Source organism: Streptomyces sp. NPDC058295 (assembly GCF_042880655.1).
GTDB classification, from domain to species: Bacteria; Actinomycetota; Actinomycetes; order Streptomycetales; family Streptomycetaceae; genus Streptomyces; species Streptomyces coriariae.
The window spans coordinates 1-55,245 of the sequence record NZ_JBHVYO010000005.1 but is presented as its reverse complement, the minus strand read 5'-3'; the positions used below and the strand labels follow the sequence as shown (position 1 = coordinate 55,245).

Genomic DNA, 55,245 nt, shown 5'->3' with positions numbered 1-55,245 from the left:
GCCGCGCCGAAGCGGCCGGTGAAGGCGGCGAGCGCGGCGAGCTGGTCGGGCACCGCGTCCGTCACCGCCCAGCCCGTCGTGGCGTACGAGGAGCCGACGAGCGCGTAGCCCTGCTCCAGGAGGAGGGTCTTCGTGGCCTCGTCCGGGGCGTCCTGCGCGGGGTTGGCGGGACCGGACGTGTAACCGTGGCTGAAGAGCAGCACGGTTCCGTTCCAGGCTGCGGGCACGTCCATCATGTACGTGGCGCCGGAGGGGAGTCGGCCCTCGACATGGCTCGTGTCCGTCGCGGCCGCCGCCGTCGAGGCCGGCAGGGCGGTGACGGCGAGCAGGACGGCAGCCACCCAGGCGGTGCGCGTACGCGACCGGGTGGGGACGGGGGTGGGGGGCGTCATGCGGAGATCTCCTGCGTGTGGGGGGCGTCGGAGCCTTCGGCGGGGTCCGCGGTGTCGGCGAGGGACGTCCGACTGGTCTCGCGTACGAAGAGGACGGTCACCGCGGTGACCGCGGCACCGCCGCAGAGCAGCAGGGAGACGGGGGTGCTGTTGCCGCTCCCCGCCACCAGGCTGCCGGCGATCATCGGGGAGAAGCCGGCGCCGATGAGGGTGGCGCCCTGGTAGCCGAGGGAGGCGCCGGTGTAGCGGACCCGGGTGCCGAACATCTCGGTGAGCAGGGCGCCCAGCGGGCCGTACATCGTGGACTGGGCGATGCCGTGACCGAGGACGACGGCGAGGATGAGCAGCCCGGGCGACCCGGAGTCGACCAGCGCGAGGACGGGGAAGGCCAGCGCCGCCGAGGCGAGCGCTCCGGCGAGGACGACCGGACGGCGGCCGACCCGGTCGGAGAGCGCGGAGGCGCAGGGCAGCACGACGAGGGCGACGGCGGCGGACACCGTGAGCGCGGTGAGCACCTGCGGGCGGGCGTAGCCGATGCCGGTGGCGTACGCGATCAGGTAGCTGGTGAGCAGCGACTGGGCGGTGAAGGCACCGATGCCCACGCAGCAGGCCAGCAGGACCGGGCGCGGTCGCCGCAGTACGTCGAGGATGGGCAGCCGCGACTCGGCGCGGTCCTTCTTCACCTCGGCGAACAGCGGGCTCTCGACGACCTTGAGGCGGACGAAGAGCCCGACGCCGAGCAGCACCACGCTCAGCAGGAACGGCACCCGCCAGCCCCAGGCCGCGAACTCGTCCTTGGGCAGCGTGACGACGAACGTGACGACGGCGGTGGAGAGCAGGGAGCCGAGCGGGGCCCCCATCTGCGTGAAGCTGGACCACAGTCCGCGCCGCCGCTCGCCCGCGTGCTCGACGACCATGAGCGTGGCGCCGCCCCACTCACCGCCGATGGCGAGGCCCTGCACGACCCGCAGGGTGATCAGCAGCACCGGCGCCCACACGCCGATCGTGTCGTACGTGGGCAGTAGTCCGACGAGGAAACTCGCGCCGCCCATCAGGCCCATGGTGAGCAGCAGCATCGACTTGCGGCCGAGCCGGTCGCCGAAGTGCCCGAAGAGGATGCCGCCGAGCGGGCGGGCGACATAGCCGGCGGCGAAGGTGCCGAACGCGGCGATGGTGCCGACGGCGGGGTCGGCACCGGGGAAGAACAGCTCGCCGAAGACGAGGGCGGCGACGGTTCCGTAGACGAGGAAGTCGTAGAACTCCACGGCGGTGCCGAGCAGCCCGGAGGCGGCGACCACGCGCAGCTGCCGGGTCCGCTCGGCGGTCGCGGACGGGGACGGGGATGCGGATGGTGATGGTGACGGTGATGCGACGGGGGACGGGGGCATCGCGGTCTCCCTTGACCGGGGGAAGGACACCGTGAAGTTAGGCCTTCAAATAACTGCCGTCAAGAAAGTGCACAACATTGACTCATGCCGGCGCGGGCCACCGCCTCCAGCGGAGCACGGTGACCCGCCCGGGTCATGCCGGAGCTTGTACGGGCCGTATGGGTCGTACGGGTCGCAGGGGTCGTACGAGGTCGCGCGTGCCGTGCGGATCAGGCCGCGAGGGTGGCGGGTTCGTCCGCCGGTTCCTCCTCCAGGAGGTCCGCCAGGGTCGCCCGAGCCCGCGCGACGCGCGAACGCACGGTGCCCACCGGGCAGCCGCTCGCCTCCGCCGCCTCCGCGTAGGGCAGCCCGGCCAGCTGCGTGAGGACGAACGCCTCCCGCCGCTCGGCCGGGAGCGAGGCCAGCAGGTCCAGCAGGACGACGCCGTCGTCGAAGCCCGGCAGGTCGCGCGGCTGGCAGCGCTCGGCGGCCAGTTGCCAGTCCGGTACGTCGGACAGCCGGGGCCGGGTGGCGGCGTACCGATAGCTGTCGATCACGGCCCGGCGGGCGATGGACAGCAGCCAGGAACGGGCCGAGGAGCGGCCCTCGAACCGGTGCAGGCTGCCGAGGGCGCGCAGGAAGGTGTCCTGGGCGAGGTCGTCGGCCGCCTGGGGATCGGCGCACAGGTAGGAGACGTAGCGCAGGACGTCACGGTGCAGGGCGCGTACGAAGCGCTCGACCGCGTCCGCGTCACCGGCCCGGGCGGCGAGCGCCCACGCGGTGATCGACTCGTCGAGTGCGGCGGCCTGGGACGTGTGGGAAACATGGGGTGCCTGGGGTGCCTGGGGTGCCTTCACGGCAGACGTGATCACCTGGTGTCCTTCTCGGATCATCCACGAGGGCATGAGGGTGAGACGGCCCCACGCCCGTCTGCGCGGGCGTACGGCCGTGACCCGGGGCGCACAGGGGCAGCCCCGGGTCGCCTGCTGCCGGCCTGTCGTCGGACGTCGGAAGTCAGCTGTCGGACGTCACGTGCCGGACGTCAGATGTCAGCTGTCGGATGTCGGATGTCAGACGGCGACAGCGGTCCCCGGGGGCGGACCCCGAGTGGTGATCGCGTGGGTGAGAAGGAGCAGCCGGGGCGCCCGTGCCGAGCGGCGGCGGCGGAACCGGACGCGTGGCCGGTCCGGGGTGACGGGCACGGCGAGCAGCAGCCGCAGCGGCGCGGCCAGCCGTCCGGCCAACGCCCGCAGGATCCGGAACGCGGCCTTCTCGCCGTGCGCCAGCCACAGCCCGCACAACAGCGCGGCGAGCAGGTGGGCAGCGAGCATGCCGAACGAGGAGGAACCGCCCTCTCCGGCCCCCTCCCCCAGATGACTCATGTGACCCATGTGACTCACGTGGCTCATGTGGCCGATATGACTCACGGGATCCGTGTGGCCCATGTCCATGTCCATGGAGTCCATGTACAGGGAGCCCATATGCGTCGAGCCCATGTCCATGGAACCCATGCCCGCGGACGCCGCGGCACCGGACTCCGGCCCGGCCAGCGAGAACGCCGAGTGCAGGGCCGTCTGGGCGGCGACCACGACCGTCACGATCGGCGGCAGCCCGCGCTCCCGGCCCGCCAGGCACCAGCCCGCGATCCCGGTGACGGCCACGCCCGCGGCCAGCGCCCACGCGGGCACCTGGGCCCCGGACATCATCACGTGGCCCAGGGCGGCGAGCAGCACGCAGACCGCCGCGAACAGCGCGGCCCGTAGCGTGCGAGTACACCACCCAGCAGTCATGGCGCCTCATCCTTGCATCCGGACACCGACCGTCTTACGGGGGTACGGAATTCACCCCCGCCCGGAACTCAATGCGCCGCATATGACCTGCCTCACCTCGTCTCACCCCGCGGGCCGCGGCGCGCGGTTCCCCCGAAGGGTCTAGTCCACCGCGCAGAAGGCGCCCACCCCGCCGACGCTGGGACGGGGCGTGTCGGTCGTGCCCTGTCCATTGAGCAGCGGAGGTGCCGGTGAGCGGTTGCGCCGAACGCGTGCGGATCGCGGTCATCGGGGACTGCCCGGTCTTCCGGCACGGCATCTCGAACCTCATCAGCGCCGCTCCCGACCTTCACCTGGTCGCCACCGCGCCGTCGATCGAGAGCGCGGACGGCAAGCTGCGCGGCGTGCAGGTCGTCCTGATGGACCTCCAGCAGCCCGCCCCGAGACTCGCCGCGACCGTGACGAAGCTGCGGCTGAGGGGGCACGCCGTCCTCGTGCTGTCGTCCTCACCGCACCTGGACGCGGTTCAGGCGCTCCAGGCGGGAGCCAGCGGATATCTGAGCCGGCAGGCGGAGGCGCACGAAGTGCTGGCGGCGATCCGGACCGTGGGTTCGGGCCGCAGTTATGTCTCCGCCCCCGCCAGCCGTCTGGTGGGGCTGTCCCCCCATTTCACGGACCGGGAGCAGGAAATCCTGCGCCTGCTGGCGAATGGTTCAACGGACCACGAAATCGCCGCGGAACTGGGCATCAGCAAACACACCGTCCATTCGCACCTCGACCGAATCGGCGAGAAGACGGGCTCCCGACGCCGTCCCGACCTGACCCGAATCGCCGTGGAACACGGTCTCACCAGCCTGGAATAGAGCCCTCGGCGAGCTCTGCCGCAGGTGCGCCGTGAGGGGTGCCGTGGGTAGTCCTACCCCGTGCGGCGTGGGCATTTAACGCCCTTGACCTGGGGCGATCCAGCCCCGATCTTGGGAGAGGACCACTTCACCGCGTCCGTCGGAACAGCGAACAGGCGCCACCCCTCGGGGCCATTCGCAGCATGAGCCGACCAGCTAGGAGAAGTCATGCGTAATCGTCTCGCAATCATCGCCGCCGCGGCGGTACTCCCGATGACAGCCGCAATCTCGCTCGCAACGGCGACGCAAGCGGGAGCGGACCCGAAGAGCCCGAGGGTCGTGGTCGCGGGCACCGTAGAGGACTGCGACAACGACAATCCGCCCACTGAAGTTCAATTCACGGTGGGCAAGGAAGCTCCGTCTGACGACTCACCGCGGGTGGAGGACGACGGCCTCTACAAGGTCACCTTCAAGAACATTCCCAAGAAGGGCGTCAAGGGACAGGCTGTCGTCACCTGTGAAGATGACACGTACACCCAGAAAGTCACCATCAAGCGGCCGGCCAACAAGAAGCCTCTGCGAATCGACCTCGCGCCGTGAACCCTGACCGGTGACCAGCCGCCGCACGGCGTCCGCCTGAACACGGGCGGACGCCGTGCGGTAGCCGACGGATGGACGGCCCAGCGGCGGAAGGCCCGTTCTGGGCCGCGGCCGGATCCACACACCGCGTCCTTCAGCCCCTCTCCCCCGGCCCGTCCGGCAGCCCGCCCCCCACCGTGAACCCGATCACCGAGCCGCCCCCCGCCCGCCGGAACGCGAAGGGTGCGCCCCCGTGTGCCAGGGCCACCTCGCGCACGATCGAGAGGCCGAGACCCGAGCCCGGCAGGGAGCGGGCGTCGGCGGCGCGGTAGAAGCGGTCGAAGACGCGGGTCAGGTCGGCCTCGGCGATGCCGGGGCCGCGGTCGAGGACCTCGATGCGGACGACCCCCGGCCGGGACGGCCCGGTGACGGCGATCTCGACGGGTGCCCCGCCCTCACGGTCGAACTTGGTCGCGTTCTCCACGAGGTTGGAGACCGCCCGCTGGAGCATGGCCGGCCGGCCGTAGAGGGTGGTATCGCCGCTCGTCCGGATCAGGACCGGCCGCCCGGTGCGGCGCCGGGCGAGGCCCGCGACCTCCTCCGCGAGGTCGGCGAGGTCCAGCCGCCGCGGCGGCTCGGTGTCGGACTGGCCGGCCGCGAGGTCGACGAGCTCGTTGACCAGGTCGGTCAGTTCCCGGGCCTCCTGGGTCAGATCCGCCACCAGTTCGTCACGGGTGTCCGGCGGCAGCTCGTCGATGCGGCGCAGCAGCGAGATGTTCGTCCGCAGCGAGGTGAGCGGCGTACGCAGTTCGTGCCCCGCGTCCTGGACCAGCCGCCGCTGGTCCTCCTCCGACTGGGCGAGCCGGCCGAGCATGCGGTCGAAGGCTCGGCCCAGCCGGCCCACCTCGTCGTGGCCGGTGACCGGCACCTGCACGCCGAGCCGGCGGGTGCGGGCGACGTCCTCGGCGGCGGTGGTGAGGATCACCAGGCGGTGGGTGATGCGCCGGGCCAGCCACCAGCCGAACAGCCCCGCGGCCGTCACGACCGCGATCATCAGGATCAGGGTGCGCTGCTGGAGGGCGCGCAGCAGGTCCTCGGTGTCGCTGAACTCCTGCGCCACCTGGACCGCGCCCCGGCTGCCGCCCAGCGAGACGGTCGCGATGCGGTAGACGTCGCTGCCGACGTCGACGTCCTCGTGCTCGGTGATCCGCCCGGCCGCCGCGGCCCCCGCGACCGTGCGGTCGGCGGGCCGGACGGGCAGTCCCGGGGTGCCGCTGTCCACGACCGAGCCGTCCGCGCCCAGCACCTGCACGTCCGTACGGGCCGGTCGCACGATGTCGTGTCCCGGCGCGGACGAGGAGAAGTCCTCCGCCGCCATCCGGTGGTCGCGCACCTCGTCCCGCAGGTCCTGCACGACCTCGTCGAACACCGACTCCTGGTCCACCCGGACCAGCCGGGCGGCCGCCGAGTACGACAGGACGCCGACGAGCACGGTGACCGCGGCCGTCACGGCCGCGAAGGACACCGCGAAGGTGGTCCGCAGTGACACCAGCTTCGGCCGCGGCCGGGACAGCAACCGACGCAGACGACTCACTCGCGTCCTCGTCTCACTCGCGCCCTCGCCTCACTGTCGCCCTCACCTCACGCTCGACCTCGTCGCTCAGTCTTCCCGCAGCACGTAGCCCACCCCGCGCACGGTGTGGATCAGCTGCGGGGCGCCGGGCTGGTCGAGTTTGCGGCGCAGATAGCCGACGTAGACGGCGAGGTTCTTGGAGCCGGGACCGAAGTCGTAGCCCCAGATACGGTCGTAGATCGTGGAGTGGTCCAGGACGATCCCGGCGTTGCGCGCCAGCAGTTCCAGCAGCTCGAACTCGGTCCGGGTCAGCTCCAGCTCGCGCCCGCCCCGCCACGCGCGCCGCGCCTGCGGGTCCATCCGCAGCCCGGCCGCCTCCACGTGCCGCTCCGTACCCCGCTTCGGGGCCTCGGGTACCGGCACGACGGCATCGGGGGCGGCGTCGGGGTTGGTGCGCCGCAGCAGCGCCCGCAGCCGGGCGAAGACCTCCTCGACGTCGAACGGCTTCACGACGTAGTCGTCGGCGCCCGCGTCCAGACCGGCGATCCGGTCGGCGGTCTCGACCAGCGCGGTCAGCATCAGGATGGGCGTGCGGTCGCCCTCGGCGCGCAGCACCCGGCAGACCTGGAGGCCGTCGATGCCGGGCATCATCACGTCGAGGACGAGCACGTCCGGCGGGTTCTTGTGGGCGTGCGCCAGCGCCTCGACCCCATCGGCGACCGCGGTCACCCGGTAGCCCTCCAGGGCCAGGGCGCGTTCCAGGGCGTTGCGGATGGCACGGTCGTCTTCGGCGAGCAGCACGGTGGGAGACACCAGGCCAGTCTGCCAAGGCCTCCGGCGGTTGGGCGGTGGGGACGGTCCTACGATCACCCTTCTTACTTGGCTCTCACCGTCCGGCCGGGTAGGCATACCGGGGGGGCTGCCGCCCCCAGACCCCCGCATCGGCCTGAACGGCCTCGTCCTCAATCGCCGGACGGGCTGAATTTCCCCGCCCGGCGATCAGGAGGTCAGCGCAACGACGGGGGGATTTCCCCGCCCGGCACGCAAGAGAGCAGCGCCGGACGGGCTGAATTTCCCCGTCCGGCGCTCAAGAGGGCACCGGTCAGCGGTTACCGGGCGGCCAGGGCCGCCAGCTGGTCGGCGAAGGGGACCACCTTGAACTCGCTCTTCTCATCCTTCTCGGCCTTCCCGTCCTGCAGCGGGGCGGACGGCTTGGACGGTGCCGACAGGCCCGTCATCAGCGTCGCCAGCTCGGACGCCGCCCGCTCGATCCGTTCGGGCAGGCCCTCCGCGCCCCAGTCCTCCGAGGCGGCGTAGACGGCGGTCGGGACGACCACGGCGCGCAGGTACGAGAAGAGCGGCCGCAGGGCGTGTTCGAGCACCAGCGAGTGCCGCGCGGAGCCACCCGTGGCGCCGATCAGCACCGGCTTGCCCGCCAACGCGTCCGGGTCGATCACGTCGAAGAACGACTTGAACAGGCCGCTGTAGGACGCGGAGAACACCGGGGTGACGACGATCAGCCCGTCCGCCGCCGTCACCGCCGCCAGCGCGGCCGCCAGTTTCCGGCCGGGGAAGCCGTTGGTGAAGTTGTGGGCGATCTCGACGGCGAGGTCGCGCAGCTCCACGACCTCCACCTCCACGTCCACTCCCGCCGGGGTCCGACCGGCGGTCGCGGCCGACAGCCGGTCGGCCAGCAGCCGGGTCGACGACGGGACGCTCAGCCCCGCCGAGACGACGACGAGCCTCATGCGACGTTCACCCCTTCCTGGGAAGCCGGGGAGCCCTGGGAAGCCGGGGAGCCCTGGGCGGTCTGGGCGGCCTTGAGCAGCGACTCGTGGGTGGGCGCGTCCGGCACGTCGGCCGGCCGGCCGACGGCGAACTCCTTGCGCAGCACCGGCACGACCTCCTCGCCGAGCAGGTCGAGCTGCTCGAGCACGGTCTTCAGCGGCAGCCCCGCGTGGTCCAGCAGGAACAGCTGGCGCTGGTAGTCGCCGGCGTACTCGCGGAACTTGAGCGTCTTCTCGATGACCTGCTCCGGCGTGCCGACGGTCAGCGGGGTCTGGTCGGTGAAGTCCTCCAGGGACGGCCCGTGACCGTAGACCGGCGCGTTGTCGAAGTACGGCCGGAACTCGCGCACCGCGTCCTGGGAGTTCTTCCGCATGAAGACCTGCCCGCCGAGCCCCACGATGGCCTGCTCGGGCGTGCCGTGTCCGTAGTGCGCGTACCGGGCGCGGTACAGCTCGACCATCTGCTTCGTGTGGTCGGCCGGCCAGAAGATGTTGTTGTGGAAGAAGCCGTCGCCGTAGAACGCGGCCTGCTCGGCGATCTCGGGCGAGCGGATGGAGCCGTGCCAGACGAACGGCGGCACGTCGTCCAGCGGGCGGGGCGTGGAGGTGAAGCCCTGCAGGGCGGTGCGGAACTTGCCCTCCCAGTCGACGACGTCCTCGCGCCACAGCCTGCGCAGCAGGGCGTAGTTCTCGATGGCGAGGTTGATGCCCTGCCGGATGTCCTGGCCGAACCAGGGGTAGACCGGACCGGTGTTCCCGCGCCCCATCATGAGGTCGACGCGCCCGTCGGCCAGATGCTGGAGCATCGCGAAGTCCTCGGCGATCTTCACCGGGTCGTTGGTGGTGATGAGCGTGGTCGAGGTGGAGAGGACCAGCTTCTCCGTCCGCGCGGCTATGTAGCCGAGCATCGTCGTCGGCGACGAGGGCACGAACGGCGGGTTGTGGTGCTCGCCGGTGGCGAAGACGTCGAGGCCGACCTCCTCCGCCTTCTGCGCGATGGCGACCATGGCCTTGATCCGCTCGCGCTCGGTCGGCGTACGGCCCGTGGTGGGGTCCGGCGTGACATCGCCGACGCTGAAGATCCCGAACTGCATGGTCGCTCAACCTCCAAAGTTGTTGACCGTTAAACTATACCGCCCTAACGGCATCCCTCCTCCGTCTATTCCGCCCTGCCTGGTTGCACCGGCAGCCCCGGCTGTCGGTGCCCCGTCCTACGATCCGGACATGGCCACCCCACGCCGTGACACCCGAGGCATCGTCGACGCGGCGGACTTCCTCGCACGCGTGCGCTTCCGCCGCCCCGAGCCGGCCCCGCCCCTGCGTCCCTACGTCGAGCACTACTGGCTGATCGACTGGGACCTGGCCGAGCCGTACGTCTCCCACGTGGTCCCGCATCCCGCGGTCCACCTCGTGTTCCAGCGGTTCGAGGGGCAGGAACCCTTCGTCGAGATCGCCGGCGTCCAGCAGGGCCTCTTCAGCCAGAAACTGGAGGGCCGGGGGCGGGTGTGCGGCGTCAAGTTCCGTCCGGGCGGCTTCCGCCCGTTCGCCCCCGAGCCCCCGGTCTCCCACTGGACGGGCCGCCGGGTCCACCTCACCGGCATCGACCCGGCCCCGGTCCTGGACCCGGCCGACGAGGAGGCCCGGGTGGCAGCCCTCGACGCACACCTCCTGGCGGCCCGCGTCCCCCGCCCGGACCCCCAGGCCGACCTCGCGATGACCCTCGTCGACCGCATCCGCACCGACCGCGCGATGCGCAGGGTGGCGGACCTCGCGAGCGACGAGGGACTGTCGGTACGCCTGCTCCAGCGCCTGTTCGCCGCGTACGTCGGCGTGGGCCCCAAATGGGTGATCCTGCGCTACCGCATCCACGAGGCCCTGGAACGGGCGGAGGCCGAGAGGGCGGTGGACTGGGCGGCCCTGGCCGCGGACCTGGGCTACGCGGACCAGGCCCACCTGGTCCGCGACTTCACCACGACGGTCGGGGTCCCCCCTGCCACCTACGCCAGGCATCGCGGCCCATGAGCGGCCCGGAGCCGATCCCCACGCGGCTCCCACGCGGCTCCCGCGCGGCTCCCGCGCGACTTCGCCCGGCCCCCGCAGCCCCCTGCACTCGACCCTCGTCTCTCGCCCCCCCCCCGGCTAAGGCACCAGCACCAGTCGCCCGCGGACCCCGCCCTCCGCCAGTCGTGCGTGTGCCTTCGCGGCGTCCTCCAGGGCGAACGTGTCGGCCACCCGGAGGGTCAGCTCGCCCGCGTCCACCGACCGCACCAGCTCCGCCAGCCGGGCCCCGTCCGCGCTCACCTCGACGGCCTCGGTCCGCACCCCCCGCTCCGGCGCGGGCTGAGCCTGCGGAATCACCCCCACGTACGCGCCGCCGTCCCGCACCAGGGCCAGCGCCTCGGCGCCGAGCACCGCCGCGTCCAGCACCGCGTCGAAACTCCCCGCGCCGCCCGCGAAGCGCGTGGCCCCCAGCGACCGGACGAACTCCTCGTCCTGCGCCCGAGCCAGCGCGGCGACCTTCACGCCGCGCCGCGCGGCCAGCTGGACGGCATACCCGCCGACCGCTCCCGCACCGCCCGTGACCAGCAACGAATCCCCCGGCGACAGGGCCAGCAGATCCAGCGCCTGCGCAGCGGTCAGCGCGTTCAGCGGCAGCGTCGCCGCGTGCACCGCGTCCACGGAAGCCGGCGCGAGCGCCACCGCGTCCGCGTCGACGACGACGTACTCCGCGTGCGTACCGAGCGGCTTGACCATCCCGTAGTCGAGCGCCACGACCTCCTCCCCCACGTTCCACGCGGCCGCCACCCCCACCGCGTCCACGGTCCCGGCGACGTCCCAGCCGAGTCCGACCTGCTTGCCCGCGCCGCCGAAGACCCCGGAGCGCACCCCGGCGTCCACCGGGTTCAACGTGGCCGCCGCCACCTTGATCCGCACCTGCCGGGCGGCCGGCTCCGGCAGCTCCGCGTCCACGAGCTCGACGGCCTCGGGCCCGCCGAACGTCCGCACCACTGCTGCACGCATGACAACTCCCCTGGATAGGCGGGTACTTGCGGGTATCTCCCGCTTCCCTCCTGCTGTCACAACCCTAGGAAGAGTTACTATCCAGGGGGAAGTAGTTACCTGAAGGTGCCTACGTCACCAGGAGGAGAGCCACCATGGCCACCACGACCGCCGCCCAGCGGCGCGAGCAGGCCCGCAGCGAGTACGACGCCTTCCTTCGCGACTGCCCGACCAACCAGCTCCTGGACCGGCTCAGCGACAAGTGGGTCAGCCTGGTCGTCTCGGCCCTCGCCCCCGGCCCCCAGCGCTACAGCGACCTGGCCCGCAGGATCGCCGGCGTCAGCCCCAAGATGCTCACCCAGACCCTGCGCACCCTGGAACGCGACGGCATCCTCACCCGCACGGTCACCCCGTCAGTCCCCGTCCGCGTCGACTACGAGCTGACCCCCCTCGGCAGCAACCTCGCGCTGCTGCTGACGGCCGTGAAGAACTGGGCGGAGATCCACTTCGACGAGGTCCAGGAGGCCCGCCGACGCTACGACGGGGACGACACCGACGTCTGAGCGGCGCCGCTCGGTTCCGATCAGTGCCGTTCGTGCCGATCAGTGCCGTTCAGGAGGTGAGCGGCACCGCGTCCATGTACGCGTTCGACGGCTTGCGCACCTGCTGCACGCCCCGCGCGTCCAACGCGACCGCCGCCGACGACGTGCCCAGCGTGCCGCTCCCCTGCCAGGTCCCGGTCACGTTCACCCAGGTGTCGGCCTTGGGTGCCGCGATCCCCCGGACCAGCACCTTCACGGACGACGCGTCCGCCGCACAGCAGTTGACGATGATCCGGGTCAGATACCAGCCGTCCTGCTTCCCCGTGGCCGGGGTGACGAACCCGGTCATCACGACCGCGCGGCCCCGGATGGCCCTCGACCGGTCCTGTTGCACCCGCTGGGTGAAGGCGGTGAGCGTGATCGGCAGCGGGGAGGTCGCGGGCAGCGGATCGAAGGCGTCGTCCTGCACTGCGACGGCCTTCGCCGGCTCCCGCGAGGCCGTGTAGGAGCCGAGCGCGGGCGGCGCGTAGAAGAGCAGGCTCAGCACGGGCAGGAACAGCAGCCAGGCGACCCGCCGAACGCGGGAGTGATCATGCCCGTGCCCGTCCCCGTCCCCCACACGGGCGGGGCCCACCTGCTCGTGCCCCGACTCGCCGTTTTCCTGCCCGCCGTGCCCCGCATCGCCGTGCTCCTCCGTCGGCGGGGCGGCCCACGCCTCCGCCACTCCCAGCACCAGCAGCAGCACCCCGGAGGCGACCAGCAGCGGCCGCATCCCCTCCTTGACGTACCGCAGGTACTCGCCCGTGAACAGCGAGGTGTGCAACAACGCCAGCCCACCCAGTACCAGCAGCCCCACCTGCACGAACCGCCTCACAGCAGCACCCCTCCGATCAGCGCGCTGCACACCACGGCCACCACCGCCGTGGCCGCCGAGAACCGCACCGCGAAGGCCCGCCCGAACGTGCCCGCCTGAAGCGCGATCAGCTTCAGGTCGACCATCGGCCCCACCACCATGAACGCCAGCCGCGCGACCGGCGAGAACCCGCTCAGCGAGGCCGCCACGAACGCGTCCGCCTCGCTGCACACCGCCAGCACGATCGCCAGCGCCGCCAGGAACAGCACCGACAGCCACGGCGAACCCGCGAAGGTGTCGAGCAGTGTGCGCGGCACCGCCACATTGAAGGTCGCCGCCGCCATCGCCCCCACCACCAGGAAACCCCCCGCGTGCAGGAAGTCGTGCTGGAAACCCCGCCGGAACTCCGTGAACCGGCTGTGCCCCGGAACATGTCCGGTGTGCCGGACGACGGTGGGCTTCAACCACTCCTCGCGCCCCAGCCAGAGCCACAGCCAGCCCATCGCGGCGGCGGTGACCAGCGAGGCGAGCAGCCGGGCCAGCACCATCTCCGGGCTGCCCGGGAAGGCGACGGCCGTGGCGGTCAGCACCACCGGGTTCACGGCGGGCGCCGACAGCAGGAACGCGAACGCGGCTGCCGGGGTGACCCCCCGCCCGATCAGACTGTTCGCCACCGGCACCGACGCGCACTCGCATCCCGGCAGCACCACACCCGCCATCCCCGCGACCGGCACCGCCAGCGCGGCCCGTTTCGGCAGCAGCCGACCGAAGACCCGGGCCGGCACGAACGCGTTGATCGCCCCCGACAGGGCCGTGCCCAGCAGCAGGAACGGCAGCGCCTGCACGGTCACGGCCAGGAACACCGTCCGCCACGCCTGCATCGCCGGCTCGTCCAGCGACCGCCCGACGAGCACCAGCAGCACACCCGGCACCACCGCCGCGCCCAGCAGCAACAGCGGCCAGTGCCGCGGCAGCGCACCCGCCGGGCGGGCGTCCGCCGCCGGCGCTCCCTCGGCCGCCGCCGCGGACGGCCGTATGTCCGTCTCCTGCATCCCGTCCTAGACCCGGCCTTCCCGCAACCGTGCGACCTGGACCGCGCCGAACTCCACCGTGCGCCGCATGTGCCGCACGATCACCGCGAGTTCGCCGTCCGCCAGGTCCTCGAACAGCGGCATCCAGTCACCGCCCAGCCGCTCCCACATCCGTGCGAACTCCGCGATCCGCTCCGGCACCGTCACCACGAGGACCCGCCGCCGGTCGGCCGCGTCCCGTTCCCGGACGACGTAACCCGTCTTCTCCAGCCGGTCCACCAGCCGCGTCGCCGACCCGGTGGTCAGCCCCGTCAGCTCGGCGACCCGGCCCGTCGTCACCGGCTCCCGCTCCAGCATCAGCAGGTTCAGACACTGAAGGTCCGTGGGATGCAGCCCGAGACGGTCGGCGAGAGCCTGGTTGAACAGCGCGTACGCGGCCACGTACCGACGCGACACGACGGACAGCTCGTCCAGCAGCCGCGAGCGCACGTTCCCGGACATCGCACCCCTTCATCGGCACCGCCGTCAGCGCCGTCCGCAGATCGTACGACGCTCCGCAACCTCGAACGTCAGAAGAAGTAGGCGTCCCCGGTGTCCAGGACCAGCACCTGCTGCCGGTCGTTGGACCGGTTGCGGTCCACCGCCCCGCCGCCCCACAGCGTGTCGACGGCCATCGTCACCTCCGTCGGCCGCCCCCGCAGCCACACCCGCAACGCGATCCGCTCCCCCAGTGCGTCCGCGGCCAGCGCCCCCGTCCGGCAGACCACCTCCTGGCGGCCCGTCCGCGCGCAGCCGGCCGGCAGCCGCTGCGCCCCGGCCGCCAACGGCACCGACCAGCGCAGCCGCACGGTCGAGTCGGAGACGTCCGCCGGACCGTGGTTGCGCGGGGTCAGCCGGACGTCGACCCGGCCGCCGCGCATGACGGCGGAGCCGTGGTACGACAGGTCCGCCTCGGTCGCCTCCCCCGCCGTCCCGGCCGCCCGCGCGGGTGCGACCCCCACCCCCATCGCCAGCACCGCAGCCCACACCGCGAGACCTCGCATCCAGCGCATGCCACCACTCCTCGATTCCTCGATCGGAGACCGCCCGGGTACGAAGCGCCGGGTACGAAGGGGATGTATCCCACGCCCGGCGCCCGGCAGGCGCCCTCCAACAGGTGACAGCACCCGGCCGTGCCAAGCTGCCGGCATGCTCATCCTCCGGTCGGCCGCCCTGTTCGTCGTCGCCGCGCTGTTCGAGATCGGCGGCGCCTGGCTGGTCTGGCAGGGCGTACGCGAGCACCGGGGCTGGCTGTGGGCGGCCGGCGGTGTCCTCGCCCTCGGCGCGTACGGCTTCGTCGCCACCTTCCAGCCCGACGCCCACTTCGGCCGCGTCCTCGCCGCGTACGGCGGCGTCTTCGTGGCCGGCTCGCTGCTCTGGGGCGCCGTCGCCGACGGCTACCGCCCCGACCGCTGGGACGTGACCGGTGCCCTGGTCTGCCTCGCCGGGATGGCCGTGATCATGTGGGCCCCGAGGAACGGCGGCTGACCCCGATACCCTGGCGGCAGTCGGTCGTACGAACGAGCGAACACCACCGTGCACGAGGAGCAGCCCATGGCCACCGCCGCACCGTCCGCCGCCTCCCGCATCGCCGTCGTCACCGGTGCGAGCAGCGGAATCGGCGCCGCCACCGCCCGGCAGCTCGCCGCGGCCGGCTACCGGGTCGTCCTGACCGCCCGCCGCAAGGACCGCGTCGAGGCGCTGGCCGAGGAGATCACCCAGTCGGGCGGCTCCGCGACGGCGTACCCGCTGGACGTCACGGACCGCGCGGCGGTCGACGAGTTCGCCGGCGCCTTCAAGACGATCGGCGTCCTCGTCAACAACGCGGGCGGCGCGCTCGGCGCCGACCCCATCGCCACCGGCGACCCGGCCGACTGGCGCACGATGTACGAGACGAACGTCCTCGGCACCCTCAACGTCACCCAGGCCCTGCTCCCCAAGCTGGTGGCGAGCGGCGACGGAACGGTCGTGGTGGTGTCCTCGACCGCCGGTCACGGGACGTACGAGGGCGGCGGCGGTTATGTCGCCGCCAAGCACGGTGCCCACGTCCTCGCCGAGACCCTCCGCCTGGAGATCGTTGGCCTGCCGGTCCGCGTCATCGAGATCGCCCCCGGCATGGTCAGGACCGACGAGTTCGCCCTCACCCGCTTCGGCGGCGACGCGGACCGGGCCGCCAAGGTCTACGAGGGCGTCGCCGAACCCCTCACCGCCTCCGACGTGGCCGAGACGATCACCTGGGCGGTCACCCGCCCCAGCCACGTCAACGTCGACCTCCTCGTCCTGCGCCCCCGCGCCCAGGCGTCCAACACGAAGGTCCACCGGGAGCTGTGACGGTCGAGAAGGGGACCGCGGGCCAGGACCCGGGCGCACGGGAACAGCTCTCGCCGGACCAGCTCTCGTTGGAGCGGCGCCGCCTGGCCCAGGAGACGAAGAACGAGCGCCACATGTGGGTCTTCCTGGCCTACTTCCTCTTCGGCATCCACATCGTGGCGTTCGTGATGATCTACGCGGTACGCCACGCGAAGTGACGGCCGCCGCGCCGTAGGGTTTCCACGTGGACAGACACATACCGTTCGAGACGCTGCACAACTTCCGTGACCTGGGCGGATATCCGACCAGCAGCGGCCACCGGGTCCGCGCGGGCCGGCTGTTCCGCGCGGACTCCCTCGGCAAGCTGCGACCGGACACCCCGGACTGGGACCGCTTCCTCGCCCTCGGCGTCCGCACGGTGATCGACCTGCGCCACCCCTGGGAGATCGAGGCGCGGGGCCGGGTACCGGAGGACGACTCCTTCACCTACCTCAATCTCAGCATCGAGCACCGCCCCTACGACCAGGCCGCGTTGACCCCGGACGTGGACCCGGGCCCGTACCTCTCCGCCCGCTTCATGGAGGTGGCGGAGGACGGCACGAAGGAGATCGCGGCGGCCCTGGAGCTGGTGGCCGAGGCGCGGGAGGGGCTGGTCTTCCACTGCGCCTCGGGCAAGGACCGCACCGGGCAGCTGGCGGCCCTGGTCCTGAGCCTGCTGGGCGTCCCGGACGAGGTGATCATCGAGGACTTCACCCTGACGGAACTGGCGACCCCGGCCCTGCTCGCCGACTGGCGCGCGAGGAACGACGGCCGCTCCCCGGCGTGGCCGGCCTTCGGCCGGGCCCCCGAGTCGGTGATGCGGCTGTTCCTGGAGGCACTGCGGGCCCGTTACGGCTCGGTGGAGGCGTATGTGACGGGAGCTCTCGGCATGGACGCCGAGGCATTGGCTGCCACCCTCCGCGCCCGCCTCCTGGAACCGGCCCCCACCGCCTGGCCGGAGTCGACCCATCGCAGGGCGGAGCCGCTCGACGCCCCTGCCCTGGTCCGCCTGCGCGACACGGCGGCCCTGTGGCAACTGGCCCGGGGCATCGAGCAGTGGCAGCCCGGCGAGAAGACCGAGGCCCACTTCGTCGACCGCATGCGCGAGGGCGAGGTCTGGCTGACGTACGCGGACGGCGCGGTCGTGGGCGCCTTCGAGCTCTGGTGGGACGATCCGGCTGCGTGGGGCCCCCGCCCGCCCGAGGCCGGCTACATCCACCGCCTGATGACGACCCCGCACACCGCCCCACCGGGTACGGGCCGCAGGATGCTGGCCCACGCCGAGTCCCGCATCACCGCGGCCGGCCGCCCCTACGCCCGCCTCGACTGCCTCTCCACCAACCCCCGCCTGCGCGCGTACTACGAGTCCGCGGGCTACACGGTCGTCGGCGAACAGCGCGCCAAGGAGGGCGGAACGGGAAGCCCGTACGCGGTGACCCTGCTGGAGAAGCGGCTCGGCTGAGGGAGAGACGCGTGAGGGGCCCGAGCCGAAACCGGCCCGGGCCCCTCACCTGCGGGCGTCAACCGCGGACCCGCGGTATCAGCCCTTCACGCACACGACCTGCTTCAGCTTCGCCACGACCTCCACCAGGTCCCGCTGCTGGTCGATGACCTGCTCGATCGGCTTGTAGGCGGCCGGGATCTCGTCCACGACGCCGGAGTCCTTGCGGCACTCCACGCCCCGCGTCTGCTCCTCCAGGTCCTGCGTCGAGAAGCGGCGCTTGGCCGCGTTGCGGCTCATCCGCCGACCGGCGCCGTGCGACGCCGAGTTGAAGGCCTTCTCGTTGCCGAGGCCCTTCACGATGTACGAACCGGTGCCCATCGAACCCGGGATGATGCCGTACTCGCCGGAACCGGCACGGATCGCGCCCTTGCGCGTCACGAGCAGGTCCATGCCGTCGTAGCGCTCCTCGGAGACGTAGTTGTGGTGCGCGCTGATCTCCTGCTCGAAGGCCGGCTTGGCCTTCTTGAACTCCTTGCGGATCACGTCCTTCAGGAGCGCCATCATGAGCGTGCGGTTGTACTTCGCGTACTCCTGGGCCCAGAACAGATCGTTGCGGTAGGCCGCCATCTGCGGGGTGTCCGCGACGAACACGGCGAGATCGCGGTCGATCAGGTCCTGGTTGTGCGGGAGCTTCTGCGCCACCCCGATGTGGAACTCGGCGAGTTCCTTGCCGATGTTCCGGGAACCGGAGTGGAGCATCAGCCAGACAGAACCGGCGGTATCGGTGCATACCTCGACGAAGTGGTTGCCCCCGCCGAGCGTTCCCATCTGCTTCACGGCCCGCTCCTCACGGAACTTCACCGCCTCCGCGACACCGTCGAACCGCGTCCAGAAGTCGTCCCACCCGCCGGCGGCCAGCCCGTGGAAGCGGTCCGGCTCGACGGCGGTGTCGTGCATCCCCCGACCCACCGGGATCGCCTGCTCGATCTGCGAACGGAGCCGGGAGAGATCGCCGGGCAGGTCGTTCGCCGTGAGTGAGGTCTTCACCGCGGACATCCCGCAGCCGATGTCGACGCCCACCGCCGCGGGACAGACGGCACCCTGCATCGCGATGACCGAGCCGACCGTCGCGCCCTTGCCGTAGTGGACGTCCGGCATGACCGCCAGTCCCTTGATCCACGGCAGCGTCGCCACGTTCCGCAGCTGCTGGAGCGCGCCCTCCTCGACCGACGCCGGGTCGGCCCACATACGGATGGGTACCTTCGCGCCCGGCAGTTCCACGTACGACATTTCGTCCTCATTCCCCCGGATTAAATACAAAAGCCTTAGATCGCAAAACTGGTGCCAAGGTCAACGAAAAGGACAGCGGACCGGCATCCACAGCTCCACGTGCGATACACATTGTCTCCAGGGGCCGCCCCCGTCCGGCAAGCGAATAACCAGCGGGGACACCGGGCCACCCACATCACCTGAACTGTCGAGAGGAGCCGACCGTGCAGCGGAAGGCATACGTACCCGGCGTCGTCGCGCTTCTCGCGGCGCTGCTGGCCGGCTGCACCGGCGGTTCGGACGAAGGCGGCTCGACGGACAACTCCAACCCGGGCGAGGCGGGGACGGCCAGCGCCGTCGCGCAGCCCGGCAAGTACGACACGCTCCCCGAGGCCTGCGGTGTGGTGAGCCTGTCCACCCTCGACTCGCTCCTGCCCGGCATCAAGCAGCTCGCCGACCAGGCGCAGCGCGACACGGCCTACGCGGGCGAGGCGACCGAGACGTTCGACACCGACCGCAAGGTGGGCTGCCGTTGGAAGGTGGAGTCGACGGACGCCACCGACCATCTCCTCATCGACTTCGAGCGGGTCGTCTCCTACGACAACGCCGTGAGCGACGACAACCAGGCCGAGGCCCTCTTCGCGCAGCGGGTGACCGCGGCCGACCTTCCCGCACCCACCGCCTCCGCCACCGGCGCGGCGACCGACTCCCCTTCCACGAGCCCGAGCACCTCCCCCTCGACGACGACCTCCCCCTCCGCGGGCGCCTCCGCGTCGGCCTCGCCCTCGCCCTCGTCCTCCTCCACCGTCACCCCCGCCGACCTCCAGCCCCGCCTGCTGGAGGACCTGGGCGACGAGGCGTTCGTCGACGACGCGCTCAGCAGCTCCGGTTCGACGGCCAAGCAGCGCACGGTGACTGTGGCGTTCCGCACGTCCAACGTCTTGGTGACCATCCAGTACGAGGAGCAGCCGGCGACCGTCGGCGTGGTGCCGGACAGCGAGGAAATGCAGGACAAGGCCCGGAAACTGGCCGCGCAGCTCGACGACTCACTGGCCGGCTGAGGGCACTTGGGCCCGGTTCGGGCCCCACCCGCAAAGCCCTCGAAGCGGAACCGCACAGCTTCTTCACCGACTACGGTGGCCCCTCGGACCCGATCCGACCGCAGGAACCACGAGCGTCATGAGTGAAGGAACCATGCAGCGACGAGCCCAGCGAGACGGCCAGTTTGACCAGCGCGAGCAGCGTGCCGAGCGAGTGAACCGTGCCGGAGGGCTGAACCGCCTCCTGGCCGCGGCGGTCGCCGTCCCGGTGATGCTGGTCGCCGCGGGCTGCTCCTCGGACTCCGGCTCGGGCGACGATGCGAAGGACGCCGCCGCCTCCACCGGTGCCGGTTCCGGGACCGACTCCGCGGCGAGCGCCGCGCCGACCGTGCAGGCGGCGGCGTACAAGACGCTGCCCGAGGCGTGTGCGGTGGTGTCGAAGAAGACGCTGACGGAGCTGGTGCCGAAGGGGGCGGCCAAGGGCAAGGAGGGGACGTCCAGCGACACCGCGGCCCGGGCCAGTTGCTCCTGGTCCAGCCTGGCCAACAACGGCGTGAAGGGCTCGCAGTTCCGCTGGCTGAACGTTTCGCTGCTGCGCTTCGAGTCGGACACGGCGACCGGTGACGGCGAGTCGCAGGCGAAGACGTACTACGCGAAGCAGGTCAAGGACGCCCAGGCGGTGTCGGGCGCGAAGAACGTCAAGTCGGCGCCGGTGGCCGCGACGGGTGACGAGGCGACCTCGGTGCGCTACGACCTGAAGAAGTCGGAAGGCGCCTTCAAGCAGCAGACGGTCGTGGTGCGCGTCGAGAACGTCGTGCTCACGCTCGACTACAACGGTGCCGGTCTGGCGGGCGACAAGGCGCCGAGCGCGGAGACCCTGACGAAGTCGGCGGAGAAGGCGTCCAAGGAGGCGGTGGCCGCCGTGCGCTCGGCCAACGGCGAGGGCGGCAGCGGCGGTTCGGACACCTCGGGCACCAGCCCGTCCCCGTCCGAGTCGGCCTCCTCCACCCCGAAGGCGACGCCCTCCAAGTCGTCGTCGGCGACCCCGAAGGCGACGGCCTCCAAGGCGGCCGCGGCGGCTCCGAAGGCTTCCGCTTCCGCGAAGAGCTGACGGACCGGCAACACGTGCGCCGCACACATGTGCCACCCTGTTGCGCGCAAGAGCACGCAAGGGGAGGGGAGTACGGGTGGCCGAGCGAATACAGCTGACCCGGACGCATCGCGTTCTCATCGGCGTGGTCGTGACCGGCGCCGTGATCATCGCCGGCATCGGCTTCGCCGGTTCGTACGCGGCCGTCCGGGAACTGGCCCTCGAGAAGGGCTTCGGCAACTTCTCGTATGTGTTCCCGATCGGTATCGACGCGGGTATCTGCGTCCTGCTGGCCCTGGATCTGCTGCTGACCTGGATCCGCATCCCCTTCCCGCTGCTGCGGCAGACGGCGTGGCTGCTGACGGCCGCGACGATCGCCTTCAACGGCGCGGCGGCCTGGCCGGACCCGCTGGGCACGGGTATGCACGCGGTGATCCCGATCCTGTTCGTGGTGTCCGTCGAGGCGGCCCGGCACGCGATCGGCCGGATCGCGGACATCACGGCGGACAAGCACATGGAGGGCGTGCGCCTCACGCGCTGGCTGCTCTCCCCGCTGCCGACCTTCCTGCTTTGGCGCCGGATGAAGCTGTGGGAGCTGCGCTCCTACGAACAGGTGATCAAGCTGGAGCAGGAACGTCTCGTCTACCAGGCGCGGCTGCGTTCCCGCTTCGGCCGTGCCTGGCGCCGCAAGGCCCCGGTGGAGTCGCTGATGCCGCTGCGGCTGGCCCGTTACGGCGTCCCGCTGGCGGAGACCGCTCCGGCGGGTCTGGCGGCGGCGGGCATCGAGCCGGCCGTGCTCCCGCCGGCGCCGGTCCCGGCGGCCGCGCCCCAGCAGCTGACGGCGGCGGCCCCGGTCGACGCGGGCGTCCGCGCCGTCGAGGCCGCTCCCGCGCCCCGGCAGGCCCAGCGGACACCGCAGGCCCAGCAGGCCGGCCACGCGCCCGTCCCCGCGGCCACGGAGGAGGAGCAGAGCCCGTGGTTCCAGGCGCCGCACGAGGTGGCGTACCAGGGGGGCTACGACCCCACGTACGACCCGTCGGAGCAGTACGCCCAGTGGTACGAGGAGCAGCAGCAGGCCGAGCAGTACCAGGACCAGTACCAGGAGGAGCCTCCGGCGCAGGAGCCCTCTCCGGAGGAGACCGGTTCGTTCCCCATCCCGGTGGGTCCGGGCCGCAGCCGTGAGCTCGGTGAGGGCGGCGGTACCCCGGTGATCGAGCCGGACGAGGAGTCGTACTACCAGATCTTCAAGCAGTCGTCGATGAGCGGCAGCGGCTACCCGACGCCGAGCCAGTTCAGCTACGACGTGGAGGCGACTTACGGCACCCCCATCCCGGACTCCGAGGCCAAGCGCATGGTCATGCGCTTCCAGAACCGCCACGCGGCGGAACTGGAGGAGGACCACATCGCCTGATGCGCAGGCGTACGACGGAGGGGGCGCCCGGTGCTGACACCGGGCGCCCCCTCCGTCGTGCGGGTGCCGCCTACTCCCCGAGCAGGGCCCGCACCGGCTCCTGGCCCACGGCCAGCAGCAGGGTGGGCAGCCTCGGGCCGGTGTCACGCCCCACCACCAGGTGATAGAGCAGGGCGAAGAACGTCCGCTGGGCGGTCTTGATCTCCGGCGGGAGTTCCTTGGGGGTCGCGTCGGCGGAGAACCCGGCCTGGACCTTGGGAACGCCGTAGACCAGGTGGGTGAGCCCGTCCAGCGACCAGTGGTCGGCGAGTCCGTCGAGCAGCAGCCGCAGGGACTGCCGGGAGGCCTCGTCGAGGGACTTCAGCAGCTCGGCGTCGGCTTCGGCGCGGACGATAGTGCGCTGGTCGGCGGGGACATGGGTGTTGATCCAGGCCTCGGCCTTGTCGTACCGGGGCCGGGCCTCGTCGAGCGAGCCGAGCGGGTTCTCCGGGTCCAGCTCGTCGAGGATCCGCAGGGCCTGGTCCTGGTGTCCGGCGGTGATGTCGGCGACGGAGGCCAGCGTGCGGTACGGCAGCGGCCGGACGGTGCGCGGCAGCTCACCGGCGGCCGTGCCCACGGCACGGGAGTGCGCGGCGATGTCGGCCGGGAGCGCCGAGCCCTCGGCGACCTTGGCGTCCAGCTTGTCCCACTCGTCGTAGAGCCGCTGGATCTCCTGGTCGAAGGCGATCTTGAAGGACTGGTTGGGACGGCGGCGGGCGTAGAGCCAGCGCAGCAGCTGCGGCTCCATGATCTTCAGCGCGTCGGCGGCGGTGGGGACCCCGCCCTTCGAGGACGACATCTTGGCCATGCCGCTGATGCCGACGAAGGCGTACATGGGCCCGATGGGCTGCTTGCCGCCGAAGATGCCGACGATCTGGCCGCCGACCTGGAAGCTGGACCCGGGGGACGAGTGGTCGACGCCGCTCGGCTCGAACACGACGCCCTCGTACGCCCAGCGCATCGGCCAGTCGACCTTCCAGACCAGCTTGCCGCGGTTGAACTCGTTCAGCCGGACGGTCTCGGCGAACCCACAGGCGGCGCAGGTGTAGGACAGCTCGGTGGTGTCGTCGACGTACGAGGTGACCGTGGTGAGGTCCTTCTCGCAGTTGCCGCAGTAGGGCTTGTACGGGAAGTAGCCGGCCGAGCCGGACGAGCCGTCGTCCTCGTTCGCCGCGCCCGATCCCTCAGCCGCCTCGAGCTCGGCCTCGTCGAGCGGCTTCTGCTGCTGCTTCTTCGCGGGGGCCTTCTTGGTGCGGTACTGGTCGAGGATCGCGTCGATGTCCCCGCGGTGCTTGATCGCGTGCAGGATCTGCTCGCGGTAGACACCGGAGGTGTACTGCGCGGTCTGGCTGATGCCGTCGAACTCCACGCCGAGCTCGGCCAGCGACTCGACCATCGCGGCCTTGAAGTGCTCGGCCCAGTTCGGGTGGATCGAGCCCTGCGGCGCCGGGACGGAGGTCAGCGGCTTGCCGATGTGTTCGGCCCAGGAGTCGTCGATCCCGGCGATGCCCTGCGGCACCTTGCGGTAGCGGTCGTAGTCGTCCCAGGAGATCAGGTGGCGGACCTGGTGTCCGCGACGGCGGAGCTCGTCGGCGACCAGGTGCGGGGTCATGACCTCGCGGAGGTTGCCCAGGTGGATGGGTCCGGAAGGGGAGAGTCCGGACGCGACGACCACAGGTTTGCCGGGGGCCCGACGCTCCGACTCCTCGATGACCTCATCCGCGAAACGGGAGACCCAGTCGGTGGTCTCGGTGCTCAGAGCCACGATCGGCACGTCCTCTTGTTCTGAAGGCTTCCAGGTTTGAAGTGCGTTTCATTGTCCCAGACAGCCCCGCGCCCGGGAAAACCGCTTTACCCCCCATGGGATACTGACCGTGCCCATCCATCCCCACGAGGAGAACGGCACCCACTCCTATGGCCCCGGTCACGTCCCTCAGTCACTCCGTCGAACAGCACCTCTCGTCCGCTCTCTCGGCCACCCTGCCGGAGGCCGCCGGCGCGGACCCGCTGCTGCGACGAAGCGACCGGGCCGACTTCCAGGCCAACGGCATCCTGGCGCTGGCCAAGAAGGCGAAGGCGAATCCGCGGGAGCTGGCGACGCAGGTCGTGTCGCACGTCGTCACGGGTGACCTGATCGGGGAGATCGAGGTCTCGGGCCCCGGCTTCCTGAACGTGACGATCACCGACGGCGCGATCACCCGGAACCTCGCCGCACGGTACGCGGACGCGGACCGCCTGGGCGTGCCGCACGCCGACCGGCCGGGCACGACGGTCATCGACTACGCCCAGCCGAACGTGGCGAAGGAGATGCACGTCGGTCATCTGCGGTCGGCGGTCATCGGCGACGCGACGGTGCAGATCCTGGAGTTCACCGGCGAGAGCGTGGTCCGCCGGCACCACATCGGCGACTGGGGCACCCAGTTCGGCATGCTCATCCAGTACCTGGACGAGCACCCGCACGAGCTGGACCACAAGGATTCCCAGGTGAGCGGCGAGGAGGCGATGTCGAACCTCGACCGCCTCTACAAGGCCGCGCGCAGGCTGTTCGACGCGGACGAGGAGTTCAAGACCCGGGCCCGGCGCCGGGTGGTGGACCTCCAGGCGGGCGACCCGCACACGCTCGCGACCTGGCAGAAGTTCGTCGACGAGTCGAAGATCTACTTCTTCTCGGTCTTCGAGAAGCTGGACATGGAGATCCGGGACGAGGACATCGTCGGCGAGTCGGGTTACAACGACATGCTGGCGGAGACCTGCCGTCTCCTGGAGGAGTCCGGGGTCGCGGTCCGCTCCGAGGGCGCCCTCTGTGTCTTCTTCGATGACGTCAAGGGACCGGACGGCAACCCGGTCCCGCTGATCGTCCAGAAGTCGGACGGCGGCTACGGCTACGCGGCGACCGACCTGTCGGCGATCCGTGACCGTGTCTTCCACATCAAGGCGAGCACGCTGCTGTACGTGGTGGACGCCCGTCAGTCGCTGCACTTCAAGATGGTCTTCGAGACGGCACGCAGGGCGGGCTGGCTGAACGAGGACGTCAAGGCGCACCAGTTGGCGTTCGGTACGGTCCTCGGCAAGGACGGCAAGCCGTTCAAGACCCGTGAGGGCGAGACGGTCAAGCTGGTCGACCTCCTCGACGAGGCCGTCGAGCGGGCCACCACCGTGGTCCGGGAGAAGGCCGTGAAGGTGGGCCTGTCCGAGCCGGAGATCGTGGAGAACGGCCGGTACGTGGGTGTCGGCGCGGTGAAGTACGCCGACCTGTCGACGTCCGCCGTACGGGACTACAAGTTCGACCTGGACCAGATGGTCTCGCTGAACGGCGACACGTCCGTCTACCTCCAGTACGCGTACGCCCGTATCCAGTCGATCCTGCGCAAGGCCGGCGAGGCCCGCCCGGTCGCTCACCCGGAGCTGGAACTGGCCCCGGCGGAGCGGGCGTTGGGCCTGCACCTGGACCAGTTCGGCGAGACGGTGCACGAGGTCGCGGCGGCGTACGAGCCGCACAAGCTGGCGGCGTACCTGTACCAGCTGGCCTCGCACCTGACGACGTTCTACGACCAGTGCCATGTGCTGTCCCCCGACAACTCGCCGGAGGTCGTCGAGAACCGCCTGTTCCTGGTGGACCTCACGGCCCGCACCCTCCACCTGGGCATGGCCCTGCTGGGCATCAGGACCCCCGACAAGCTCTGAGGGAACAGCCCCGCGCAGCGGCGATCGACGTACCGCGGCCCGTCCTCCTTCCGGCATCCGGTCTTCCGGCTTCCGGGGAGGGCGGGCCGCGGCCGTGTCGGGGTGCGTCAGCCGGCGAACCGCTTGAACGCCGCCCGGGTCCCCGACCCGGCGATGCCGTCGATCTTGCCGGTGTAGCCGTAGCTGTCCTTCAGGAGCCGCTGGAGCGCCATGATCGTGTTGGGGCCGGGGTCGCCGTCGATGGCGTCGGTGTAGCCCCAGTACTTCTTGAAGCAGCGCTGGAACGCCTTCCAGCTCCCGGTGCCCAGCTGTCCGTCGATCTTGCCGGTGTAGTCCCAGTCGCCCGCCAGGAACGTCTGGACGTTCTTGGCCTCGGCGGTGGTGAGGCCGAAGTTCTCCGTCGACAGCGTGGCGGCGGGTGCGCTCACGGCCTGCGTGGCCGGCGCGGAGGCGGCGAAGCCGGTGCCCGCGGTCGCCAGGGATCCGGCGGCGAGACCGGCGACGGCGGTGAGTCCGACGAGGGTCCTGGCCAAGACGTTCGGTCGCATGCGTTCCTCTTTCGGGTCGTGGGTCGGCACCTGGCCCGGTCGACGAGCTGGGTGACGACACGAGAGTGCGGGGCGGGCGCCGGGGGCCGCCACGGCTGCCGCCGAGTTGACGGCCCAAAGGGACGACACCGGCACTGACCTGCGAGGACACCGCCCGCCTGGACGGCCCCGCGGGACGGCTGTGGCGGGTGTTGTGATGCTCATGCAGAATGCGAGCGAGCGGGGGGGCCGCTGACCACGGTCCATGACCGCAAGTGGGGGGAAGATGTCGCGCTGGAAAGCGCTGTCCACCGAACTGGATCCACGCGTACGGCAGTTGCTGACGCAGTTGCGCCGGCTGAAGGACCACAGCGGGCTGAGCATGCGTCAGCTGGCCGCGAAGACGGGGTACAGCGAGAAGTCGTGGGAACGGTATCTGGGCGGCAGATCGCTGCCGCCCCGGGAGGCCGTCGAGGCGCTGGCCCGGATCGGGGGCGTCGATCCGGTCCGCCTGCTCGCGCTGCACGAGGTGGCCGCCGACACGTGGAGCGGCGGCAGGCATCTTGCCGCCTCCACGCCGCAAGGACCCGCGCCGGAGTTGGTGCCGGAGCTTTCGCCTGCGCCCACAATGGGCCCGGCCGCCCGCCCGAACCCGGAAACAGAACCGGAAACGGTGACGGTTGCCGGGCGGTCGCTGCGCGTCGCGCTGGTGGCGGGAGCGGTGGCCCTGGTGCTGGCCCTGTCCTCGGCGGCACTCCTGGTCATGCGGCTCGACGGCGGCGACGGCGAACCGGCGGCCGCGCACCCCGCCGTGTCCACCGCTCCGGTGCCGTCGTCGGCGCCCGCGTACACCTGCCGGGTCGAGCGGACCGACGGCCTCTGGTACGCGGGCATCAGCCGCACCCGGGACATCGAGCTCGCCTACGGCGCGGTGGGCCCCGAGGTGGCCGAGGCCCAGTGCCTGCTGCGCCGGGCCGGGATCTCGCCCGGCGGCATCGACGGAATGTTCGGCCCGCTGACCCAGCGCGCGGTCAAGGCCTTCCAGACGCGGGCCGGGCTGGCCGTGGACGGCTCGGTCGGACCCCACACCTGGAAGGCCCTGCGCGGATGACCCGTCCCGCCTCGTCGCCTGGAGGTGCCCGACTGGCCTCCGCACTCAGGGAGTTGAGGGGTCGGACCGGCCTGAGCCTGGCGGGCCTCGCGGCGAAGACCGCGTTCAGCAAGTCGTCATGGGAGCGCTATCTCAACGGCAGGGCCCTGCCGCCGCGCACCGCGGTGGAGCAGTTGTGCCGTCTCGCGGACGAACCGGTCGGTCGGTGTCTTGCCCTGTGGGAGATCGCGGAGTCCGAGTGGGGCGGCCGCGCCAAGGAGGCGGAGCCGGCCCGGGCCGCCCGCCCCACGACGGCTCCGCAGCCTCCCGCCCCTCCGGCCGCCGCCACAGCCGCCCCGGCCGCCACAGCCGCCCCGGCGACCACCACGGTCACCGCGGCGGACGGGGCCGCACCGGTCGGCCACCGGGGAGCGGCTGCCCTGGCGGTCCTCGCGTCGGCGTCCGCCGCGGTGTTCGGGGCCATCGCGTTGGCCCTCTTCCTCCTCCCGGGCCGGCACGGCGCACCGCACCCGGCCGCGTCCCCCGCCGCGTCCTCGTCCCCGTCCACCTCCGTCACCGGCCCGCGCTGCCGGGGAACCGACTGCGAGGGCGGGAGCCCGATGGACATGCGGTGCGCCACCGCGCCGGAGACCCTCGCCGAGCACGTCACCGCCACCGGGGCGTCGGTGCAACTGCGGTACAGCAGGGAGTGCGGGACCAGTTGGACCCGGATGTGGGGTGCGCGGATCGGCGACCGGATCGAGTCCGAGGCCGTGGGCGGCACCCGCACGTACCGGGCCGAGGTCAGGGACCGCGCCGAGGCGGACACCTATGTGCACACCGCCATGACGGCGACCCGCCCCGGGACGCTCGTCCGGACCTGTTTCCTGCCGGCGGCGGACGGCAGGAAGGAGTGCTTCGAGGCCCGGGTGGGCCGGGCCCCGGAACCGACTCCCCGCACCCGGACGTCCCACCCCTCGACGACCTGAGAACACCGGTGCGAGGAGCGGCAGTTGGGCGGCGCGGACGACCCGTCGATCGGCGACGCCCTGATCACCTTCCTGCTGATCGGAGGCGCGGGGGTGGTCATCCCGGCCGTCGTCGTCCTCCCGCTCGTCGGCCTGGGCATCTGGCTGGCGCACGTCCGGCGCCGCCGGAGCGCGAGACACTCCGCCTGACGGCCTTCGCGGACCGGACGGGACACACCGGCCCGGACCGCTGTCAGTGCCTGCCCTTACAGTCACCGGCATGGCGACTCTCCCCAATCCGCTCCCCAAGCTGGCCTCCGATCCCAGTGGCCGCTCCCTCGGCCTCCAGCTCCCGCCGGGCCGGCTGATCGACACGACGGACGAAGGGGTGTGGCACGAGCCGTTGCTGTGGCACGCGGAGCAGTCCGCCTCCTCCGGCAACTGGACGGCCCTGGGCGGGACGGCGGGGCGGGCCGGGCTGCTTCCGGTCCTGGTCGACCTCGGCGGCTCCCAAGGGGGCCCGTCGGAATGGGAGTTGATGCCCGCCGAGGTGTCGTACCCCGGGGACCACGACGCGGAGGAGGTCCTCGCGCAGCACTGGGCGGAGTGCGCGGCGGACGGCGAGGAGTGGCCCGGTCTCGCCGCGCCCGGCACCCTGAAGGCCGACCCCGACGCTCGCGCCGCGCAGATCGCCGACATCCTCGCGGAGCAGGGGGCTTCCTGGTTCAGGTCGCCGCATGTCGCCCTGGTCCCCGCCCGCCGCAGCGCGGACGTCCCGGCGGCCGTCGGCTGGTCCGGCCCGGCCAACCACGAGAACGACACCGCGCGTCTGTGCGCCGTCCTGCGCTCCTGGGAGGACCGCTTCGGCATACGGGTCGTCGGCCTCGGTTTCGACGTCCTGGCCGTATCCGTCGCGGCCCCGCCCGGCACCCTCGCGGAGGCCGAGCGGATCGCCGCCGAGCACTTCGCGTTCTGCCCGGACAACGTCCTCCAGGGCCCGGGCACCCCGGAGGCCTACGCCGAGCAGCTCGTCGGCTCGCCCACCTGGACCTTCTGGTGGGACTGACCCGGCCGACCCGACAGCCCAGCGCTACCCGGTGAGCCCCCGCCCCAGCCTGCGCAGCCCCTCCCCGATCTCATCCGGGGTCTGCGTCACGAAGCACAGGCGCAGGGTCGAGCGGTCGGGTTCACCGGCGTAGAAGGGGGCGCCGGGGACGTACGCCACGTCCTGAGCGACGACCCGCGGGAGGAGCGCCGTGGTGTCGTACGACGCCGGGAGGCGGACCCAGAGGAACATCCCGCCCTCGGGACGGGTCCACACCGACCCCGCCGGGAGGGCGTCCGCGAGGCCCGCGAGCATGGCGTCCCGGCGCTCCCGGTACACACCGGCGACTCTGGCCACATGCGCGTCCAGGTCGAAGGCGGTCAGGTACCGTGCCGCGGCGAGCTGGTTGACGGTCGGGGTGTGCAGGTCGGCGGCCTGCTTGGCGACGACGCAGGCCCGGCGCAGCTCGGCCGGCGCGCGCAGCCACCCGAGCCGGATGCCGGGTGCCATGACCTTGGAGAAGGAGCCGAGCAGGACCGTACGGTCGCGGGCTTCGGGGTGGGCGGCGATCCAGGGGACGCGCTCACCGTCGTAGCGGAGTTCGCCGTAGGGGTCGTCCTCGACGATCCACAGACCGTGCCGGGCGGCGACGGCGGCGACCGCGGCACGGCGCTCGGCGGGGAGGGTGCGGCCGGTGGGGTTCTGGAAGGTGGGGACGGTGTAGAGGAGCTTCGGCCGTTCGCGGACCACCAGGTCGGCGAGCGCGTCGGGGTCCGGGCCGTCCTCGTCCCCGGGCACGGCGACGATCCTCGCGCCGGCCAGCCCGAAGACCTGAAGGGCGGCCAGGTAGCAGGGCGCCTCGACGAGCACGGTGTCGCCGGGGTCGAGGAGAGCGGTCGCCAGCAGGGACAGGGCCTGCTGGGAACCCGTGGTGACGAGGAGGTCGTCGGCGGTCGTGGGCAGCCCACGGGCCGTGGTCCGCGCCGCGAGCCCCTCACGCAGGCTCGGTTCGCCCTCGGTCGTGGCGTACTGGAGGGCCTGGGCCGGGGCCTCCTCCAGCGCGTACCGGAACGCGGCGGCCACGCCCTCGCGGTCGAACAGCTCCGGCGCGGGCAGCCCGCCCGCGAAGTTGATCACCTCGGGGCGGCCGGTGACGGCGAGGATGTCCCGCACGGGCGAGCCCCCGATCGACCGGACCCGGGCGGTCGGCGACGGCACGGGAGCGGATGCGGGGCCGGGGACGAAGGCGGGGGCGGGCGCACTGGGCGACTCGGCTGCGACAGTCATGCCCGCACCCTAGGGAGATGCATGCCGTCTACACACGGGTTTCTGCCATGTGGACAGCGGCACGCGTTCACACCTTCGTGTCCGTCGCCCCGTACACGTTGATGTCGTCGTCCGTCACGTCGTCGATCCCGCGACAGCGGATCCTCTCGAGGTCGTCGAGGGCGGCGAAGGCCTCCGGCGCGATGCCGGGCGGGGCGGGTGCCGGCCCCGGGTTCCACCGGTGCACGGGCACCACCCCGGGCGCGTCCAGGACGAGGCCCGGGGTGTCGCCGAACAACCGCTCCACCTCCGCCCTCGACCGGAAGACGAAGGTGAACCCGCGTTCCGTGTAGGTCCGTTGGACGGCCCGGGTCGGTTCGGGATGCAGCTCGTCGGTGAGGTGGGTGAGGACGACCCTGCTCCCGGCGGGCAGCCCCGTCACCGGCTCCCGCAGCACGGGGTGGGCCGCCTCGTCCTCGACGAAGTGCAGGACGGCGACCAGGCACAGGGCGATCGGCTCGGCGAAGTCGAGTGTCCTGGCGGCCTGTTCGAGGATCCGGGCCGGCTTCAGCAGATCGGCGTCGAGGTAGTCCGTGCGCCCCTCGGGACCGCTGGTCAGCAGCTCCCGCGCGTGCGCGAGCACGACCGGGTCGTGGTCGACGTACACCACCCGCGCCTCGGGGACGAGACTCCCCCATAGCCCTTCGGGCATGGGGGTACCCCCATTCGCTCCGGCTGCGCTCCGCTCGCGATCTGGTGCACGTTCTCCCCGGTGGGCAGCCCGGTGCCGAGGCCGAGGAACTGGCGTATCCCGTCCTCCGCGGCCAGCTTCGTCACGGCCCGCCGCATGAAGTCGCGATTGTGCCGGACGTCGAGGTAGCCGCGCGGGTTGGCGGCGAGGGCGGCGGCCGCGGCGGCCCGGTCCACCGGGTAGTTGTCCCGGCCACCGAGGAACACGTCGTAGACGCGGGCGGGATGCGCCCTGGTGGTGTCGATCCCTGCGGACTCGGCGAACTCGCCGAACTCTGCGGATTCTGCGGACAAAGGGGCTCTCCCTGGGCAGTCGGGCGTCCCACATGCCGTCCCGGAGGGGCACTGTCCACGCAGGTCAGAGGCCATGGGATCGGACCGGCGTCCCGACTTGCGCGGTGGATGTGGAAGGGCGGAGGCCGTACGCCACAGGCTTGCCCCATGCCCACACTCCCCACTCCCCGCGCCCAGCCCCGCTCCCGCCCCCGCGTCCGCCTGCTCGCCACGGCGCTGACCGCCGCCGCGGCACTCACCCTCACCGCGTGCCACGACGGCGAGGGTCTGCGCGACGAGGGCCCGTCGAGCTCCAGCACCCTGACCGGCTCCGGCCCCAGCTATGGCTCCGGCTCCGGAAACGGTTTCTACGGCGTCGGAGAGGCCCCCGCCCGCTCCCACGCGGATCCGCCGAGCGGGAACTCGTAGGCGGGCCGCCCGTTGTTGCCACTGGTGCGGAACGCCTTGCCGTCGTCGTCGACGGTCAGCGTGCCGTGCCGCGTCCCGCTGGACCAGGACAGCTCCAGCTGCCAGCGCACGTCGTACGCGGAGGCGTCGGCCAGCACGTAGTAGACCTCCGGGTCGGACGCGCTGACCTTGAACGGGAAGTCGGCGTGCCCCGCCTCGGGCACCAGCGAAGGCCGCGCCGCGTCGAGGGCGACGGTGAAATAGCGGGTCGGCACTCCACCACCGCAGCCGACGCCGGGGTAGCCCATGGCGTAGTCGTTCCAGGCCAGCGGCGAACTCTTCTCCACGGTACGGACCTTCACGTCGTCCACGACCACGGTCTCCGCGCCGGTCCCCTGCACGGTGAGCTCCAGGTACTGCTCCCCCGACGACACCGCCCCGTGCGCGGCCACCCACGCGGGCGCGTCCTGCTCGACGGGCGGCGGAGCGACCTGCCCCGGCCCCCGCTCGATCAGATAGCGCTGGACACAAGGGCTCTCCCAGGCGTAGGGGCGCGCCCTGACGGTCAGCGGGACGGTGTCGGCCGCCTGCCCGCCCGCCGCCGGCGCGGAACCGCCGCCCGAAGCCGAAGCCGAAGCCGACGGCGTGGCCGAGGCGGACGCGGACGCGGATCCCGAGGCCGACCCGGAGGGAGACGGCGAGACACTCGGCGCTCCCCGACCGGGCACGGACGCGGCCCCGGCGGGAGTACCTGCGCCGTCCACGTCCTGCGCCGAGCCACCGGACGGCAGGCTCAGGGACAGCGCGAGGGCGACCGACCCGAGGGCGGCCACGACACCGACGCCCGCGAAGAGCACGGGCCGACGGGCACGCCACGACGGCTCTCCGCCGCGGTCACCGCCACCGCCGTCACCACGACCGAAGTCGCCGCCGGACAGCACCTCTTGCCGATCCCCGCGGACGGCCGCCGCCCCGACACCGACCGCACCCGCGTCCGCGACGGCGCCCCCGCCCACGGCGCCCTCGGCCACCTCGGCAGCCCCGGCCACCTCGGACCCCTCGGCCACGCCGGTCTTCCTCCCCCGCACCGCGTCCGCCAGCACCCACCGCCGGTGCAGCTCGACGAGCTCCTGAGGTGACGCCTTGCAGAGCCGCGCCAGCCGCTCCACGGGCGCGTAGTCCGTGGGGACGGCGTCCCCGTTGCAGTAGCGGTGCAGCGTCGACGTACTCATGTGGAGCCGTTTGGCGAGCATCCCGTAGCTCAGCCCGGACCGCTCCTTCAACTCTCGCAGCAGCTCGGCGAACTCGGTCGCAGACACCGTTCCTCCACTCCCCATGTCCCATCCCCGCGTTCCAGGGACGGTCCGTTTTCCCAGGTCAGACCCATTGCCGGCGTTCCAGCGTCCCTGATGGCCCGCCGGACGTGGCGGCCGGGACGGATCCCCCCACAAGCTTTGGCCATCCAAGCACGCCGCTTCAACTCGGCATTCCGGAAGAGGACTTCACGATGCGTATCCGTCGCACCAGCCACCTGCTCGCCCTCACCGCCCTGGCCGCCCTCGCGCTCACGGCGTGCGAGGACGGGGCGGGCGTAAAGGACGAGGGCGCCTCGCACCCGGCGTCGTCGACGGCCACGGCGGCACAGCCCACGCCCGGCACGGACAAGGGGACCGGCACCGGCAGCGGCACGGCCCCGACGAAGGACACGACAGGCTCGGCCGGCTCGTCCGGCAAGTCGGGCGGCACGTCGGGCGGCGACACCGGCGCCGGCACGGGGGCGGGCACGGGCGGCGATTCGGGCGACAAGGCCGCCGACACCGCCTCCGACGGCCGCGTCCTGTGCAACGGCTCGAACACCCGGGTCACCGCACAGACGGTCCCCCGTCCGCTCAACCACATGCTGCTCACGGTGACCAACACCGGCAGCAAGACCTGCGACCTGACCTACTACCCGATCCTGCGCTTCGACGAGATGCAGTGGGTGCCGCAGGGCGCCAAGGAGACGCAGCCGCAGGCGGTGACGACCCTCGCGCCCGGCGAGTCCGGCTACGCGGGCGTCCTGCTGGCCGCCGCCGACGGCAGCGGCGACGGCGGTCAGACGGCCGAGAAGCTGACGATCGCCTTCCAGGGCTACACCCCGAACAGCGACGGCGGCGCCTCCGCGACGCCGGCCCTGCCCGCCAAGGGCGTCTACTACGACAGCTCCCTGGCGGTGACGTTCTGGCAGCAGGACATGGACGACGCCCTGTCCTGGTGACAGCGGGCGAACTACCGCAGCTTCTGGGCCACTTCGGTGGCCCAGTAGGTGAGGATGTTCCGCGCTCCGGCCCGCTTGATGCCGGTCAGCGTCTCGAGGATCGCCCGGTCACGGTCGACCCAGCCCTTCTCGGCGGCGGCCTCGACCATCGAGTACTCGCCGGAGATCTGGTAGGCGGCGACCGGCACGTCCACGGCGTCGGCGACCCGGGCCAGGACGTCGAGGTAGGGCCCGGCCGGCTTCACCATGACCATGTCGGCGCCCTCCTCCAGGTCCAGCGCCAGCTCGCGCAGCGACTCACGAAGGTTCGCCGGGTCCTGCTGGTACGTCTTGCGGTCGCCCTTCAGGGACGACCCGACGGCTTCCCGGAACGGGCCGTAGAACGCCGACGAGTACTTGGCGGTGTAGGCGAGGATCGAGACGTCCTCCCGGCCGATCTGGTCGAGCGCGTCACGGATGACCCCGATCTGCCCGTCCATCATCCCGCTGGGCCCCACGACATGGGCACCCGCGTCGGCCTGGACCTGCGCCATCTCGGCGTACCGCTCCAGGGTGGCGTCGTTGTCGACGCGCCCCTGGTCGTCCAGCACGCCGCAGTGCCCGTGATCGATCGTCTCGTCGAGGCACAGGTCGGACATGACGAGCAGGTCGTCCCCGACCTCGGCCCGCACATCCCGGATGGCGACCTGGAGGATGCCGTCCGGGTCGGTCCCGGGCGTGCCGAGCGCGTCCTTCTTGGACTCCTCCGGCACGCCGAAGAGCATGATCCCGGAGACCCCTGCCTGTACGGCCTCCAGCGCGGCCTTCTTCAGGCTGTCGCGCGTGTGCTGCACGACACCGGGCATCGCCTGGATCGGCACCGGCTCGCTCACGCCCTCCCGCACGAACGCGGGCAGGATGAAGTCGGCCGGGTGCAGCCGGGTCTCCGCGACCATGCGCCGCATGACAGGGGTGGTGCGCAGCCGCCGGGGACGCGTACCGGGAAAGGATCCGTACTTCGTCATGCGCCCTACGCTACGCCCGGCCCGGGGACACCTTTGCCGACGCCCCGTCGGCCCGAGGACCCGTAGGCCCGTCGACCCGCCGACCCGTGCACCCGTCGGCCCGTGGGAGGCCACAGCCCCTCCCGTGTGCACCGTGAACGCCCCGGGTCCATCCTGGGAAGGAGGAGCACGACGGCCACTCCTGCGCTCGAGGAGGCCGCGATGACCGCCACGCACCACCCCACCCCAGACCTCTTCGCCCTCTCCGACGTGCGCGGCCCGGTGCTGCGTCCCGGGGACGAGGGCTACGACGCCGAGGTCGCCGCTTTCAACCTGGCTGCCCGACACACCCCGGACGTCGTCGTGGGCGCGACCGGAACCGACGACGTCGTGACGGCGATGCGCTGGGCCGCCGCCACCGGCATGCCCGTAGCCGTCCAGGCCACTGGACACGGAGCGAACTTCCCCATGGACGGCGGCCTGTTGATCAACACCGCCCGGATGACCGACCTGTCGATCGACGTCGAGGCGCGCACCGCGACCGTCGGCGCCGGCGTGAAGTGGCGACTGCTGCTGGAGGCCTCGGTCCCGCACGGTCTCGCCGCACTCAACGGCTCCGCGACCGACGCGGGGGTGGTCGGCTACGCCCTGGGCGGCGGGCTGCCGCTGCTCGGCCGGGCCTACGGGTTCGCCTCCGACCTGGTCCGTTCCCTCCAGGTCGTCACCCCGGACGGCACCCTGCACGAGACGGACGCCGACCACGAGCCCGACCTGTTCTGGGCACTGCGCGGCGGCAAGGGGAACGTGGGCGTGGTGACGTCCCTGGTCACCGAGTTGGTGCCGCTGAGCCACGTCGTCGGCGGCGGCATCTACTGCGCCGGCGAGCACGCCGAGTCCCTGCTGCGTGCCTACGCGGACTGGGCGCCCACCGTGCCGACCGAGATGTGCACCGGCTTCACCCTGCTGCGGCTGCCCCCGCTGCCGATCATCCCCGAACCGATGCGCGGCCGCTTCTTCGCCCGCGTCGCGGTCGCCTGGACCGGCGACCCGGCCGCGGCCGACCCCCTGCTGGCGCCGCTGCGCGCGGCCGCGCCGGTCGAGTTCGACACGGTGGGCGACCTGGACTACCGCAAGGTCGACGAGATCTACCAGGACCCGCAGGACCCCATCCCCGCACGCGAGTGCTGCGCGCTGCTGCGCGACCTGACCCCCGAAGCCGTGGACACCCTGCTGGCACAGACCGGCCCGGACGCCGGCGAGGGCTACCCGCTCCTCATGGTCGAGCTGCGCCACATGGGCGGCGCACTGGCCGAACCGGCCGCCGTCGAAGACGCGGTCTGCGCCCGCGACGCCGCGTACCTGCTGGAGTCGGTCGGCGTCCTGGCCGGCCCGGAGGCCGCCGCCGCGGTGGAGACGGCCACGGCCGCCCTGTACGCCGCGATGGCCCCGTACGGCACGGGCCGCACCATGGTCAACCTGCACGGGGCCCCGGGCGACGAGACCGACCGCGCCCGCGCCTGGACCCCGGAGGTCCACACCCGCCTGCGCGCCCTGAAGTCGCGCCACGACCCCCAGAACCTGCTCCGCTTCGGCCACACACTGGCGATGTCCGGCCCGTCCGGGGCTACCCCGTCCAGGGGAGTTTGAGGAAGGGGCGGTGGCGGCGGGGGCGGACGCCGAAGCGCGCGCCCCCACCCACTCAGGTCGCCCGTCGCCTCCGCGCGCCCGGACGCCGCTCGCTCGGCCGGCTGACCGGGTCGCCGGCCTCCCGGGCCGCCGCGCGGCGGCGCAGCCCGAAGTCGGCCAGTGCCTCGGCCAGCTTGAGCGCCGACGGCTCGGGCGCCATGACGTCCACCCGGAGCCCGTGCTCCTCGGCCGTCTTGGCCGTGGCCGGGCCGATGCAGGCGATGACCGTCACGTTGTGCGGCTTGCCCGCGATGCCCACCAGGTTCCGCACGGTGGACGACGACGTGAAGAGCACGGCGTCGAATCCGCCGCCCTTGATGGCCTCCCGCGTCTCGGCCGGCGGCGGCGAGGCCCGCACGGTCCGGTAGGCGGTGACGTCGTCGACCTCCCAGCCCAGCTCGATGAGCCCGGCGACCAGGGTCTCGGTGGCGATGTCGGCACGCGGCAGGAACACCCGGTCGATCGGGTCGAAGACCGGGTCGTAGGGCGGCCAGTCCTCGAGGAGCCCGGCGGCCGACTGCTCGCCGCTCGGTACGAGGTCGGGCTTCACACCGAACGCGACCAGCGCCTTCGCCGTCTGCTCGCCCACCGCCGCGACCTTGATGCCCGCGAAGGCACGCGCGTCGAGCCCGTACTCCTCGAACTTCTCGCGCACCGCCTTGACGGCGTTCACCGAGGTGAAGGCGATCCACTCGTAGCGGCCCGTCACCAGGCCCTTGACCGCCCGCTCCATCTGCTGGGGGGTGCGCGGCGGCTCGACGGCGATCGTCGGCACCTCGTGCGGCACGGCCCCGTACGACCGCAGTCGGTCGGAGAGCGACACCGCCTGCTCCTTCGTACGCGGTACGAGCACCTTCCAGCCGAACAGCGGCTTGGACTCGAACCACGACAGCTGGTCGCGCTGGGCGGGGGCGGAACGCTCACCGACCACGACTATCACCGGCCGGCCGCCCTCGGGCGAGGGCAGCACCTTCGCCTGCTTCAGCGTCTGCGCGATCGTGCCCAGGGTCGCCGTCCAGGTCCGCTGCCGGGTCGTCGTACCGGCCACCGTGACCGTCATCGGCGTATCGGGCTTGCGCCCCGCCGACACCAGCTCGCCGGCCGCCGAGGCCACCGCGTCGAGGGTCGTCGACACGACGACCGTGCCGTCGGACGCCCCGACCTCGGTCCAGCAGCGGTCCGAAGCCGTGCGCGCGTCGACGAACCGGACGTCGGCGCCCTGCGCGTCCCGCAGCGGCACACCGGCGTACGCGGGCACGCCGACGGCGGTCGCGACACCGGGTACGACCTCGAAGGGAACACCGGCCGCCGCGCACGCGAGCATCTCCGCCGCCGCGTACGTATCAAGTCCGGGGTCCCCGGTCACCGCACGGACGACCCGCCTGCCGCCTCGCGCGGCCTCCATGACAAGATGTGCGGCATCGCGCACAGCGGGTACCTCAGCGGTTGTTGACGTGCCGTCAACGATCGTCGGGAGGGGCGCGCCCGTGCCCGGAAGAGGGTCCGACGAAGGACCCGCTTCCGCGTTCACGACGGCGACGCCCGGCCTCGCGTGCGTCCGTACGACGTCGAGCACCTCGTGCTCGGCGACGAGGACGTCCGCGTGCGCAAGCGCCTCCACGGCGCGCAGAGTCAGTAGTCCCGGATCCCCGGGTCCGGCACCCAGGAAGGTGACGTGCCCGTGTTCAGGACCAGCGGCTGGAAGGGCGGTGGGGCTCACAGTGCTCGCTCCCCCATCAGACCGGCCGCGCCCTGGGCGAGCATCTCGGCTGCGAGTTCGCGACCGAGCGCCATTGCCCCGTCGTGCGTCTCGGGCACGGGACCGGTGGTGGACAGCTGCACCATGCGCGTGCCGTCGGTGGTACCGACGACGCCACGCAGGCGCATTTCGTTGACAATCTGCCCGTCGGCCAGCAGGTCGGCAAGCGCGCCCACAGGGGCGGAGCAGCCGGCCTCCAGGGCGGCGAGCAGGGACCGTTCGGCGGTCACGGCGATCCGGGTGAACGGGTCGTCGAGCTCACCGAGCGCGGCGATCAGTGACGCGTTGTCCGCGGCACACTCGATCGCCAGTGCTCCCTGGCCGGGAGCGGGCAGAACCGTGTCTATCGACAGGAAGTCGGTGACCTCGTCGATGCGGCCGATGCGGCTGAGGCCGGCTGCCGCCAGCACCACCGCGTCCAGCTCGCCGTCGTGCACGTACCCGATCCGCGTGTCCACGTTCCCGCGTATCGGCACGGTCTCGATGTCCAGCCCGTGGCCGCGCGCGTACGCGTTCAGCTGCGCCATCCGGCGCGGCGAACCCGTACCGATGCGCGCTCCGCGCGGCAGGTCGGTGAACTTCAGCGCGTCCCGGGCGACGATCACGTCGCGGGGGTCCTCGCGCACCGGTACGGCGGCCAGGACCAGGTCCTCGGGCTGCGTGGTCGGCAGGTCCTTCAGCGAGTGAACCGCGAAGTCGACCTCGCCCTTGGCCAGCGCGTCCCGCAGCGCGGTCACGAAGACGCCCGTGCCGCCGATCTGCGCGAGGTGCTCGCGGGAGACATCACCGTAGGTGGTGATCTCGACGAGTTCCACGGGCCGTCCGGTCACCTGGCTCACGGCGTCCGCGACCTGCCCGGACTGGGCCATGGCGAGTCTGCTTCGCCTCGTCCCCAGTCTCAGTGCCTTCGTACTCATGCCGCTCATGCCGGCCCTCGGCTCTCTGCGTTCTTCTCGGTGCTTTCCTCGGCCCGGGACACGGCGGCCACCGCCTCCGGGTCGAGGTCGAACAGGGTCCGCAGCGCGTCCGCGTACCCGGCGCCGCCGGGCTCGGCCGCGAGCTGCTTGACCCGTACGGTCGGGGCGTGCAGCAGCTTGTCGACGACCCGCTTCACGGTCTGGGTGATCTCGGCGCGGTGCTTGTCGTCCAGGCCGGGCAGCCGCCCGTCGAGCCGGGCGATCTCCGTGGCCACGACCTCGGCGGCCATGGTGCGCAGGGCGACCACGGTCGGCGTGATGTGCGCGGCCCGCTGTGCGGCGCCGAAGGCGGCGACCTCGTCGGCGACGATCCGCCGCACCTGGTCGACGTCGGCGGCCATCGGCGCGTCGGCCGAGGCCTCCGCCAGCGACTCGATGTCCACCAGGCGCACACCGGCCAGCCGGTGCGCGGCCGGGTCGATGTCCCGCGGCATGGCCAGGTCGAGCAGGAAGAGCACCGGCTCCGGCCGGACGAGCGTGGCGACCGGCTCGGGCCGGCGGCGCTCGGGGATCCGGCCGAGGGTGGCGGCGGTCGCGGCGAGCGCGGTGATCAGCTCGGCGTCGGCCTCGGGGGTGCGGCGGGCGGTCGGCCTGCGGTCGACGGTCGCGTTGTCGACCCAGGCGGCGTGCTGTTCCAGCGTCGCCGCGTCCATGCCGGCGACGGCGGCCTCGCCCAGCACGGAGAACCCGGACTGCTGCACGGGGGCCTGCTGTACGGCGGCCAGGTCGAGGGGGCAGTTCTCGTCGGTACCGACCGAGGTGGGCGGCAGCGGCCGTACGTCCGTCGCGGCGGCCTCGTCGTCGAAGGCGACGGGTGCCCCGGTGCGGCCCTCGACGGCCTCGGCGACCGCCTCCGCCGTCAGGACCAGGCCCGTCGCCCCGGTACAGGAGACGGCGACATCGGCACGTGTCAGCTCGGCCGGCACCGACTCCATCGGTACCGCGCGGGCCGACACGTCCGTGTCGCCGCCGTCGGTCAGTATCTGGGCGAGCCGCTCGGCCCGCTCGGGCGTGCGGTTGGCGACGACGATCTCGGCGACCCCGGCGCGCGCGAGCGTGGCGGCGGCCAGCGAGGACATCGAACCGGCGCCGATGACCAGCGCCTTCTTGCCCCGCGCCCACGTGGCCACGTCCCCGCCCGCGGCCAGCTGCTCCAGGCCGAAGGTGACCAGGGACTGCCCGGCGCGGTCGATGCCGGTCTCGGAGTGGGCGCGCTTGCCGACCCGCAGGGCCTGCTGGAACAGGTCGTTCAGCAGCCGTCCGGCGGTGTGCAGCTCCTGCGCCTTGGCCAGGGCGTCCTTGATCTGTCCGAGGATCTGCCCCTCGCCGACGACCATGGAGTCCAGCCCGCAGGCCACCGAGAAGAAGTGGTGGACGGCGCGGTCCTCGTAGTGCACGTACAGGTAGGGGGTGAGCTCCTCGAGCCCGACCCCGCTGTGCTGGGCGAGCAGCGTGGACAGCTCGGCGACGCCGGCGTGGAACTTGTCCACGTCGGCGTACAGCTCGATCCGGTTGCAGGTGGCGAGGACCGCGGCCTCGGCGGCCGGTTCGGCGGCGACCGTGTCCTGGAGCAGCTTGAACTGCGCGTCCGTGGACAGCGAGGCCCGCTCCAGCACGCTGACCGGAGCGCTGCGGTGACTCAGCCCGACGACGAGGAGACTCATGCCGGCATCACGGCGGGTACGTCCCCGTCGGGTCCCTGGTCGGTGGAGTCGGCGCGGCCTACGGGGGCCGGTACGGCGCTCTCGTTCGCCGCTGCCTCCTCGCCGGCCTCGCCCGCCTTGCGCTGCTCGTGGAAGGCGAGGATCTGGAGCTCGATGGAGAGGTCGACCTTGCGCACGTCGACGCCGTCCGGAACGGTCAGCACGGTCGGCGCGAAGTTCAGGATGGACGTGACGCCGGCGGCCACGAGCCGGTCACAGACCTGCTGGGCGACGCCCGGCGGGGTGGTGATGACGCCGATGGAGACGCCGTTGTCGGAGATGATCTTCTCCAGGCCGTCGCTGTGCTGGACGGAGATCCCGGCGACCTGCTTCCCGGCCATCGCGGGGTCGGCGTCGATGAGCGCCGCGACCCGGAACCCGCGCGAGGCGAAGCCGCCGTAGTTGGCCAGGGCCGCGCCGAGGTTACCGATACCGACGATCACGACGGGCCAGTCCTGGGTGAGCCCGAGCTCGCGGGAGATCTGGTAGACGAGGTACTCGACGTCGTAGCCGACCCCCCGGGTCCCGTAGGAACCCAGGTAGGAGAAGTCCTTGCGCAGCTTGGCGGAGTTGACCCCGGCCGCGGCCGCGAGCTCCTCGGAGGAGACCGTGGGGACCGAGCGCTCCGACAGTGCGGTCAGCGCGCGGAGGTACAGCGGAAGCCGGGCGACGGTGGCCTCGGGAATCCCTCGGCTACGGGTCGCCGGTCGGTGAGTTCGGCCAGTTGCCACGGTGCTCCTGCGGGTAGAGCGGGGCTGTAGGCGGTCACACGTACCCAGACCGCCCCGTCGACAGCAGGCTATGTCTTTGTGAACGCGTGCACAAAGATGGTGTCCGATTTGCCCGGCCAACGTGACCGGGGTCACGCGCAACATTCCAGGGGGCAAAACCGCCACTCTCCTCGTGAATCCCGCCCCCGAGACAAAACCGCCATCGATCCTAAGCGACGTTCGGTACGGCCTTGTACTGCTCGGTCAGTTCCTCACCCGGCCAGTTCTTTGCGCAGGCGACTCTCGTCCACCCGCCAGAAGGTGTGCTGCCTGCCGTCGACCAGCACCACCGGGATCTGCTCCCAGTACTGGTCGTACAGCTCCGGGTCGTCGGCGATGTCCTTCTGCTCCCAGGACACACCGAGTTCCCCGCAGACCTTCTCGATCACACGCTCGGCGTCGTCGCACAGATGACAACCGGACTTACGAATGAGGGTGACCGACCGCTCGCCCGTGGCGGCCTTACGTCGAAAGAGGGGAGTCATACCGCCATTCTCGCGCTTCTTTAACGGCGCGGTCGTGGAGAGTTCACACCCTTCGAACCTCTCGGCTCCGGAACCACCGAACGGAATGGCTATGCTCACGCCATGGCCGCTCTAGGATGGCTCACTCCCCGTAGGCGCTCCGCCACGGCGCGGAGCGTGTTGGCAGGCGAGGCCTCGGCGGAGGCAGCCCGCAAGTCCACCCAGGAAGCCCTGGACTCGCAGGAGACCCTGGCGCCCCTGGACACCTCCGACCGGGAACCGCAGTTCCCGGTGCACGGCGACGCGATGGCCGCCGCCTTCTTCGACCTCGACAACACCGTGATGCAGGGCGCTGCGCTCTTCCACTTCGGCCGTGGCCTGTACAAACGCAAGTTCTTCGAGACCCGCGACCTGGCCCGCTTCGCCTGGCAGCAGGCATGGTTCCGGCTGGCCGGCGTCGAGGACCCCGAACACATGCAGGAGGCCCGCGACTCGGCGCTCTCCATCGTGCAGGGGCACCGGGTCTCCGAGCTGATGTCGATCGGCGAGGAGATCTACGACGAGTACATGGCCGAGCGCATCTGGCCGGGCACCCGGGCCCTCGCCCAGGCGCACCTGGACGCGGGCCAGAAGGTGTGGCTGGTCACGGCGGCCCCGGTGGAGATCGCCCAGGTGATCGCGCGCCGCCTCGGCCTGACCGGCGCGCTGGGCACGGTCGCGGAGTCCGTCGACGGCGTCTACACGGGCAAACTGGTCGGCGAGCCGCTGCACGGCCCCGCGAAGGCGGAGGCGGTACGCGCGCTGGCGGCGGCGGAGAACCTGGACCTCTCCCGCTGCGCCGCTTACAGCGACTCCCACAACGACATCCCGATGCTCTCCCTCGTCGGCCACCCCTACGCCATCAACCCCGACGCCAAGCTCCGCAAGCACGCGCACAACCTCGACTGGCGGCTGCGTGACTACCGCACCGGCCGCAAGGCCGCGAAGGTCGGCATCCCGGCCGCGGCGGGCGTGGGCGCGGTGGCGGGCGGCACGGCGGCGGCGATCGCGCTGCACCGACGACGGCGATAACGACGACGCAGCAGGCATCCCGAGCGAGCGGCCGAGGCGCAACAGCCCGGCCGCTCTTTCGCGTTACCGGACAACACCTCACACCGGGCACCGAACCCGGCCAATCCGACGGTCTTACCCCCGTAACCCCTCGTCCAGTCCTGTTGTCCGCGCACAGCCACAACACGCCCCGGACCGACCCGAAACTCGAACTATTTCGATCAACAATCGTTCACCCTATGCAACTTGATCGAGCGTCAATAGGCCACAGAAGCGACGTAATCGATGATTTGAGCAACTCGGTGTAGCAGGGCCTGCACGAAGCGTTATTCTCCTCAGACGCAATCCGGTACCCCTTCCGTCGCTACGACGGGTGAATGGTTCCGTACTGCACGTGATGCAAGCTCTGCCTCTGGGAGTCCCGTGTACCCACACGTCGGGGTTGACACCTCGGGCCTGGCTACGCTGCGCGCAACGGTCGCTACGGTCCATGACCTCTTGCGCGGCGTCGTCCCCACCGCGTACGCCGTCCCCGCCTTCGCCACCACCGCTCCGCTCGGCCCGTGCTACGCACTGGCCGACGGCAGCGCCGCGGTGGGCAGACGAGGACGTTCGGCCGGCGCGGCCACCGCCCGTCGGCCGGCCGCCGACAGTGACAGCGCCCGCATGATGGACCTCGTCGAACGCGCCCAGGCCGGCGAGGCCGATGCGTTCGGGCGCCTGTACGACCAGTACAGCGACACGGTCTACCGCTACATCTACTACCGGGTGGGCGGCAAGGCGACCGCCGAGGACCTGACCAGCGAGACGTTCCTGCGCGCCCTGCGCCGCATCGGCACGTTCACCTGGCAGGGCCGCGACTTCGGCGCCTGGCTCGTCACCATCGCCCGCAACCTCGTCGCCGACCACTTCAAGTCGAGCCGTTTCCGGCTCGAGGTGACGACCGGCGAGATGCTCGACGCCAACGAGGTCGAGCGCTCACCCGAGGACTCCGTCCTGGAGTCCCTCTCCAACGCGGCGCTTCTGGACGCCGTACGCCGACTCAATCCCCAGCAGCAGGAGTGCGTGACGCTCCGGTTCCTGCAGGGGCTCTCCGTCGCCGAGACCGCGCGTGTCATGGGCAAGAACGAGGGCGCCATCAAGACGCTCCAGTACCGGGCCGTCCGGACCCTCGCCCGCCTGCTCCCGGAAGACGCCCGCTGAACCCGTCCCCCACCCACGACCGACGCCACACACTCCGTGACGCCAACTCACCTTCAGTGAAAGTCCGTTGTCTTCCCGATCCGATCATCCGCAGTCCGTAACCCAAGCGCCGCGCCAGTCGTTGTGCGGGATACAGGCTCCCTGTGGTCACGTCCTGGCCGACCCCGATCACTCGATCGTGTGGATCCGGTCCAGGGCGTGCAACCGTCAGGACCCCAGGGGAGTCGACCGTCATGACGAGAGGAGGTGCCGCCAGTGATCGCGAACGTATCGGCGCACCGGCGGGCGAGCGCCTTCGCCCAGGCCTTGGAGGAGCAGTCCGACTGTTCCGCCCAGGGCACGGCGGCCGAGCAGACCGAAGGATCACCGCCGGCGCCGGCCGCTGCGGACCAGACCGGGCAGGGCCATCTTCTGGCCCTCGCCACGAGTCTCGCCGAGCTGCCCAAACCGGAGTTCGATCCCGAGGTCAAGGTCGTCCAGCGGGCCCAGTTGGTCGCCGCAATGGAGGCCATGCTGCAAGCGGGCACCGCGGGAGGCGAAACGGCGGACCCTTCGGTGCCGGAGCAACGCTCCCACCGGGCCAGGGGCACTCACCGGGCCAGTCCCCTGGGCAAGTTCCGACCGCGTTCCCGCCTCGCCAAGGGGCTCACCGCGGGCGGCCTCAGCGTCGGCGTCGCGGCGGGCGCCTTCGGTGGAGTCGCGGCCGCGAGCTCCGACGCCCTCCCGGGCGACGGGCTCTACGGGCTGAAGCGCGGCATCGAGGACTTCAAGCTCAACTATCTGTCCGACGGCGACGACGAGCGCGGCCGGACCTATCTCGACCAGGCCTCCACCCGGCTGAGCGAGGCCCGTCGACTCATGGAGCGGGGCCGCAGCGGCGACCTCGACCACGAGTCCCTCGGCGAGATCCGACGCGCCCTGAACGGCATGCAGCACGACGCGTCGGAAGGCCACCGGCTCCTTCACGAGGCGTACGAACGCGACCCGAACTCCCTGGGCCCCATCCAGGCCCTCGACGCGTTCTCCCGCTCGCACCGCGAGGTCTGGGGCGCCCTGCGCGACCGCCTGCCGGTCCAGCTCGGCGACGTCAGTCAACAGGTCTCGTCGGTCTTCGAGGCCATAGACCAAGAGGTCGCCCCGCTGCAGTCCCTCCTCCCGCGGCCCCCGGCCCCGGGCGGCGGCGGCACCCGCGAGGGCACAGGACCGGCGTCCACCGGCACCTCGGACACCGGCCGCCACGCGACCACCCCGGGCACCGGCCACGCCCCGACCGACGGGACCGGCCCCGACACCGGAGCCCCCAGCAAGTCGTCCACCTCCGGCACCACGGACGACGGCCTGCTCGGCGGCAACACCGGCGGCCTCCTGGACCCCCCGAAGGACACCGGCAGCACCGCCCCGACCCCCCTCGTCCCCAGCACCCAGCCGGACGTCACCCTCCCGCCCCTCCTCCCCGGCCTGCTCCCAGGCCTGGGCATCGACAGCGAGGACGCGGAGTAACCCGAGCACCCCAGCCCGTACGCCTGTGGGGGCGCCCCTCTTGAGAGGAGCGCCCCCACAGGCGTACCCGAAGCAACACGCCATCCACACCGCCGACCTCGCACCGCTGCGCAGGCTTCGCCCGGCTGCGCCGGACTCCGTCCACCGGCTCACCACCAGGTCAGAAGAACACCGACCGCCGCTGCACCAACAGCTTGTAGAGCGTGTGCTGGATCTGCTCCCGTACCTGGTCCGTCAGGTTGAACATCAACATCGGCACCCATCCACACCGCCGACCTCGCACCGCTGCGCAGGCTTCGCCCGGCTGCGCCGGACTCCGTCCACCGGCTCACCACCAGGTCAGAAGAACACCGACCGCCGCTGCACCAACAGCTTGTAGAGCGTGTGCTGGATCTGCTCCCGTACCTGGTCCGTCAGGTTGAACATCAACATCGGGTCCTCCGCCGCCTCCGGCGGGTAGCCGTCCGTCGGGATGGGCTCGCCGAACTGGATCGTCCACTTCGTCGGGAGGGGGATGCCGCCCAGCGGTCCCAGCCACGGGAAGGTCGGCGTCAGCGGGAAGTACGGGAAACCGAGCACCCGTGCCAACGTCTTCGCGTTGCCGATCATCGGGTAGATCTCCTCGGCCCCGACGATCGAGCAAGGGATGATCGGAGCTCCTTGGCGCAGTGCCGTGGAGACGAAGCCGCCCCGGCCGAACCGCTGGAGCTTGTAGCGCTCGCTGAAGGGCTTCCCGATGCCCTTGAAGCCCTCCGGCATCACCCCGACCAGCTCGCCCTGGCCGAGCAGCCGTTCGGCGTCCTCCGCGCAGGCGAGGGTGTGCCCGAGCTTGCGGGCCAGCTCGTTGACGACCGGCAGCACGAAGACGAGGTCGGCGGCCAGCAGTCGCAGGTGCCGGCCCGCCGGGTGGTGGTCGTGGACGGCGACCTGCATCATCAGGCCGTCCAACGGCAGCGTCCCGGAGTGGTTGGCGACGATCAGCGCGCCACCCTCCGCCGGGATGTTCTCGACGCCCTTCACCTCGACCCGGAAGTACTTCTCGTACAGCGGCCGCAGCAGGGACATCAGGACCTGGTCGGTCAGTTCCTCGTCGTAGCCGAAGTCGTCGACCTCGTAGTCGCCCGTGAGGCGCCGGCGCAGGAAGGACAGCCCGCCCGCGATCCGCCGCTCCAGGCCGCCCGCGTCCTTGTCCAGCCGTTCCTCACCCGTCACAGGAACATCATCCTGCCCAGCCGTCCTGGTGGGCAGGGGCTGGACCTCACCGGCCTCACCGATCTCCCGGACCGGCGCCGGCTCGCCGTTCCGACGCCGGCTCACCGCGCCCCGGCGTCGGGGCGGCCGCGTCACGGCGCTTCCCCGGGACCGGTCGTCGTCGAACGGAATGACCTTGGCATCCGCCATCGTTGATGCGCTCCTCAGTTGGCGCTCTGCGTCGGGAGGTGAACCGCCGGGTGGCCGCCGTCCGGCAAGGACAGCGCGGCGATCCGGTCGACGGCCCCGGCAACGGCCTCGGGCGGCAGGAGTCCGGGTCCGTGACTGCGCGCGAAGTCCGCGAAGGTCTCCGCCGTGGTGTACCGCGGCGTGAACCCCAGCGTCTCGCGCATCTGGTCCGTGGACACGACCCGGCCGTGGGTGAGCAGCCGGATCTGCTCGGGCGAGAAGTCCGTCATGCCCAGCGTACGCACCAGCGACCCCGCCCAGGTGACGGCGGGCAGCAGCAGTGGCACGGTGGGCCGACCGAGCCGCCGCGAACACTGCGACAGCAACAGCGCCCCGTCCCCGGCGATGTTGAACGTGCCGCTGTTGAGGGTGCCGCGCCGCGGTTCGTGCGAGGCGATCCGCAGCACCTCGATCACGTCGTCCTCGTGCACGAACTGGAGCCGGGGGTCGTAGCCGAGCACGGTGGGCAGCACGGGCAGCGAGAAGTACGAGGCGAGCGGCGTCTCGGCGGTCGGCCCCAGGATGTTGGCGAAGCGCAGCACACAGACGGCGACATCGGGCCGCCGCCGGGCGAACCCGCGCACATACCCCTCGACCTCGACGGCGTCCTTGGCGAAGCCGCCGCTGGGCAGCGACTTGGGCGGGGTCGTCTCGGTGAACACGGCGGGATCACGCGGCGCGGACCCGTAGACGTTGGTGGAGGACTTGACCACCAGCCGCTTCACGTTCGGCGATTTCTGACAGGCGCCGAGCAGCTGCATGGTCCCGATGACGTTGGTCTCCTTGACCGTGGTCCGGCTGCCCCTGCCCAGCGCGGTCGCCGTCACGTCGAGGTGGACGACGGTGTCGGCACCGGTCTCGGCGAGCACCCGCGCGATGGTGGGCTGCCGGATGTCGGCCTCGATGAAGTCGGCGCCCCCGAGATGGTGCTCGGGCCGCACCGCGTCCACGGCGACCACCCGGTCGACCTGTGGATCACGCTGGATCCGTCGTACGAACCGGCCCCCCAGCTGACGGGCCACTCCGGTAACGAGCACGACCTTTCCCAAGATCAGCGCCTTCCTTCCGTCCTGGAACCGCCGGCCGCCCTGCCGAGTTCCCGTCTGCGGCCAACCTAGCGGGTCGATGTTGCGCTGTGATGACCGCCCGATGCGCGAAGTGACGAGATCTCTTCGGTCATACGACCAGATCAGCCACGGTGCCCGTCCAGGCATACGCACGGCGTTCAGCCGACCGTACGCGCACCCGGATATGCGTGTGGCCCCCCACCGATAACACGGTGGGGGGCCACACCACGCCTACGCGGCTCGCGTCGCGCGAAGTAAGTGCTTGCGCTTACTTCTGCTCGCGCTTACTTCTTGTTGCGACGCTGAACGCGCGTGCGCTTGAGCAGCTTGCGGTGCTTCTTCTTGGCCATCCGCTTGCGCCGCTTCTTGATAACAGAGCCCACGACTACCCTCGCTCACTTCTCATCACTCGGTGCTGGGCGCCATGGGCCCATACGACCTACGAGGGGCTAGCCTACCCGCCTGAGCGCTGAGGTCGTAATCGAGGGGCGGGAGGGGCCCGAGACGGCCCTGAGGCCGGGCCCCACCCCGGGCCTGCCCTGCCGGACAGGCCCTGACCGTCAGGCGGTTTCCACCCCCACGTAGCTCTCGCGGAGGTACTCGTGCACCGCTTGCTCGGGGACACGGAAGGACCGCCCCACCCGGATCGCGGGCAGATGACCGCTGTGCACCAGTCGGTACACGGTCATCTTCGACACTCGCATCACCGAGGCGACTTCCGCCACGGTAAGGAACTGAACCTCGTTCAGAGGCCTCTCGCCAGCTGCACCCATGACACACCTGAACCTTCCGCACTCGACTCGACGGCCACCGGCTTCCCCTTCCGGTGACTCTTCGTCGTTGCGTGCTCACTCCCCAATGTAGGGGCGGGTGATGCGAGTGGGGAAGAGGTGCACCCATCAGCGGCCTACTGTGACAGACACGCTCGATTGAGTACGTAGCGGGTCAGCGGCCTGTAGTAAGCGGACCGCACGGCGTCATCAAGTGGAACGACGACGGAGACGACTCCCTCGGCCTCCCCCACGAACAACGCGGGGTCGTCGGTGTCCGCCAGCCCGATGGCCTCGAACCCCAGCTGACCTGCCCCGCAGACCCATCCGTGGTCCCCGATGACCAGCTCGGGCAGCGGCCCCCCGCCCTCGGCGGCCGCCGCCAGCGCGACCCGAACCGGGAGCGGCGAATGGCTGTGCGCACCGGTCGCACAACCGGCGCGTTCGACACTCGCCTCCCGGACGACCGCGACTCCCCGTACGTAGTCGAGGTTGTGTGTACGTAGACCGAACCGGGTCGTTATGTCGACACAGTGACCCTGCGCCGGGGTGAGAACATCACATCCCGCCGCCGACAAAGCGTCCGCAACGGCGGCGTAGAACCCCAGCAGCCGATGCGGATGCCCGGTGCCCAGCAGCACGGGCGCACCACGCTGGGCGACGAAGGCGAGCCGCTTCGCGAAAGCGTCCAGCGCGGCCAGCGTGCGCTCAGGATCGATCACATCATGCCCGGAAACGCAGCCGGGATCGGCCGAAACTCCACACTTGTCGGCCATCAACGCGATCAGGTCCCGCTGCCCCCAGCTCCGCTCGGGATCAAGCCCGATCAGCACCCGGGGATCGCGAGCGGCGAAGAGCCGATAGCTCCGCAGGCTCTCCTCCCGGGAGGTGGCCACCGCCCCGGCCAGCCGCGCGGCAAGCAGATGCGCCCGAAGCGCCCCGGAACTCAACACACAACCGATGCTGACGGACCATGCCCGGCCTTGAGGCAAAACCCCACCAACACCGCACAGTTGGCGTAAGCCCAAGCCCCGCACAGCCCGTCCGGCACCCCCCAGCCCTTCCGGGCCACCCTCCGGCCCGTCCGGCGATCGAGGACGAGGCCGACCAGGCCGACACGGGGGGCACACGGGGCATAGCCCCCTGAAGAGGAGGGGAACGGGTGAGGGCGGCGGGGGCGATCCCCCTACGGCAACAACCCCCGCAACGGAAACACGGCCCGCCGCGTGGCCAACACCGCCTGGTCCAACCGATCGGCGGGGTCGTAACCCGACTCCCACCCGGCCCACTCCACCGGCCACCGCCCGTCGGTCATCCGCACCGGCCCCAACTGCCGAGTACGAGCGAAGACCTCCTGCCGCCACCCCTCCGGAATCACCGTCTCCGGCGCCACGGGCACCCCCGCCGCCACCCCCACCAGATGCGTCCACGACCGCGGCACCACATCCACCACCGCGTACCCGCCCCCACCGAGCGCGACCCACTTACCCCCGGCGTACTCGTGCGCCAACTCATGACACGCCACCTGCACAGCCCGCTGCGCGTCGAGAGACACCGCGAGATGAGCCAACGGATCCTCGAAGTGCGTGTCGGCCCCGTGCTGGGTCACCAGCACATCAGGCCGGAAGTCGGCGATCAGCTCCGGCACCACCGAATGGAAAGCCCGCAACCACCCCGCGTCCCCGGTCCCGGCCGGCAGCGCGACGTTCACCGCCGACCCCTCCGCCCGCTCCCCACCGGTCTCCTCCGGCCACCCGGTCTGCGGGAACAAGGTACGAGGATGCTCGTGCAGGGAGATCGTCAGCACCCGCGGGTCGTCCCAGAACGCCGCCTGCACCCCGTCCCCGTGATGCACGTCCACGTCCACATACGCGACCCGCTCGGCCCCCAGCTCCAGCAACCGGGCGATCGCCAGCGAAGCGTCGTTGTAGATACAGAACCCCGACGCCCCGCCCGGCATCGCATGATGCAACCCACCCGCGAAGTTCACCGCGTGCAGCGCCTCCCCCCGCCAGACGGCCTCCGCGGCCCCGACGGACAGCCCGGCGATGAGAGCGGACACCTCGTGCATCCCCGCGAAGGCCGGATCGTCCATCGTCCCCAGCCCGTACGACTGGTCCGCCGATCCCGGCTCCACCGACGCCGCCTTGACGGCCCGGACGTAGTCCTCCCGGTGCACGAGCCGCAGCGTGGACTCCCCGGCGGGCTTCGCCGCGACGACGTCGACCTCCCGGTCGAGCCCCAGGGCACCGACCAGCCTCCGGGTCAGATCCAGCCGAACCGGATCCATCGGATGCTCGGGCCCGAAGTCATAGCCCGTTACTGCCTCGTCCCACATCAGCTGTGCGCGGCCGCTCATGCCCGCCACCGTATCGGTCCGGTTGAGCGGCGAACGACCGGGCGTACACCAACGTCACCAGCACCAACACCATCGGCACCACCATCGCTCCCCGATAGGTCCAGGCGTCCCCCAGCGCCCCCACCAACGGCGAACCGATCAGGAACCCGACGTAATTGAAGATGTTGAGACGGGCGATCGCCGCGTCCGAGGCGCCCGGAAACAACCGTCCCGCCGCCGCGAACGTCTGCGGCACCAGCACACACAACCCCAGCCCTACGAGCGTGAACCCGAGCATCCCGACCCACGCCCCGGGCGCGACGGCCACCACCGCGAACCCCGCCGCCGCCACCAGCGCCCCCAGCCGCACCACCGCCGCGGCCCCGAACCGCCGTACCCCGAAGTCCCCGATGGCCCGCCCGAGCAGCGTGGTCACCATGTAGACGTTGTACGGAACGGTGGCCAGCTGCTCGCTGCTGCCCAGCACGTCCTGGAGGTACTTGGCGCTCCAGTTGGAGACCGTCGAGTCCCCGATATAGGCGAAGGTCATCACCAGACACAGCGGCAGCAACACCTTGAAGACGACACCCGTACCGCCGCCCGCCGACTCGGCGTCCGCCGCCTGACCGCCCTCCGCCCCAGCGTCCTCCGCGCCCCTGTCCACATACCAGCGGCTCCCCACCAGGACGGCCGGCAACAGCACGGCCACCACCGGCAGATACGACACCCACAGCGCGAGATGCCAGTGCGCCCCCACCCACGCCAGCGAGGCTCCCACGATCCCGCCCAGGCTGTACACGGCGTGGAAGCTGAGCATGATGCTGCGCCCGTACGTCCGCTGAAGACTCACCCCGAGCATGTTCATCGAGGCGTCCAGCGCCCCCACGGCGAGGCCGAAGACGGCCAGGGCGACACCCAGCTCGGCCATCCCCCGCCCCGCTCCGACCCCGAGCAGCGCCAGCAGCACCACCGGCTGGGACCACCGCAGCACCAGGCTGGGCGGTATCCGCTTCACCAACTGCTCGGTCGACACGCTGCCGACCCCGGCCAGGATGGGTACGGCGGCCAGGAAGACGGGCAGCAGCGCGTCCGAGACCTCGTACCTGTTCTGGATGGCCGGGATCCGGGTCACCAGCAGGGCGAAGGCCGCGCCCTGCGCGAAAAAGCTGAACGCCAAAGAGGCCCTACCGCGCCGCAGCACTTCTGTCATGGCGGCGAGCGTAGGGCCCCTGCGTACTCGTTGGTAGATCCAGCCAAAGATGAATTCTCCTCAGCTTTCCCGGACTTCACCGGGCGAGGGCGACCTCGGGCACCTCGACCTCGGCCTCCACGGCTTCCCCGGCCCCCGTCTCGAAGGCGACCATCGCCGCCATCGGCCCGGCACCGAGCGCCCCGCCGACCACGAAACCGATCCCCATCGCCACCACCATGACCACGGAACCGAGCCACACCATGGTGTCCACCGGCACCGTGTACGCCCCCACGACCCGCACGACGCACTCGACGAGCAGCACCACACCCCAGACGATCGAGAAGGCCCGCTCCCGCTTGCGGAAGCCCGCCGACGCGACGGACGCCCCACTCTCCAGCCGCGCCCAGGCCGCCTCCCTGACGGCGTCGCCCTTCACCAGGAACGGCTTGACCGCGGCGGTCATCATCGGCCTCCCCAGCGCCACGGAGAGCAGGATCCCGATCCCGATCGTGCTGCTGACCCCGCTGTCCTTGGCCAGCATCAGCCGCGGATCACCGGAGACCAGGCTCAGCACCAGCCCGACGATGTTGACGACGAGGATGAGCCCGGCGAGCCCGTTGACCGTCCGCCGGCTGACCGCGCTCCACAGGGTCCGCCCGGCCGGAACGAGGCTGCTCCAGGCGAGAGCGGCGAAGGTGCTCATCCCGAACGCGCCCTTGAAGAGGTAGTACGACCCGAGCGGCACCGCCACGTCCACGAGGAGCGGGGCGAAGGCGTTCTGCTTCTTGTGCTGGTTCGTCGTCATGCCCATAGCTTCGCCGCCGGGAGGGGTCCCCCAGTAGAAACGATCGTCCGGAGCTACGCATGACAAATGTCAGCCCGACACCGGAACGTCCGTCAGATCAGCAGGTCAGGCAACTGCCCCAGATCGGAGAAGAGTTGAGTGGCTCCCGCGAGCTTCGCGGCCGGCGTCATCGCGGTGAACCCGTACACGTCCATCCCCGCCGCCACCGCCGCCCGCACCCCCAGCGGACTGTCCTCGACGACCACACACCGCTCCGGCGCCACCCCCATCCGCCGGGCCGCGTGCAGGAAGAGATCCGGGGCCGGCTTCCCCTTCCCGACATCCTGCGAGCTGAAGATCCGCGCGTCCTCGAACCACCGGTCCAGCCCGGTCTTCCGATGCCCCACCCGAATCCGCTCATGACTCCCGGACGACGCCACGCAGTACGGCACCCCGTCCGCGGTCAGCTTCGCGAGGACGTCCACGGCGCCCGCCACCGGCTCCAGCTCCCGCTCGAAGGCCGCGAACACCCGGCGGTGAAACGTGTCGTCGAACTCCGCCGGCAGCAGCTGCCCGGTGCGCTCCTGGACCAGGTCGTGGATGCGGTGCATCGCGGACCCCATGTAGTCACGGATGGAGTCCTCGTACGAGGTGGGATGCCCGAGCTCGGTCAGATAGGCGGCGAGCAGCCGATTGGAGATCGGTTCACTGTCCACCAGGACGCCATCGTTGTCGAAAATAACCAGGTCGTAGCGCATGCCCAAACGATAAACGAGCCGAAACGCAGAAAACCCCCGCACCGTGAGGTGCGGGGGTTTCCCGTAATATTTGTTCGGCGGTGTCCTACTCTCCCACAGGGTCCCCCCTGCAGTACC

The 55,245-nt window shown here is 71.5% G+C and carries 55 protein-coding genes and 2 pseudogenes (1 of these 57 only partly in view); 22 read left to right on the top strand and 35 right to left on the bottom strand.

The features are described 5' to 3' along the window. The 4 genes from ACFVYS_RS06995 to ACFVYS_RS06980 form a co-directional block, all read right to left on the bottom strand. On the bottom strand, window positions 1–392 hold the 5' portion of the coding sequence (locus ACFVYS_RS06995) for an alpha/beta hydrolase family protein (RefSeq protein ID WP_389499603.1). Its footprint begins 1,012 nt before the window's first position; only the first 392 of its 1,404 coding nucleotides appear in the window; the start codon lies at window positions 390–392; its stop codon lies beyond the left edge, outside the window. Further along, on the bottom strand, window positions 389–1,780 hold the full coding sequence (locus ACFVYS_RS06990) for an MFS transporter (RefSeq protein WP_389499601.1): 1,392 nt from the start codon (window positions 1,778–1,780) through the stop codon (window positions 389–391). Before ACFVYS_RS06990 ends, ACFVYS_RS06995 begins: the two co-directional genes overlap by 4 nt. Before the next feature lie 209 nt (window positions 1,781–1,989). Then, window positions 1,990–2,631 (bottom strand): sigma-70 family RNA polymerase sigma factor, encoded by a 642-nt coding sequence (locus tag ACFVYS_RS06985; RefSeq protein WP_389499600.1) that lies wholly within the window; start codon window positions 2,629–2,631, stop codon window positions 1,990–1,992. A gap of 198 nt (window positions 2,632–2,829) precedes the next feature. Continuing rightward, window positions 2,830–3,549 (bottom strand): hypothetical protein, encoded by a 720-nt coding sequence (locus ACFVYS_RS06980; protein ID WP_389499598.1) that lies wholly within the window; start codon window positions 3,547–3,549, stop codon window positions 2,830–2,832. 230 nt (window positions 3,550–3,779) lie between these two features. Between ACFVYS_RS06980 and ACFVYS_RS06975 the strand changes: the two genes are divergently transcribed. Both ACFVYS_RS06975 and ACFVYS_RS06970 read left to right on the top strand, forming a co-directional pair. Beyond that, the gene (locus ACFVYS_RS06975; RefSeq protein ID WP_389499596.1) at window positions 3,780–4,391 is read left to right on the top strand and encodes a LuxR C-terminal-related transcriptional regulator; all 612 of its coding nucleotides are present in this window, start codon (window positions 3,780–3,782) and stop codon (window positions 4,389–4,391) included. A gap of 207 nt (window positions 4,392–4,598) precedes the next feature. Next, complete coding sequence (locus tag ACFVYS_RS06970) at window positions 4,599–4,970, top strand: hypothetical protein (protein WP_389499595.1); 372 nt, start codon at window positions 4,599–4,601, stop codon at window positions 4,968–4,970. 133 nt (window positions 4,971–5,103) lie between these two features. Here the strand turns inward: ACFVYS_RS06970 and ACFVYS_RS06965 are convergent, their stop codons facing one another. The 4 genes from ACFVYS_RS06965 to ACFVYS_RS06950 all read right to left on the bottom strand — a co-directional run bounded on the left by ACFVYS_RS06965 (window position 5,104) and on the right by ACFVYS_RS06950 (window position 9,403). Next, window positions 5,104–6,543 carry an ATP-binding protein gene (locus ACFVYS_RS06965; protein WP_389499594.1) on the bottom strand — a complete coding sequence of 480 codons (1,440 nt, stop codon included), beginning with the start codon at window positions 6,541–6,543 and terminating at the stop codon, window positions 5,104–5,106. Between the two features lie 66 nt (window positions 6,544–6,609). After that, window positions 6,610–7,323 (bottom strand): response regulator transcription factor, encoded by a 714-nt coding sequence (locus ACFVYS_RS06960; protein ID WP_389499909.1) that lies wholly within the window; start codon window positions 7,321–7,323, stop codon window positions 6,610–6,612. A 308-nt stretch (window positions 7,324–7,631) separates the two neighbouring features. Further along, window positions 7,632–8,270, bottom strand: coding sequence for a CE1759 family FMN reductase (locus tag ACFVYS_RS06955; protein WP_389499592.1), 639 nt, complete (start codon window positions 8,268–8,270; stop codon window positions 7,632–7,634). Continuing rightward, window positions 8,267–9,403, bottom strand: a complete 1,137-nt coding sequence (locus ACFVYS_RS06950; protein WP_389499591.1) for an LLM class flavin-dependent oxidoreductase — start codon at window positions 9,401–9,403, stop codon at window positions 8,267–8,269. Before ACFVYS_RS06950 ends, ACFVYS_RS06955 begins: the two co-directional genes overlap by 4 nt. Before the next feature lie 130 nt (window positions 9,404–9,533). On the opposite strand from ACFVYS_RS06950, the gene ACFVYS_RS06945 reads away from it, so the two are divergent. After that, window positions 9,534–10,331: a DUF6597 domain-containing transcriptional factor gene (locus ACFVYS_RS06945; RefSeq protein WP_389499590.1), complete on the top strand. Its 798-nt coding sequence runs from the start codon at window positions 9,534–9,536 to the stop codon at window positions 10,329–10,331. Window positions 10,332–10,448: 117 nt separating this feature from the next. Here the strand turns inward: ACFVYS_RS06945 and ACFVYS_RS06940 are convergent, their stop codons facing one another. Further along, window positions 10,449–11,330, bottom strand: coding sequence for an NADP-dependent oxidoreductase (locus ACFVYS_RS06940; protein WP_389499588.1), 882 nt, complete (start codon window positions 11,328–11,330; stop codon window positions 10,449–10,451). Window positions 11,331–11,464: 134 nt separating this feature from the next. On the opposite strand from ACFVYS_RS06940, the gene ACFVYS_RS06935 reads away from it, so the two are divergent. Continuing rightward, complete coding sequence (locus ACFVYS_RS06935) at window positions 11,465–11,872, top strand: winged helix-turn-helix transcriptional regulator (RefSeq protein WP_389499586.1); 408 nt, start codon at window positions 11,465–11,467, stop codon at window positions 11,870–11,872. Between the two features lie 49 nt (window positions 11,873–11,921). On the opposite strand, the gene ACFVYS_RS06930 is transcribed toward ACFVYS_RS06935, so the two are convergent. The 4 genes from ACFVYS_RS06930 to ACFVYS_RS06915 all read right to left on the bottom strand — a co-directional run bounded on the left by ACFVYS_RS06930 (window position 11,922) and on the right by ACFVYS_RS06915 (window position 14,787). Further along, window positions 11,922–12,725: a TIGR03943 family putative permease subunit gene (locus tag ACFVYS_RS06930; RefSeq protein WP_389499584.1), complete on the bottom strand. Its 804-nt coding sequence runs from the start codon at window positions 12,723–12,725 to the stop codon at window positions 11,922–11,924. Then, the gene (locus ACFVYS_RS06925; RefSeq protein ID WP_389499582.1) at window positions 12,722–13,756 is read right to left on the bottom strand and encodes a permease; all 1,035 of its coding nucleotides are present in this window, start codon (window positions 13,754–13,756) and stop codon (window positions 12,722–12,724) included. The genes ACFVYS_RS06930 and ACFVYS_RS06925 overlap by 4 nt, the downstream gene beginning before the upstream one ends. A 6-nt stretch (window positions 13,757–13,762) precedes the next feature. Then, window positions 13,763–14,236, bottom strand: a complete 474-nt coding sequence (locus tag ACFVYS_RS06920; RefSeq protein WP_389499580.1) for a MarR family winged helix-turn-helix transcriptional regulator — start codon at window positions 14,234–14,236, stop codon at window positions 13,763–13,765. Between the two features lie 68 nt (window positions 14,237–14,304). Next, complete coding sequence (locus ACFVYS_RS06915) at window positions 14,305–14,787, bottom strand: hypothetical protein (protein ID WP_389499578.1); 483 nt, start codon at window positions 14,785–14,787, stop codon at window positions 14,305–14,307. Window positions 14,788–14,923: 136 nt separating this feature from the next. On the opposite strand from ACFVYS_RS06915, the gene ACFVYS_RS06910 reads away from it, so the two are divergent. From ACFVYS_RS06910 to ACFVYS_RS06895, 4 genes are all read left to right on the top strand, one after another. Then, the gene (locus ACFVYS_RS06910; RefSeq protein WP_389499576.1) at window positions 14,924–15,262 is read left to right on the top strand and encodes a YnfA family protein; all 339 of its coding nucleotides are present in this window, start codon (window positions 14,924–14,926) and stop codon (window positions 15,260–15,262) included. A 66-nt stretch (window positions 15,263–15,328) separates the two neighbouring features. Next, window positions 15,329–16,105 carry an SDR family NAD(P)-dependent oxidoreductase gene (locus ACFVYS_RS06905; protein ID WP_389499574.1) on the top strand — a complete coding sequence of 259 codons (777 nt, stop codon included), beginning with the start codon at window positions 15,329–15,331 and terminating at the stop codon, window positions 16,103–16,105. Further along, on the top strand, window positions 16,102–16,302 hold the full coding sequence (locus tag ACFVYS_RS06900) for a hypothetical protein (RefSeq protein ID WP_389499573.1): 201 nt from the start codon (window positions 16,102–16,104) through the stop codon (window positions 16,300–16,302). The genes ACFVYS_RS06905 and ACFVYS_RS06900 overlap by 4 nt, the downstream gene beginning before the upstream one ends. Window positions 16,303–16,328: 26 nt before the next feature. Beyond that, on the top strand, window positions 16,329–17,585 hold the full coding sequence (locus ACFVYS_RS06895; protein WP_389499571.1) for a GNAT family N-acetyltransferase: 1,257 nt from the start codon (window positions 16,329–16,331) through the stop codon (window positions 17,583–17,585). Between the two features lie 78 nt (window positions 17,586–17,663). Here the strand turns inward: ACFVYS_RS06895 and ACFVYS_RS06890 are convergent, their stop codons facing one another. Then, a complete protein-coding gene (locus ACFVYS_RS06890; RefSeq protein ID WP_389499570.1) occupies window positions 17,664–18,857 on the bottom strand; it encodes an RtcB family protein in 1,194 nt (397 codons plus the stop codon). A gap of 203 nt (window positions 18,858–19,060) precedes the next feature. Between ACFVYS_RS06890 and ACFVYS_RS06885 the strand changes: the two genes are divergently transcribed. From ACFVYS_RS06885 to ACFVYS_RS06875, 3 genes are all read left to right on the top strand, one after another. Next, the gene (locus ACFVYS_RS06885; RefSeq protein ID WP_389499568.1) at window positions 19,061–19,897 is read left to right on the top strand and encodes a DUF3558 domain-containing protein; all 837 of its coding nucleotides are present in this window, start codon (window positions 19,061–19,063) and stop codon (window positions 19,895–19,897) included. A 118-nt stretch (window positions 19,898–20,015) separates the two neighbouring features. Further along, window positions 20,016–20,987 carry a DUF3558 domain-containing protein gene (locus tag ACFVYS_RS06880; RefSeq protein WP_389499566.1) on the top strand — a complete coding sequence of 324 codons (972 nt, stop codon included), beginning with the start codon at window positions 20,016–20,018 and terminating at the stop codon, window positions 20,985–20,987. A 76-nt stretch (window positions 20,988–21,063) separates the two neighbouring features. Continuing rightward, window positions 21,064–22,377 (top strand): DUF2637 domain-containing protein, encoded by a 1,314-nt coding sequence (locus tag ACFVYS_RS06875; protein WP_389499564.1) that lies wholly within the window; start codon window positions 21,064–21,066, stop codon window positions 22,375–22,377. A gap of 70 nt (window positions 22,378–22,447) precedes the next feature. Here ACFVYS_RS06875 and lysS read toward each other — a convergent pair whose 3' ends face one another. Then, the gene (gene lysS / locus ACFVYS_RS06870) at window positions 22,448–24,190 is read right to left on the bottom strand and encodes a lysine--tRNA ligase (RefSeq protein ID WP_389499562.1); all 1,743 of its coding nucleotides are present in this window, start codon (window positions 24,188–24,190) and stop codon (window positions 22,448–22,450) included. A 140-nt stretch (window positions 24,191–24,330) separates the two neighbouring features. On the opposite strand from lysS, the gene argS reads away from it, so the two are divergent. Continuing rightward, window positions 24,331–26,100 (top strand): arginine--tRNA ligase, encoded by a 1,770-nt coding sequence (gene argS / locus ACFVYS_RS06865; protein ID WP_389499560.1) that lies wholly within the window; start codon window positions 24,331–24,333, stop codon window positions 26,098–26,100. Between the two features lie 107 nt (window positions 26,101–26,207). Here the strand turns inward: argS and ACFVYS_RS06860 are convergent, their stop codons facing one another. After that, on the bottom strand, window positions 26,208–26,648 hold the full coding sequence (locus tag ACFVYS_RS06860) for a peptidoglycan-binding protein (protein WP_389499558.1): 441 nt from the start codon (window positions 26,646–26,648) through the stop codon (window positions 26,208–26,210). A 265-nt stretch (window positions 26,649–26,913) separates the two neighbouring features. Here ACFVYS_RS06860 and ACFVYS_RS06855 point away from each other — a divergent pair, with 265 nt between their 5' ends. The 4 genes from ACFVYS_RS06855 to ACFVYS_RS06840 all read left to right on the top strand — a co-directional run bounded on the left by ACFVYS_RS06855 (window position 26,914) and on the right by ACFVYS_RS06840 (window position 29,751). Beyond that, window positions 26,914–27,738 (top strand): peptidoglycan-binding protein, encoded by an 825-nt coding sequence (locus ACFVYS_RS06855; RefSeq protein ID WP_389499556.1) that lies wholly within the window; start codon window positions 26,914–26,916, stop codon window positions 27,736–27,738. Next, a complete protein-coding gene (locus tag ACFVYS_RS06850) occupies window positions 27,735–28,706 on the top strand; it encodes a helix-turn-helix domain-containing protein (protein ID WP_389499554.1) in 972 nt (323 codons plus the stop codon). Before ACFVYS_RS06855 ends, ACFVYS_RS06850 begins: the two co-directional genes overlap by 4 nt. Window positions 28,707–28,730: 24 nt before the next feature. Further along, window positions 28,731–28,895: a hypothetical protein gene (locus tag ACFVYS_RS06845; protein WP_389499552.1), complete on the top strand. Its 165-nt coding sequence runs from the start codon at window positions 28,731–28,733 to the stop codon at window positions 28,893–28,895. 70 nt (window positions 28,896–28,965) lie between these two features. Then, window positions 28,966–29,751: a DUF4253 domain-containing protein gene (locus ACFVYS_RS06840; RefSeq protein ID WP_389499550.1), complete on the top strand. Its 786-nt coding sequence runs from the start codon at window positions 28,966–28,968 to the stop codon at window positions 29,749–29,751. A 24-nt stretch (window positions 29,752–29,775) separates the two neighbouring features. Here the strand turns inward: ACFVYS_RS06840 and ACFVYS_RS06835 are convergent, their stop codons facing one another. Beyond that, window positions 29,776–31,017, bottom strand: coding sequence for a PLP-dependent aminotransferase family protein (locus ACFVYS_RS06835; protein WP_389499548.1), 1,242 nt, complete (start codon window positions 31,015–31,017; stop codon window positions 29,776–29,778). Between the two features lie 67 nt (window positions 31,018–31,084). Continuing rightward, window positions 31,085–32,115 (bottom strand): annotated as a pseudogene (locus tag ACFVYS_RS06830) (SAM-dependent methyltransferase). A gap of 72 nt (window positions 32,116–32,187) precedes the next feature. Here ACFVYS_RS06830 and ACFVYS_RS06825 point away from each other — a divergent pair. Then, entirely contained in the window at window positions 32,188–32,448 is a 261-nt protein-coding gene (locus ACFVYS_RS06825; RefSeq protein WP_389499546.1) for a hypothetical protein, read from the top strand. Here ACFVYS_RS06825 and ACFVYS_RS06820 read toward each other — a convergent pair. Then, a complete protein-coding gene (locus tag ACFVYS_RS06820; RefSeq protein WP_389499544.1) occupies window positions 32,388–33,746 on the bottom strand; it encodes a helix-turn-helix domain-containing protein in 1,359 nt (452 codons plus the stop codon). The two genes, ACFVYS_RS06825 and ACFVYS_RS06820, sit on opposite strands and share 61 nt — an antisense overlap. 188 nt (window positions 33,747–33,934) lie before the next feature. Here ACFVYS_RS06820 and ACFVYS_RS06815 point away from each other — a divergent pair, with 188 nt between their 5' ends. Beyond that, window positions 33,935–34,684, top strand: a complete 750-nt coding sequence (locus ACFVYS_RS06815; protein WP_389499542.1) for a DUF4232 domain-containing protein — start codon at window positions 33,935–33,937, stop codon at window positions 34,682–34,684. Window positions 34,685–34,695: 11 nt separating this feature from the next. Here the strand turns inward: ACFVYS_RS06815 and hemB are convergent, their stop codons facing one another. Next, the gene (hemB, locus tag ACFVYS_RS06810; RefSeq protein ID WP_389499540.1) at window positions 34,696–35,688 is read right to left on the bottom strand and encodes a porphobilinogen synthase; all 993 of its coding nucleotides are present in this window, start codon (window positions 35,686–35,688) and stop codon (window positions 34,696–34,698) included. Window positions 35,689–35,889: 201 nt separating this feature from the next. Here hemB and ACFVYS_RS06805 point away from each other — a divergent pair, with 201 nt between their 5' ends. Next, entirely contained in the window at window positions 35,890–37,314 is a 1,425-nt protein-coding gene (locus tag ACFVYS_RS06805; RefSeq protein WP_389499538.1) for an FAD-binding oxidoreductase, read from the top strand. 52 nt (window positions 37,315–37,366) lie between these two features. On the opposite strand, the gene ACFVYS_RS06800 is transcribed toward ACFVYS_RS06805, so the two are convergent. The 5 genes from ACFVYS_RS06800 to ACFVYS_RS06780 form a co-directional block, all read right to left on the bottom strand. Continuing rightward, entirely contained in the window at window positions 37,367–39,073 is a 1,707-nt protein-coding gene (locus ACFVYS_RS06800) for a uroporphyrinogen-III synthase (protein ID WP_389499536.1), read from the bottom strand. Next, window positions 39,070–40,029, bottom strand: a complete 960-nt coding sequence (hemC, locus tag ACFVYS_RS06795) for a hydroxymethylbilane synthase (protein ID WP_389499534.1) — start codon at window positions 40,027–40,029, stop codon at window positions 39,070–39,072. Before hemC ends, ACFVYS_RS06800 begins: the two co-directional genes overlap by 4 nt. A gap of 5 nt (window positions 40,030–40,034) precedes the next feature. Then, a complete protein-coding gene (locus tag ACFVYS_RS06790; protein WP_389499532.1) occupies window positions 40,035–41,753 on the bottom strand; it encodes a glutamyl-tRNA reductase in 1,719 nt (572 codons plus the stop codon). Then, window positions 41,750–42,523, bottom strand: a complete 774-nt coding sequence (locus ACFVYS_RS06785; protein WP_389499530.1) for a redox-sensing transcriptional repressor Rex — start codon at window positions 42,521–42,523, stop codon at window positions 41,750–41,752. The genes ACFVYS_RS06790 and ACFVYS_RS06785 overlap by 4 nt, the downstream gene beginning before the upstream one ends. 251 nt (window positions 42,524–42,774) lie before the next feature. Continuing rightward, window positions 42,775–43,047 (bottom strand): glutaredoxin family protein, encoded by a 273-nt coding sequence (locus ACFVYS_RS06780; RefSeq protein ID WP_054238618.1) that lies wholly within the window; start codon window positions 43,045–43,047, stop codon window positions 42,775–42,777. 102 nt (window positions 43,048–43,149) lie between these two features. Here ACFVYS_RS06780 and ACFVYS_RS06775 point away from each other — a divergent pair, with 102 nt between their 5' ends. The 3 genes from ACFVYS_RS06775 to ACFVYS_RS06765 all read left to right on the top strand — a co-directional run bounded on the left by ACFVYS_RS06775 (window position 43,150) and on the right by ACFVYS_RS06765 (window position 46,779). Beyond that, complete coding sequence (locus tag ACFVYS_RS06775) at window positions 43,150–44,097, top strand: HAD-IB family hydrolase (protein WP_314225501.1); 948 nt, start codon at window positions 43,150–43,152, stop codon at window positions 44,095–44,097. A 402-nt stretch (window positions 44,098–44,499) separates the two neighbouring features. After that, a complete protein-coding gene (locus ACFVYS_RS06770) occupies window positions 44,500–45,279 on the top strand; it encodes an ECF subfamily RNA polymerase sigma factor, BldN family (RefSeq protein WP_054238616.1) in 780 nt (259 codons plus the stop codon). Between the two features lie 255 nt (window positions 45,280–45,534). Next, window positions 45,535–46,779 carry a DUF5667 domain-containing protein gene (locus tag ACFVYS_RS06765; RefSeq protein WP_389499528.1) on the top strand — a complete coding sequence of 415 codons (1,245 nt, stop codon included), beginning with the start codon at window positions 45,535–45,537 and terminating at the stop codon, window positions 46,777–46,779. 160 nt (window positions 46,780–46,939) lie between these two features. On the opposite strand, the pseudogene ACFVYS_RS06760 reads toward ACFVYS_RS06765, so the two are convergent. From ACFVYS_RS06760 to ACFVYS_RS06715, 10 genes and pseudogenes are all read right to left on the bottom strand, one after another. Continuing rightward, window positions 46,940–47,035 (bottom strand): annotated as a pseudogene (locus ACFVYS_RS06760) (glycerol acyltransferase); the annotation flags it as partial. Between the two features lie 83 nt (window positions 47,036–47,118). Then, window positions 47,119–48,180 (bottom strand): lysophospholipid acyltransferase family protein, encoded by a 1,062-nt coding sequence (locus ACFVYS_RS06755; protein WP_389499526.1) that lies wholly within the window; start codon window positions 48,178–48,180, stop codon window positions 47,119–47,121. A gap of 14 nt (window positions 48,181–48,194) precedes the next feature. Then, entirely contained in the window at window positions 48,195–49,268 is a 1,074-nt protein-coding gene (locus ACFVYS_RS06750) for an NAD-dependent epimerase/dehydratase family protein (protein WP_389499524.1), read from the bottom strand. Between the two features lie 302 nt (window positions 49,269–49,570). Continuing rightward, window positions 49,571–49,669 carry a 30S ribosomal protein bS22 gene (locus ACFVYS_RS06745; RefSeq protein WP_003948845.1) on the bottom strand — a complete coding sequence of 33 codons (99 nt, stop codon included), beginning with the start codon at window positions 49,667–49,669 and terminating at the stop codon, window positions 49,571–49,573. 177 nt (window positions 49,670–49,846) lie between these two features. Next, window positions 49,847–50,059 carry a helix-turn-helix domain-containing protein gene (locus ACFVYS_RS06740; protein WP_015658719.1) on the bottom strand — a complete coding sequence of 71 codons (213 nt, stop codon included), beginning with the start codon at window positions 50,057–50,059 and terminating at the stop codon, window positions 49,847–49,849. Window positions 50,060–50,193: 134 nt separating this feature from the next. Then, window positions 50,194–51,009, bottom strand: coding sequence for a phosphatase (locus ACFVYS_RS06735; protein WP_389499522.1), 816 nt, complete (start codon window positions 51,007–51,009; stop codon window positions 50,194–50,196). 233 nt (window positions 51,010–51,242) lie between these two features. Then, the gene (locus ACFVYS_RS06730; protein ID WP_389499520.1) at window positions 51,243–52,415 is read right to left on the bottom strand and encodes an acetoin utilization protein AcuC; all 1,173 of its coding nucleotides are present in this window, start codon (window positions 52,413–52,415) and stop codon (window positions 51,243–51,245) included. Beyond that, a complete protein-coding gene (locus tag ACFVYS_RS06725; protein ID WP_389499518.1) occupies window positions 52,366–53,604 on the bottom strand; it encodes an MFS transporter in 1,239 nt (412 codons plus the stop codon). The genes ACFVYS_RS06730 and ACFVYS_RS06725 overlap by 50 nt, the downstream gene beginning before the upstream one ends. 76 nt (window positions 53,605–53,680) lie before the next feature. Beyond that, entirely contained in the window at window positions 53,681–54,391 is a 711-nt protein-coding gene (locus tag ACFVYS_RS06720) for a VC0807 family protein (protein WP_389499516.1), read from the bottom strand. A 92-nt stretch (window positions 54,392–54,483) separates the two neighbouring features. Beyond that, the gene (locus ACFVYS_RS06715) at window positions 54,484–55,128 is read right to left on the bottom strand and encodes an HAD family hydrolase (RefSeq protein ID WP_389499514.1); all 645 of its coding nucleotides are present in this window, start codon (window positions 55,126–55,128) and stop codon (window positions 54,484–54,486) included. Window positions 55,129–55,245: the final 117 nt, after the last annotated feature.

What these genes read in the sequence shown, in the direction of transcription:
- ACFVYS_RS06990 (WP_389499601.1), bottom strand. Translation starts at nt 1,780, where the DNA reads ATGCCCCCGTCCCCCGTCGCATCACCGTCACCATCACCATCCGCATCC.
- ACFVYS_RS06980 (WP_389499598.1), bottom strand. Translation starts at nt 3,549, where the DNA reads ATGACTGCTGGGTGGTGTACTCGCACGCTACGGGCCGCGCTGTTCGCG.
- ACFVYS_RS06970 (WP_389499595.1), top strand. Translation starts at nt 4,599, where the DNA reads ATGCGTAATCGTCTCGCAATCATCGCCGCCGCGGCGGTACTCCCGATG.
- ACFVYS_RS06955 (WP_389499592.1), bottom strand. Translation starts at nt 8,270, where the DNA reads ATGAGGCTCGTCGTCGTCTCGGCGGGGCTGAGCGTCCCGTCGTCGACC.
- ACFVYS_RS06950 (WP_389499591.1), bottom strand. Translation starts at nt 9,403, where the DNA reads ATGCAGTTCGGGATCTTCAGCGTCGGCGATGTCACGCCGGACCCCACC.
- ACFVYS_RS06945 (WP_389499590.1), top strand. Translation starts at nt 9,534, where the DNA reads ATGGCCACCCCACGCCGTGACACCCGAGGCATCGTCGACGCGGCGGAC.
- ACFVYS_RS06940 (WP_389499588.1), bottom strand. Translation starts at nt 11,330, where the DNA reads ATGCGTGCAGCAGTGGTGCGGACGTTCGGCGGGCCCGAGGCCGTCGAG.
- ACFVYS_RS06935 (WP_389499586.1), top strand. Translation starts at nt 11,465, where the DNA reads ATGGCCACCACGACCGCCGCCCAGCGGCGCGAGCAGGCCCGCAGCGAG.
- ACFVYS_RS06925 (WP_389499582.1), bottom strand. Translation starts at nt 13,756, where the DNA reads ATGCAGGAGACGGACATACGGCCGTCCGCGGCGGCGGCCGAGGGAGCG.
- ACFVYS_RS06920 (WP_389499580.1), bottom strand. Translation starts at nt 14,236, where the DNA reads ATGTCCGGGAACGTGCGCTCGCGGCTGCTGGACGAGCTGTCCGTCGTG.
- ACFVYS_RS06915 (WP_389499578.1), bottom strand. Translation starts at nt 14,787, where the DNA reads ATGCGCTGGATGCGAGGTCTCGCGGTGTGGGCTGCGGTGCTGGCGATG.
- ACFVYS_RS06910 (WP_389499576.1), top strand. Translation starts at nt 14,924, where the DNA reads ATGCTCATCCTCCGGTCGGCCGCCCTGTTCGTCGTCGCCGCGCTGTTC.
- ACFVYS_RS06905 (WP_389499574.1), top strand. Translation starts at nt 15,329, where the DNA reads ATGGCCACCGCCGCACCGTCCGCCGCCTCCCGCATCGCCGTCGTCACC.
- ACFVYS_RS06890 (WP_389499570.1), bottom strand. Translation starts at nt 18,857, where the DNA reads ATGTCGTACGTGGAACTGCCGGGCGCGAAGGTACCCATCCGTATGTGG.
- ACFVYS_RS06880 (WP_389499566.1), top strand. Translation starts at nt 20,016, where the DNA reads ATGAGTGAAGGAACCATGCAGCGACGAGCCCAGCGAGACGGCCAGTTT.
- argS (WP_389499560.1), top strand. Translation starts at nt 24,331, where the DNA reads ATGGCCCCGGTCACGTCCCTCAGTCACTCCGTCGAACAGCACCTCTCG.
- ACFVYS_RS06860 (WP_389499558.1), bottom strand. Translation starts at nt 26,648, where the DNA reads ATGCGACCGAACGTCTTGGCCAGGACCCTCGTCGGACTCACCGCCGTC.
- ACFVYS_RS06855 (WP_389499556.1), top strand. Translation starts at nt 26,914, where the DNA reads ATGTCGCGCTGGAAAGCGCTGTCCACCGAACTGGATCCACGCGTACGG.
- ACFVYS_RS06850 (WP_389499554.1), top strand. Translation starts at nt 27,735, where the DNA reads ATGACCCGTCCCGCCTCGTCGCCTGGAGGTGCCCGACTGGCCTCCGCA.
- ACFVYS_RS06840 (WP_389499550.1), top strand. Translation starts at nt 28,966, where the DNA reads ATGGCGACTCTCCCCAATCCGCTCCCCAAGCTGGCCTCCGATCCCAGT.
- ACFVYS_RS06835 (WP_389499548.1), bottom strand. Translation starts at nt 31,017, where the DNA reads ATGACTGTCGCAGCCGAGTCGCCCAGTGCGCCCGCCCCCGCCTTCGTC.
- ACFVYS_RS06825 (WP_389499546.1), top strand. Translation starts at nt 32,188, where the DNA reads ATGCCCACACTCCCCACTCCCCGCGCCCAGCCCCGCTCCCGCCCCCGC.
- ACFVYS_RS06815 (WP_389499542.1), top strand. Translation starts at nt 33,935, where the DNA reads ATGCGTATCCGTCGCACCAGCCACCTGCTCGCCCTCACCGCCCTGGCC.
- hemB (WP_389499540.1), bottom strand. Translation starts at nt 35,688, where the DNA reads ATGACGAAGTACGGATCCTTTCCCGGTACGCGTCCCCGGCGGCTGCGC.
- ACFVYS_RS06805 (WP_389499538.1), top strand. Translation starts at nt 35,890, where the DNA reads ATGACCGCCACGCACCACCCCACCCCAGACCTCTTCGCCCTCTCCGAC.
- hemC (WP_389499534.1), bottom strand. Translation starts at nt 40,029, where the DNA reads ATGAGTACGAAGGCACTGAGACTGGGGACGAGGCGAAGCAGACTCGCC.
- ACFVYS_RS06790 (WP_389499532.1), bottom strand. Translation starts at nt 41,753, where the DNA reads ATGAGTCTCCTCGTCGTCGGGCTGAGTCACCGCAGCGCTCCGGTCAGC.
- ACFVYS_RS06780 (WP_054238618.1), bottom strand. Translation starts at nt 43,047, where the DNA reads ATGACTCCCCTCTTTCGACGTAAGGCCGCCACGGGCGAGCGGTCGGTC.
- ACFVYS_RS06775 (WP_314225501.1), top strand. Translation starts at nt 43,150, where the DNA reads ATGGCCGCTCTAGGATGGCTCACTCCCCGTAGGCGCTCCGCCACGGCG.
- ACFVYS_RS06755 (WP_389499526.1), bottom strand. Translation starts at nt 48,180, where the DNA reads ATGGCGGATGCCAAGGTCATTCCGTTCGACGACGACCGGTCCCGGGGA.
- ACFVYS_RS06740 (WP_015658719.1), bottom strand. Translation starts at nt 50,059, where the DNA reads ATGGGTGCAGCTGGCGAGAGGCCTCTGAACGAGGTTCAGTTCCTTACC.
- ACFVYS_RS06730 (WP_389499520.1), bottom strand. Translation starts at nt 52,415, where the DNA reads ATGAGCGGCCGCGCACAGCTGATGTGGGACGAGGCAGTAACGGGCTAT.
- ACFVYS_RS06725 (WP_389499518.1), bottom strand. Translation starts at nt 53,604, where the DNA reads ATGACAGAAGTGCTGCGGCGCGGTAGGGCCTCTTTGGCGTTCAGCTTT.
- ACFVYS_RS06720 (WP_389499516.1), bottom strand. Translation starts at nt 54,391, where the DNA reads ATGACGACGAACCAGCACAAGAAGCAGAACGCCTTCGCCCCGCTCCTC.
- ACFVYS_RS06715 (WP_389499514.1), bottom strand. Translation starts at nt 55,128, where the DNA reads ATGCGCTACGACCTGGTTATTTTCGACAACGATGGCGTCCTGGTGGAC.